The organism is Hymenobacter convexus (genome assembly GCF_030580955.1).
Lineage (GTDB): Bacteria > Bacteroidota > Bacteroidia > Cytophagales > Hymenobacteraceae > Hymenobacter.
Genome location: NZ_JAUQON010000005.1, coordinates 397,762 through 455,432, shown reverse-complemented (window position 1 = coordinate 455,432; position 57,671 = coordinate 397,762). Strand labels below are relative to the sequence as shown.

Annotated in this window: 46 protein-coding genes and 1 tRNA gene (2 of these 47 only partly in view); 13 read left to right on the top strand and 34 right to left on the bottom strand. The window is 61.4% G+C overall.

The features are described 5' to 3' along the window. On the top strand, positions 1-34 hold the 3' end of the coding sequence (locus Q4S41_RS13635; RefSeq protein WP_305031676.1) for a hypothetical protein. Its footprint begins 632 nt before the window's first position; the window shows 34 of its 666 coding nt (coding positions 633-666); its start codon lies beyond the left edge, outside the window; it ends in the stop codon at positions 32-34. A 116-nt stretch (positions 35-150) separates the two neighbouring features. Here Q4S41_RS13635 and Q4S41_RS13630 read toward each other — a convergent pair whose 3' ends face one another. The 5 genes from Q4S41_RS13630 to Q4S41_RS13610 all read right to left on the bottom strand — a co-directional run bounded on the left by Q4S41_RS13630 (position 151) and on the right by Q4S41_RS13610 (position 5,120). Continuing rightward, the gene (locus Q4S41_RS13630) at positions 151-879 is read right to left on the bottom strand and encodes a fatty acid desaturase (RefSeq protein ID WP_305031675.1); all 729 of its coding nucleotides are present in this window, start codon (positions 877-879) and stop codon (positions 151-153) included. 7 nt (positions 880-886) lie between these two features. Next, positions 887-1,738 carry a 4-hydroxy-3-methylbut-2-enyl diphosphate reductase gene (locus Q4S41_RS13625; protein ID WP_305031674.1) on the bottom strand — a complete coding sequence of 284 codons (852 nt, stop codon included), beginning with the start codon at positions 1,736-1,738 and terminating at the stop codon, positions 887-889. 204 nt (positions 1,739-1,942) lie between these two features. Beyond that, positions 1,943-2,416 carry a hypothetical protein gene (locus Q4S41_RS13620; protein WP_305031673.1) on the bottom strand — a complete coding sequence of 158 codons (474 nt, stop codon included), beginning with the start codon at positions 2,414-2,416 and terminating at the stop codon, positions 1,943-1,945. Positions 2,417-2,665: 249 nt separating this feature from the next. Beyond that, the gene (locus Q4S41_RS13615) at positions 2,666-3,508 is read right to left on the bottom strand and encodes a phytoene/squalene synthase family protein (protein ID WP_305031672.1); all 843 of its coding nucleotides are present in this window, start codon (positions 3,506-3,508) and stop codon (positions 2,666-2,668) included. Between the two features lie 121 nt (positions 3,509-3,629). Next, positions 3,630-5,120 (bottom strand): phytoene desaturase family protein, encoded by a 1,491-nt coding sequence (locus Q4S41_RS13610; RefSeq protein WP_305031671.1) that lies wholly within the window; start codon positions 5,118-5,120, stop codon positions 3,630-3,632. Between the two features lie 313 nt (positions 5,121-5,433). Here Q4S41_RS13610 and Q4S41_RS13605 point away from each other — a divergent pair, with 313 nt between their 5' ends. Beyond that, on the top strand, positions 5,434-6,561 hold the full coding sequence (locus Q4S41_RS13605) for a nitroreductase family protein (protein WP_305031670.1): 1,128 nt from the start codon (positions 5,434-5,436) through the stop codon (positions 6,559-6,561). Positions 6,562-6,563: 2 nt separating this feature from the next. Beyond that, positions 6,564-8,087 (top strand): phenylacetate--CoA ligase family protein, encoded by a 1,524-nt coding sequence (locus Q4S41_RS13600; protein ID WP_305031669.1) that lies wholly within the window; start codon positions 6,564-6,566, stop codon positions 8,085-8,087. A gap of 128 nt (positions 8,088-8,215) precedes the next feature. Here Q4S41_RS13600 and Q4S41_RS13595 read toward each other — a convergent pair whose 3' ends face one another. The 7 genes from Q4S41_RS13595 to Q4S41_RS13565 form a co-directional block, all read right to left on the bottom strand. Beyond that, positions 8,216-8,761, bottom strand: coding sequence for a sigma-70 family RNA polymerase sigma factor (locus Q4S41_RS13595; protein WP_305031668.1), 546 nt, complete (start codon positions 8,759-8,761; stop codon positions 8,216-8,218). Positions 8,762-8,993: 232 nt separating this feature from the next. Next, the gene (locus Q4S41_RS13590; protein ID WP_305031667.1) at positions 8,994-9,893 is read right to left on the bottom strand and encodes a MerR family transcriptional regulator; all 900 of its coding nucleotides are present in this window, start codon (positions 9,891-9,893) and stop codon (positions 8,994-8,996) included. Positions 9,894-9,980: 87 nt separating this feature from the next. Continuing rightward, entirely contained in the window at positions 9,981-10,508 is a 528-nt protein-coding gene (locus Q4S41_RS13585; protein WP_305031666.1) for a sterol desaturase family protein, read from the bottom strand. A gap of 126 nt (positions 10,509-10,634) precedes the next feature. Beyond that, entirely contained in the window at positions 10,635-11,441 is an 807-nt protein-coding gene (locus tag Q4S41_RS13580; RefSeq protein ID WP_305031665.1) for an enoyl-CoA hydratase/isomerase family protein, read from the bottom strand. A gap of 240 nt (positions 11,442-11,681) precedes the next feature. Then, positions 11,682-13,949 (bottom strand): ComEC/Rec2 family competence protein, encoded by a 2,268-nt coding sequence (locus Q4S41_RS13575; RefSeq protein WP_305031664.1) that lies wholly within the window; start codon positions 13,947-13,949, stop codon positions 11,682-11,684. A 93-nt stretch (positions 13,950-14,042) separates the two neighbouring features. Next, positions 14,043-14,477 carry a GNAT family N-acetyltransferase gene (locus Q4S41_RS13570; RefSeq protein ID WP_305031663.1) on the bottom strand — a complete coding sequence of 145 codons (435 nt, stop codon included), beginning with the start codon at positions 14,475-14,477 and terminating at the stop codon, positions 14,043-14,045. A 135-nt stretch (positions 14,478-14,612) separates the two neighbouring features. Beyond that, positions 14,613-15,716: a PhoH family protein gene (locus Q4S41_RS13565; RefSeq protein ID WP_305031662.1), complete on the bottom strand. Its 1,104-nt coding sequence runs from the start codon at positions 15,714-15,716 to the stop codon at positions 14,613-14,615. 127 nt (positions 15,717-15,843) lie between these two features. Between Q4S41_RS13565 and Q4S41_RS13560 the strand changes: the two genes are divergently transcribed. Then, positions 15,844-16,614 carry an SAM hydrolase/SAM-dependent halogenase family protein gene (locus Q4S41_RS13560; protein ID WP_305031661.1) on the top strand — a complete coding sequence of 257 codons (771 nt, stop codon included), beginning with the start codon at positions 15,844-15,846 and terminating at the stop codon, positions 16,612-16,614. Positions 16,615-16,780: 166 nt separating this feature from the next. On the opposite strand, the gene Q4S41_RS13555 is transcribed toward Q4S41_RS13560, so the two are convergent. Beyond that, on the bottom strand, positions 16,781-17,947 hold the full coding sequence (locus Q4S41_RS13555; protein WP_305031660.1) for an alpha/beta hydrolase: 1,167 nt from the start codon (positions 17,945-17,947) through the stop codon (positions 16,781-16,783). Positions 17,948-18,208: 261 nt separating this feature from the next. Continuing rightward, entirely contained in the window at positions 18,209-18,433 is a 225-nt protein-coding gene (locus Q4S41_RS13550; RefSeq protein ID WP_305031659.1) for a hypothetical protein, read from the bottom strand. Between the two features lie 242 nt (positions 18,434-18,675). Here Q4S41_RS13550 and Q4S41_RS13545 point away from each other — a divergent pair, with 242 nt between their 5' ends. After that, complete coding sequence (locus Q4S41_RS13545; RefSeq protein WP_305031658.1) at positions 18,676-22,386, top strand: alpha-amylase family glycosyl hydrolase; 3,711 nt, start codon at positions 18,676-18,678, stop codon at positions 22,384-22,386. A 100-nt stretch (positions 22,387-22,486) separates the two neighbouring features. After that, positions 22,487-22,783, top strand: coding sequence for a putative quinol monooxygenase (locus Q4S41_RS13540; protein ID WP_305031657.1), 297 nt, complete (start codon positions 22,487-22,489; stop codon positions 22,781-22,783). Between the two features lie 16 nt (positions 22,784-22,799). On the opposite strand, the gene Q4S41_RS13535 is transcribed toward Q4S41_RS13540, so the two are convergent. From Q4S41_RS13535 to Q4S41_RS13525, 3 genes are all read right to left on the bottom strand, one after another. After that, on the bottom strand, positions 22,800-24,389 hold the full coding sequence (locus Q4S41_RS13535; RefSeq protein WP_305031656.1) for a TolC family protein: 1,590 nt from the start codon (positions 24,387-24,389) through the stop codon (positions 22,800-22,802). A gap of 38 nt (positions 24,390-24,427) precedes the next feature. Beyond that, positions 24,428-27,754: an efflux RND transporter permease subunit gene (locus Q4S41_RS13530; protein WP_305031655.1), complete on the bottom strand. Its 3,327-nt coding sequence runs from the start codon at positions 27,752-27,754 to the stop codon at positions 24,428-24,430. Positions 27,755-27,883: 129 nt separating this feature from the next. Beyond that, positions 27,884-29,122, bottom strand: a complete 1,239-nt coding sequence (locus Q4S41_RS13525; RefSeq protein WP_305031654.1) for an efflux RND transporter periplasmic adaptor subunit — start codon at positions 29,120-29,122, stop codon at positions 27,884-27,886. Between the two features lie 188 nt (positions 29,123-29,310). Here Q4S41_RS13525 and Q4S41_RS13520 point away from each other — a divergent pair, with 188 nt between their 5' ends. After that, positions 29,311-29,856: an iron-sulfur cluster co-chaperone HscB C-terminal domain-containing protein gene (locus Q4S41_RS13520; protein WP_305031653.1), complete on the top strand. Its 546-nt coding sequence runs from the start codon at positions 29,311-29,313 to the stop codon at positions 29,854-29,856. A 39-nt stretch (positions 29,857-29,895) separates the two neighbouring features. Next, positions 29,896-29,977 (top strand) — tRNA-Leu (locus Q4S41_RS13515). A 205-nt stretch (positions 29,978-30,182) separates the two neighbouring features. On the opposite strand, the gene Q4S41_RS13510 is transcribed toward Q4S41_RS13515, so the two are convergent. After that, positions 30,183-30,971, bottom strand: a complete 789-nt coding sequence (locus tag Q4S41_RS13510; protein WP_305031699.1) for an MBL fold metallo-hydrolase — start codon at positions 30,969-30,971, stop codon at positions 30,183-30,185. 294 nt (positions 30,972-31,265) lie between these two features. Further along, entirely contained in the window at positions 31,266-33,077 is a 1,812-nt protein-coding gene (locus Q4S41_RS13505; protein ID WP_305031652.1) for a hypothetical protein, read from the bottom strand. A gap of 450 nt (positions 33,078-33,527) precedes the next feature. Here Q4S41_RS13505 and Q4S41_RS13500 point away from each other — a divergent pair, with 450 nt between their 5' ends. Continuing rightward, entirely contained in the window at positions 33,528-34,349 is an 822-nt protein-coding gene (locus Q4S41_RS13500; RefSeq protein WP_305031651.1) for a sulfite exporter TauE/SafE family protein, read from the top strand. On the opposite strand, the gene Q4S41_RS13495 is transcribed toward Q4S41_RS13500, so the two are convergent. The 3 genes from Q4S41_RS13495 to Q4S41_RS13485 form a co-directional block, all read right to left on the bottom strand. Continuing rightward, on the bottom strand, positions 34,346-34,540 hold the full coding sequence (locus tag Q4S41_RS13495; protein ID WP_305031650.1) for a hypothetical protein: 195 nt from the start codon (positions 34,538-34,540) through the stop codon (positions 34,346-34,348). The genes Q4S41_RS13500 and Q4S41_RS13495 overlap by 4 nt on opposite strands. A 33-nt stretch (positions 34,541-34,573) precedes the next feature. After that, positions 34,574-35,488, bottom strand: coding sequence for a YeiH family protein (locus tag Q4S41_RS13490; RefSeq protein ID WP_305031649.1), 915 nt, complete (start codon positions 35,486-35,488; stop codon positions 34,574-34,576). Positions 35,489-35,797: 309 nt separating this feature from the next. Then, positions 35,798-36,703: a LysR substrate-binding domain-containing protein gene (locus Q4S41_RS13485; protein ID WP_305031648.1), complete on the bottom strand. Its 906-nt coding sequence runs from the start codon at positions 36,701-36,703 to the stop codon at positions 35,798-35,800. Between the two features lie 153 nt (positions 36,704-36,856). Between Q4S41_RS13485 and Q4S41_RS13480 the strand changes: the two genes are divergently transcribed. Both Q4S41_RS13480 and Q4S41_RS13475 read left to right on the top strand, forming a co-directional pair. After that, positions 36,857-38,053, top strand: a complete 1,197-nt coding sequence (locus Q4S41_RS13480; RefSeq protein WP_305031647.1) for a lactonase family protein — start codon at positions 36,857-36,859, stop codon at positions 38,051-38,053. Between the two features lie 175 nt (positions 38,054-38,228). Then, entirely contained in the window at positions 38,229-39,368 is a 1,140-nt protein-coding gene (locus Q4S41_RS13475; RefSeq protein WP_305031646.1) for an AI-2E family transporter, read from the top strand. A 171-nt stretch (positions 39,369-39,539) separates the two neighbouring features. On the opposite strand, the gene Q4S41_RS13470 is transcribed toward Q4S41_RS13475, so the two are convergent. After that, entirely contained in the window at positions 39,540-39,965 is a 426-nt protein-coding gene (locus Q4S41_RS13470; RefSeq protein ID WP_305031645.1) for a hypothetical protein, read from the bottom strand. A gap of 218 nt (positions 39,966-40,183) precedes the next feature. Here Q4S41_RS13470 and Q4S41_RS13465 point away from each other — a divergent pair, with 218 nt between their 5' ends. Next, positions 40,184-40,585 (top strand): hypothetical protein, encoded by a 402-nt coding sequence (locus tag Q4S41_RS13465; protein ID WP_305031644.1) that lies wholly within the window; start codon positions 40,184-40,186, stop codon positions 40,583-40,585. Positions 40,586-40,595: 10 nt separating this feature from the next. Here Q4S41_RS13465 and Q4S41_RS13460 read toward each other — a convergent pair whose 3' ends face one another. The 7 genes from Q4S41_RS13460 to Q4S41_RS13430 form a co-directional block, all read right to left on the bottom strand. Then, on the bottom strand, positions 40,596-41,495 hold the full coding sequence (locus tag Q4S41_RS13460; RefSeq protein ID WP_305031643.1) for a DUF6929 family protein: 900 nt from the start codon (positions 41,493-41,495) through the stop codon (positions 40,596-40,598). Positions 41,496-41,513: 18 nt separating this feature from the next. Next, positions 41,514-43,544 (bottom strand): RICIN domain-containing protein, encoded by a 2,031-nt coding sequence (locus Q4S41_RS13455; RefSeq protein ID WP_305031642.1) that lies wholly within the window; start codon positions 43,542-43,544, stop codon positions 41,514-41,516. 196 nt (positions 43,545-43,740) lie between these two features. Then, positions 43,741-44,652: a metallophosphoesterase family protein gene (locus Q4S41_RS13450; RefSeq protein ID WP_305031641.1), complete on the bottom strand. Its 912-nt coding sequence runs from the start codon at positions 44,650-44,652 to the stop codon at positions 43,741-43,743. After that, on the bottom strand, positions 44,645-46,000 hold the full coding sequence (locus Q4S41_RS13445) for a sodium:solute symporter family transporter (RefSeq protein ID WP_305031640.1): 1,356 nt from the start codon (positions 45,998-46,000) through the stop codon (positions 44,645-44,647). Before Q4S41_RS13445 ends, Q4S41_RS13450 begins: the two co-directional genes overlap by 8 nt. 10 nt (positions 46,001-46,010) lie before the next feature. Beyond that, positions 46,011-47,459 carry a SusD/RagB family nutrient-binding outer membrane lipoprotein gene (locus tag Q4S41_RS13440; protein WP_305031639.1) on the bottom strand — a complete coding sequence of 483 codons (1,449 nt, stop codon included), beginning with the start codon at positions 47,457-47,459 and terminating at the stop codon, positions 46,011-46,013. A gap of 16 nt (positions 47,460-47,475) precedes the next feature. Beyond that, entirely contained in the window at positions 47,476-50,658 is a 3,183-nt protein-coding gene (locus tag Q4S41_RS13435; RefSeq protein ID WP_305031638.1) for a SusC/RagA family TonB-linked outer membrane protein, read from the bottom strand. A gap of 792 nt (positions 50,659-51,450) precedes the next feature. Continuing rightward, entirely contained in the window at positions 51,451-53,427 is a 1,977-nt protein-coding gene (locus tag Q4S41_RS13430; protein ID WP_305031637.1) for a KUP/HAK/KT family potassium transporter, read from the bottom strand. 301 nt (positions 53,428-53,728) lie between these two features. Here Q4S41_RS13430 and Q4S41_RS13425 point away from each other — a divergent pair, with 301 nt between their 5' ends. Beyond that, on the top strand, positions 53,729-54,022 hold the full coding sequence (locus Q4S41_RS13425) for a transposase (RefSeq protein ID WP_305031636.1): 294 nt from the start codon (positions 53,729-53,731) through the stop codon (positions 54,020-54,022). Between the two features lie 13 nt (positions 54,023-54,035). On the opposite strand, the gene Q4S41_RS13420 is transcribed toward Q4S41_RS13425, so the two are convergent. The 4 genes from Q4S41_RS13420 to Q4S41_RS13405 form a co-directional block, all read right to left on the bottom strand. Next, positions 54,036-54,161, bottom strand: a complete 126-nt coding sequence (locus tag Q4S41_RS13420; RefSeq protein ID WP_305031635.1) for a hypothetical protein — start codon at positions 54,159-54,161, stop codon at positions 54,036-54,038. A 155-nt stretch (positions 54,162-54,316) separates the two neighbouring features. Further along, a complete protein-coding gene (locus Q4S41_RS13415) occupies positions 54,317-56,092 on the bottom strand; it encodes an ATP-binding protein (protein ID WP_305031634.1) in 1,776 nt (591 codons plus the stop codon). Positions 56,093-56,167: 75 nt separating this feature from the next. Further along, positions 56,168-57,337, bottom strand: coding sequence for a sensor protein KdpD (locus tag Q4S41_RS13410; RefSeq protein ID WP_305031633.1), 1,170 nt, complete (start codon positions 57,335-57,337; stop codon positions 56,168-56,170). Positions 57,338-57,477: 140 nt separating this feature from the next. Next, positions 57,478-57,671: the end of a porin gene (locus tag Q4S41_RS13405; RefSeq protein WP_305031632.1), read on the bottom strand. 970 nt of this gene lie beyond the right edge of the window; the window shows 194 of its 1,164 coding nt (coding positions 971-1,164); the start codon falls outside the window, past its right edge — the gene reads right to left on this strand; it ends in the stop codon at positions 57,478-57,480.

Below are 57,671 nucleotides of genomic sequence, written 5' to 3'. Positions count from 1 at the left end.
CTCTGCGTTGGGCCGGGATGCTACTTTCGCATAACGCATTTCCTGTTTCCCACAAGTCTATAAAAAAGCCGCCTCTTTACCGAAGCGGCTTTTTGTTGCCTGAGCGTCCACATAATTTGCCCAATCCAAAATTACTGAGCGAATTCGTGGTCAATTCTTCGCCCGCCACAAACGCCACCACGGGAGGTACGGTTGGTCATGGTGCTCGTAGTGGTACCCGAAGAAATAGCAGCTCGCAAAGGCCCACAGGTGGTGCCGAAACTGGCTGCGCGACTTGTGCGGGTTGTCGGCAGCGTGCTCGCCGCGGTGCGGCAGGTAAGTACCGAAGAAAAACAGTTGCAAAGTGCCCAGCACCGCCGGTATCATCCAGAAGGCGATGACGTTGGCCTGCGGGAAAAACAACTTGAGTACGTTGTAGGTCACGGCCATGAGCAGCACCTGCCACCACGTCACGTAGTTCCAGGCGAAGCGCCCGAACCAAGGCAGGAAGCCCGGGTGGCGGCCATCGTGGAAATCGGGGTCGTCAGCAGTGCCCACGTGGCGGTGGTGGGCGTGGTGCTTGGCCAGCATGCCGGGAAACCAATTGTAGGCAAAAAGCCCGGCGGCCAGGATGCCCAAGCTGTTATTCAGCCGCTTATGGGGGCTCACCACGCCGTGCATGGCGTCGTGCGCCGTGATGAACAGGCCGGTATAGAGGTGCGTTTGCAGCAGCGCCAGCAAGTAGGGCGCGGGCGAGTGCCAGTCGGGTCGGTAGCGGGCCAGCAGAAAACCCAACAGCGCTGCCCACAACACCACAATCAGTCCCCCAATGGCTACGCCGGTAGTGCCGACGGGCGCGGGGGCTACGCGCTTGGCAGGAATATCCGCAGTGCTATTCATGCCCCAATTACAAAGCCATCAACCGGTCGCGCACCTGCTCCATCAGCCACATGGGCGTGCTGGTGGCCCCACAAATCCCCACGGACTGGCCCGGCTGGAACCATACGGGGTCTATTTCGGCTACGTTGGAGATGAAGTGCGTCTGCGGGTTGGTTTCCTTGCACACCTGGTAGAGCACCTTACCGTTGGAGCTTTTGGTGCCCGACACGAACACAATCTGGTCGTACTGCGCGGCAAAGCGGCGTAGGTCCTTGTCGCGGTTGCTCACCTGCCGGCAAATGGTGTCGTTGGCATTCACCTGGTAGCCCCGGGTTTCCAGCTGGTTCTTAATGTTGTAGAAGCTGCTGGTGCTCTTGGTGGTTTGGCTGTAGAGGGTGATATTCTCGGGCAACTCGTGGCTCAGCAGCTCGTCGAGGTTCTCAAAAACGACAGCGTTGCCGCTGGTCTGGCCCAGTAGACCCAGCACTTCGGCGTGGCCGTGCTTGCCGTAAATGAATATTTTTTCCTGCTTGTCGTAGCTGGTTTTGATGCGGTTTTGCAGCTTGAGCACCACCGGGCAGCTGGCATCAATCAGCGTCAGGTTGTTTTCCATGGCCATCTGGTAGGTGGCCGGCGGCTCGCCGTGGGCCCGAATGAGCACGGCTTCGTCGCGCAGCTCGGCCAGCCGCTCGTGGCAAATGATGCGCAAGCCGCGCGCTTCCAGGCGCTGCACCTCCTCGTCGTTGTGCACGATATCGCCCAGGCAATAGAGGTAGCCCTGCTCATCGAGCAGGTCTTCGGCCATTTGAATGGCGTAAATCACGCCAAAGCAAAAACCAGAGTTGGGGTCAATTCGGACGCTGAGCGACAGGTTCGGCATAGGACCTCGGTAACCAGCAACCTACCCGCAAGGTTGCATAAATCGGGCCGGGTAGCCGAAAATACGTTAGTCTGGCCCAATTGAGTTTGGACTAGCCCAAAATGTAGCACAAGCTTCAGCTTGAATTGACCATAAGCCTCAGCTGGTGACGAGCTTAACCAGTTTGGATGCTCATCGCAAGGTGAAGCGGATGCTACCAGCCGTCTATTCCTTCACTTTACTCAACTTCTGGGCGTCTTCCTCGCTCACGTGCCCGCGTCCTACCAGAAAACCGCGCACCGTGCGAAAAGCCTCGGCATCGAGTCCCGAACCGGGATGACTGAGGGCGGCGTTGAGCAGCAGCTCTTTGTCTTCGTCGACGTGCTTACTTAGGCCCAGAAAGGCCGGCAGGTTGCTCTCTACCGAAAAGCGCAGGAAGCGGATTTCCGGGTTGCGCGGGTCGAGGCTCACGGCCTGCTCGAAGGTGCGGGCGGCATCCTGCACGTAGGTGAGCTTGTTAAACATCGACGCGTCGCGGGCCCGAATGGCCTCGGCGGCAGCTTTGTAGCCCAGCACCAGGGCATCGCGGTCCTTGTAGTCGGCCAGCAGCTTGTAAAATTTCTCACCGGCGGCTTTGTCGGCGGCGGCTTGCTCGTAATGGCGGCGCAGAATGGCAGGATGGTAGGGCGACGAAGACACAGCGTTGGGGTTTAAGAAGTTGAATGCAATAGTGCCAGCCGCAGGAAGCGCACCGGCCGCCGAGACCGAGTCCTGAGCAAGGGCCTTTATTGACGGGGCCATCTTAAATAAATCGGCCGCCGAGGACGACGACCAAACCACGGACAGCACCGCTAGAAAAGGAACCTTGGGAATACGCATATCGGCAAAACTACGGCTGATGGCCGAAAGCAGATTGCGCCCAGGCAAATGCCGGGCCCAAAAACGACCTCAAATGCGCGACAGTCGATAGCGGAAGTACGAGCCCAGCAGCAGGAGCAGCTTGGTGTTGTCGGGCACGCGCACCCGCTCGCCCAGGATGCGCGCCGCCGGCAGCTTTTTAATTTTATAGAACAGCTTCAGGTAGTACACATACGCCAGGTACACGCCCAGCTTGGCCGAGCGCGGCAGCTGCTGAATGCCCGCGTAGGCCGCCTCAAAATCGGCCCTGATGTCGGCCTCAATCTCGGTTTTGGTTGCGTCGTTGAAGCGCGAATACACCACGCCGGGAAAGTACACGCGGCCCCGGTCCTCGTAGTCGGAGCGGATATCGCGCAGGAAATTCACCTTCTGAAATGCCGAGCCCAGCCGCCGGGCCGGCTCGCGCAGCCGCTCAAACATTGCATCGTCACCGTCGCAAAAGATGCGCAGGCACATCAGCCCCACGACTTCGGCCGAGCCGTAGATGTACTCGTTGTACAAGTCAGGGTGGTAGCTCTGGTCTTCCAAATCAAGCGCCATGCTGTGCAGAAACGCCTCAATAAACTCCCGGTCGATGCCATAGCGCCGCACCACGGCCTGAAACGCGTGTAGCACCGGGTTAAAGCTCAGGCCGGCATCGAGGGCCTCGTAGGTCTGGCGGCGGAAGTCGGCCAGCAGCGCGGCCTTGTCGTGGTCGTGGAAGGTGTCCACGATTTCATCGGCCCAGCGCACGAAGCCATACACGGCGTACACCGGCAGGTGCAGCCGCTCATCGAGCGTGCGGATGCCCAGCGTGAACGAGGTGCTGTAGCGCCCCGTGATGAGCTTGCTGCACGCGAGGCTGGTGTCGGTGAAGAGTTTAACGTGGTCCAATTGGTTGAATTATTAAGAACGTCATGCAGAGCGTAGCGAAGCATCTTTACTTCGGTAGTAATCCCTTGTGATTGAATTGCGTCGCGCGGTAAAGATGCTGCGCTACGCTCTGCATGACGTTCTATTTATTCTCTTTTAAAACTTCGCCCGCCACCACCTGGCCCGAGATGAGCGAAGGCGGCACACCTGGCCCAGGCACGGTGAGCTGGCCCGTGAAATACAAATTTGTCACTTTTTTGCTCTTCAGTGTAGGCTTCAAGATAGCCGTCTGTTTCAGTGTGTTGGCCAGCCCGTAAGCATTGCCCTTGAAGCTGTGGTAGTCAGCAATGAAGTCGCGGTGGGCGTAGCTGCGCTTGAACACTACCGCGTCGCGGATGGGATGGCCGCAGTGCTTTTCGAGGCGGTCCATGAGCAAATCGTAATACCGTTCGCGGGTGGCCTCGTCATCGGTCAGGCCCGGCGCTACCGGAATGAGGAGGAAGAGGTTTTCCTGGCCTTCGGGTGCCACGGTGGGGTCGGTTTTGCTGGGCACCGAGGCGTAGTAGAGCGGGCGCGTGGGCCACTGCGGCTGCTCATAAATCTCGCGGGCGTGCTGGTTCAGGTCCTCGTCGAAGAAGAGGTTGTGGTGGCGCAGTTTGTTGAGCTTGCGGTTCACGCCGAGGTAGAACAGCAGGCTCGACGGAGCCATGGTGCGCGAATCCCAGTACTGCTTATCGTAGTGGCGAAACTCCGGCTTGAGCACCTGCTGCTCGATGTGGTGGTAGTCGGCCCCGGCCACCACGGCATCGGCGGCGTGGAAGCCGCTGGCAGTGCGGACGCCGGTGCTGCGGCCGTTTTCGACCACGATTTCCGTCACCTCTTGGTTGTATTCGATGCGTACGCCCAACTCCTCGGCCAGGCGCACCATGCCTTCCACAATCTTATGCATGCCGCCCTTGGGGTACCAAGTGCCCAGCGCCAGGTCGGCGTAGTTCATGAGGGAGTAGAGCGCAGGTGTGTTCTCCGACGTGGCGCCGAGGAAAAGAATAGGAAACTCCACCAGCTCCAGTAGGCGTGGGTCTTTAAAGAAGCGGCGCACGTGCTTGTGCATGCTTTGCAGCACGTCCATCCGCACCATATCGACCAACAGCTTCGGGTCGGCAAACTCGAAGATGGAGCGGCTCGGCGCATACACCAGCCGGTTGATACCCACCTCGTATTTGTAAGCGGCCTGCTTCAGAAACTCATCGAGGCGGGCGGCGCTGCCGGGCTCGTAACGCTCGAAGAGGGCCCGCAGCTCGCTCATTCGGGCCGGGATGTCCACCGCCTCGGGCCCTTTGAAAATCACCTGATACGACGGGTCCAAGCGCACCAGCTCGTAGTAGTCGGCCACTTTTTTGCCGAAGCGGGCGAAGTATTTCTCGAACACATCGGGCATCCAGTACCAGCTCGGGCCCATGTCGAAGGTGAAGCCTTGCGCCCGGAAAACCCGCGCCCGCCCGCCGGGGCCCTCATTCTTTTCGAGGATAGCGACGCGCCAGCCGGCTTGCGCCAGCGTGGTGGCCGCCGCCAGCCCCGCGAAGCCGGCACCAATAACAACAGCAGAACGAGCAGCAGGGGAAGAATTCAGCAAACCGGAGTACGAGTGAAGATGCCGCAAGCTACAATCCGGCCGAAGACTTTGTTTCGGCGGGCTGCTGCTGGCAAGTCCCTTGAAAGGACCATTCACCCAGTCAAATCCCCTATTTCATAAATCCCTTTTTTCATTCACAAGCACTTGTTATACATTATTTTGATTATTTAAAATCATTAGATTAAAAGTCTGGCAACTGCAAAAATACGCTTTACAAGGCTAGGGCATTTATACACCTTTGGCAAGGAATAACACGGCAGCAATTCCTACCGCCGATTCCGTACCGCTGCCCCTCACCTACCCTTTTCTGCTTATGAAACGCCGTGACTTTCTATTCCGAACCGCTCTGGGCGCGGGTTTTGCGCTGCTGGGGCCGCTGCGGCAGGCCGCCCAAGCCCGCACGGCCGGGGCCGCCGCCCAGGCGCGCTGGGCCGAGCTGGTCGATTACGCCCGCTGGTCACCCTCGCCGCACAATGTGCAGCCGTGGAAACTGCTGGTACTAAGTAAAACGGAAGCTCGCCTCTACTACGAGCCGGCCCGCCTGCTGCCCCACACCGACCCTACTTCCTGCTTCACCATCATCGGGCTGGGCATGTTCATTGAGAGCCTGCGCATAGCTGCCGCTCCGCTGGGCTACGGCCTCGAAGCCCGCCATACCGCGGAGCCCCGGCTTAATTACGCGGCCACCACGCCGCAGCTTTTCGCCGATTTGCGCCTGGTGCCAGCCGCCCAAGCCAGCCCCGTCCCGGCCTTCGACCGGGAGTTGCTCAAGCAGCGCCGCACTTCGCGCCTGCACTACGACGGCCGCCCCGTGGCCGCTGAGGTTCAGCAGCAGTTGACGCGGCTGGTGGCGGCTCACGGCCACCAGCTCGCCTGCTCCACAGAGGCGGAAATGGTCGACTTCGTTCTCGACCTCAATCGCCAGACGCTGTTCACCGACCTCGACGACGTGCCCGTGCGTCAGGAGCTGGCTGGCCTCATCCGTACTACCGACGCTGAGGCGCACGCTAAGAAAGATGGCCTCTGGAGCCGTTGCATGGGTTTTCCGGGCCGGCTGATGCACAACTTCTTCTTCCACCCCGAGCGGTTTCACAGCCCGTGGAAGCGAGGCGTGCTGGGCAAGGTTTACCAACATTCGATGCACGGTACCAGCACGGTGGCCTGGCTGCAGGGGCGCTTCGAAACCCGCGCCGACTGGCTGCAGGCGGGCACGCTCATGCAGCGCCTGTGGCTGGAAATGACGCGCCACGGCGTGTACCTCCACCCCTTCGGCTCGGTGGTGACGAATGAAGCAGCCCACCGCCAGTTTCTCGAAAAAGTCGGCCACCAGCCCACCGATGCGCCGCTCTGGCTGCTGGTGCGACTGGGCTACAGCACCGAGCCACCCCGCAGCCTTCGGCTTAATACACAAGATATTTTCCTTAACGCCACGCCTTCGTAATCATGAAAACCAACCTGAGAACCTATTTCCTGGTCGCCCTCGTGCAAGTGCTGGAAGGCTGGCGCCACCTGCTGGAGCTGCGCAACGGCACCATGCTCCTGCTGTTTTTGCCGCACATGGAGCGCCTGCGTTGGAATCTGGGCAAGCTCAAAGCCCTGGCCGTGTTTGAGGAAGCGCGCCGGCGCACGCCGGCCTACCGGCAGTTTCTGGCCGAGCACCCGTTTGGGCGTGTACGCTTCCGCAACCTGCTGGTGCCCGACCTGGGCCGCGTGCCGGTGATGGACAAGGAAAACTACGTGAAGCGCTTCGACATTGGCGCCCGCTGCCAGGGCGGGCGTGTGCCGGCCCACGGCGTGATTGTGGATGAGTCGTCGGGCAGCAGCGGCGTGCCCACCAACTGGGTGCGCGGCCACGCCGAGCGGCAGGCCAATAAGCGCATGCTTGAATTTGGCCTCACCCGCCTCATCGGAACGGGCCCGCACTTCATTATCAACGCGTTTGCGATGGGCCCCTGGGCCACGGGCGTCAACATCACCATGGGCCTCACCGACATTTCCATGCTGAAATCGACCGGCCCCGACGTACCCAAAATTGCCAATACGCTCCGGTTTTTCGGGCCCGGCCACCGTTACCTCATCCTCGGCTACCCGCCGTTTCTTAAGTTGCTGGTCGACACGGCCGGCATTAACTGGGGCGAGTACGACGTGAGCATGATTTACGGCGGCGAGGGCATCAGCGAACTGATGCGCGACTACTTGTTGAGCAAAGGCATTCGGCGCGTGTATGGCTCGCTGGGGGCATCGGATTTGGAGTTGAACATTGCCGCCGAGAATGATTTCACCATTGGCCTGCGCAAGGCCCTGCTGGCCAGCCCTGCCCTGCGCGCCAAGCTGCTGCACTTTCCCGGTGCGGTGCCGGTGGTGTTCCAGTTCAACCCCGCCGATTTCCACCTCGAAACCAATCACGCAGGTGAGTTGCTGGTGACGCTATGCCGGCCCAATTACCTGTCGCCCAAAATCCGCTACAACCTGCACGACCGCGCCCAAATCATCCGCTTCCCCGAGCTGAAGCGTCTGCTCCGCAGTTGCGGCCTGCGCCCCGAGGACTTCGCCCTCTCCTACTCCGACCTGCCCATTCTGCTGCACTACGGCCGCGCCGACATGACGGTGGCCTACTTCGGCTGCAAAGTCTCGCCGCCCGATGTGCAGGAAGCCCTACTGGGGGTGCCCGAACTGGCCGAACGGGTGGCTTCGTTCACGCTCTTCACCAGCGAAGGCCCGCAAGCCGACAAACAGCTGCGCATCTGCTTCGAGCTGGCCGAGCGCCAGCCTCTGCGCATCCGAAATGATGCCGCGTTGAATGACTTGTTCTTCGAGGAGCTGCGGCGTATTAATCAGGACTTCCGCGAATCTTGGCGCATGGTGCCCGAGGGCCAGAAGCCGCAAGTGGAATTCTTTGCCTACAAAACCGGGCCGTTTGCGGATGAGGACATCCGCATCAAACGCCGGTATATCCAGGCAGCGTAGGAGTAGTAGCGCGGACTTTTAGTCCGCGAGTGTACTGTTTCAGTCGCGGACTAAAAGTCCGCGCTACAACAAAAACGCCCGCCGCTTCCAGATGGAAACGGCGGGCGTTCAATTAATAACTCGAAAACCTATTCTTCCACTACATCGCCGCCGGCGCTGGCCCCTACCGGCGCGTACACCTGTAGGGCAGCTTTCAGGTCCTTGCGGGCAATGTGGATGCGGTTTTTAACGGTACCGATGGGGATTTGCAGCTTCTCGGCAATCTCCATGTACTTGTAGCCGATGTAGTACATCATGAACGGCGTGCGGTAATCGGTGCCGAGGCTGGAAATGGCCTCGTTGATGTCGCGCACCACGAAATCGGACGTGGCCCCGTTGTGGGTGATGTAGTTCTGGTCGGTGTTGAAATACTGGAAGTACTCCGTCGAATCGATGTTGGAGCTACGCTTGGTAATCTTGTTGTAGTTGTTGATGAAGGTGTTGCGCATGATGGTATACAACCACGCCTTCAGGTTGGTACCGGCCTTAAACTTGTCCTTATTTAGCAGGGCCTTGAGGAGGGTTTCCTGCACTAAATCTTTGGCGTCGTCAGCGTCTCGCGTCAAGTTCATGGCGGCGGGCCGGAGCGTCAGCGAAATTTTCTGCACTTGCGAGGTGAATTCGAGCGAAGTCATGCTGTTTAGCTTTTCGTGACCGATTGTTAAACAAATATACGAGCCCGCCGCAAATTCAGCTAGCCCCGGCCAAACTATTTCGCTCGGCACGCCTACTTCTTTTGAGCCGGCGCGGCAAGGTACACCCGGCCAAGGATTTGCCGGGCTCTGGTTCCGCCTTTCCCCATTATCAAATAATGAAGCTTGCCGACCAACTACGAGCCATTGCCGTCCGGCGGTTTGAATTGGGAGGCTAAGCGGCCACTGGCTCGGTGGTGTATTCGGCCACCAGGGCTAGAAAGTCCGTCATCAGCTCCGGCGAAACGCAATTTTTGGGCAACACCAGCCCTTCCTGCCGGGCCAACTGTCCATACAGCACCACCAATTTATCGGGGCAGCAGTCCGAAACTGCCTGCGCAAACTCCCCCACCCGGCTGCGCTCGGGCTGGGTGGTAAGCACCGTAGCCAGCGCATCGGGCTGGTAGGTTTCGCACACGGCATTCAATTCCTCAACTGGCATGTTCTGGCCCAGGTAGAGCGTATGCTGGCCCCGGGCCCTCAGCACGTAGTTCATAAACAGCAGGGCCAGCTCGTGCAGCTCGTTGGCCGGCAGAAACAGCACCCAGCGCCGGGCGGTGGCGGGCACGCAGGGCAAAGAATCGGTAGCGGCCAATATTTTCTGACGCAGCAAATGGGCCAGCAGGTGCTCCTGCGCCGGATTGACGGTGCCGGCCAGCCACATCAGGCCAATGCGCTGCAGCAGCGGGTAGGCTACAAACAGCATCATTTTCTCGAAGCCCAGCCGGGCGCTGGCCTCGTTCAGCAGGTAGTTCAGACGCTGCTCGTCGAAGCCGAGCATGGCGGCCAGCAGGGCATTCACCTGCTGGTGGTAGTCGTGCACATCGTTGCAACAGGCCAGCACGGCCGCCTGAATTTCGGCATCGCTCAAACGGGCCACCTGCGAGATGCGCTGGCCCCGGCTGCACAGCGTGGTCACGTTGAGCAGACGGCGCAGGTCGCTCTCGCAATAGGTGCGGATGTTGGTGGCCGTGCGCACGGGCCGCAGCAGGCCGTAGCGCTGCTCCCACATCCGAATGGTGTGCGCCTTGATGCCCGAAAGCTGCTCTAAGTCGCTGATGGAGAAGTGGCCCATGAGGGTGGTGAAGGTGAGTAGAAGAACGTCATGCTGAGCGAAGCCGAAGCATCTCTATCGCACAACTAATCCAATTTTAAGTGTTTACTACCGAGGTAAAGATGCTTCGCTACGTTCAGCATGACCTACCGGATTTTGGCGTTTATTGGCTCGGTTTTGGGCCTGTTTCCGGGCCAGTTCCAGGTATTTCGGCGACACCCACAGCAGGCCAAATTCAGCCGAGCCATCGCGGCCGGTGGTTTTGTGGTGGGTTTTGTGGGCCATGTTGAGGGCCCGGAGGTAGATGTTGTCTGACTTTTTCCAAAAGCGCAGCCGGCCGTGTATCAGCACGTCATGCACGAAAAAGTAGACTGTGCCATAGGCCGCGATACCCACCCCTACCCAGAACCACCAACGGCCGCCGTTGTCGCCGGTGATGAACAGCACGGCCGAAATAGCGCCGTAAATAAGGAAAAACAGGTCGTTGCGCTCCACCGGGTGCGGGTGGCGCACGTGGTGCGAGCGGTGCAGAAACCACAGCGGCCCGTGCTGCACAAACTTGTGCATGAACCACGCCCAGAATTCCATGAATCCGAAGGTGGCGAGGGTGATGCCAATGGCGGCCAATGCGTTCATGCGGAAGTAACCCGAACGGGAAAGGGGTTGTTTGGAAATGACGCCGAAACGCCGCTTCGCGCCGGATTAATTCCGAAGACAAAGCGGCGTTTTGAGGGTTGAGGCTACGAATAAACAGCTTTTTGCCTACCAGCCAATCTTCTCCTTGCTTAGAAAAGCGGCAATGCCGCGGCGGCAGTCGTCGGAGCCGCGGGCTTCGGCGTTGCGCTGCGCAGCGTAGCGCAGGCCTTCTTCGAGGTCCATTTCGGGCAGGCGGGCCAGCATTTCCTTGGTCACTTCCATGCTTTGGGCTGAGTTTTCGCGGCACAGGCGCTGGGCGTAGATGCGGACGGTTTCGGCCAGCTCGGCTTTGGGCACCATGAAGGTGATGAGGCCCATATCGAGGGCTGTTTGGGCCGCAATGGGGTCGCCACTGAGCAACAGCTGCTTGGTGCGGGCCTCCCCAATTTTGCGTACCAGAAATACGCTTACAATAGCCGGCAGGAAGCCGATTTTCACTTCGGTATAGCCAAACTTGGCTTCGGGCACGGCAAACGTCATGTCACAGATGGCCGCCAGGCCGCAGCCGCCCGCCAGCGCATGGCCCTGCACCTGGCCAATAACCACTTTTTTGAGGGTGTAAATCTGGTGGAAGAGCTGCATGAGGTGCGTCGAGTCTTCCAGATTATCGGTATAGCCGAAGCCCTGCAAGTCCTGGATATAGGCCAAATCGGCGCCGGCACAGAATACATCGCCGGCGGCGCGCAGCACCACTACTTTTACATTTTCATCGTTTTCGGCAAATTCGAAGGCTTGTTTGAGCTCCGTTACCACATCGGCATTCAGCGCGTTGCGCTTGTCGGGGCGGTTGAGGGTGATGTAGCCGATGCGGTCCTGGGCTTCGTAGCGGATGTAGCGGAGGGCTTCGAGTTCGGGCGTGAGCAGGTTTTCCATGAGGAGCGGGGTCGGCGCGGACGGATGGTTGTAAGCAGGACGCCACTTGGGGTGTAATGGTGGCATCCTACTAAGCAATAAACGAAAAAAAGAGGCACTTGGTCGGATGGGCTCGACCAAGTCGCGCCCCACGCCGCCCAAATAGCTTGGCTACAAGGCTGAACGGCACATTGTTGGCAACTCGGGCCAAATTGGCAGCAGGGTTGCCTGGGTTGGGGTGAAAACCGCTAAGCCGCAACTCTACTGCGGCGGCGCGCAGCGAAAAGCGCCCTGCGCCGTCACGTCCCAAGTGCGAAAACCGTGGGCGCGCAGGCTGGAATCCTGCCGGGCCACGTACCAGATTTTGCAACTCGAATCGAACACCACTTTAGCTTTGGCACCAAACACGGCGGCGAGGGTTTCGGGTTTCACGCGGGCGTTGCGGCGCAGCACCAGCACATCGACGGGCACCGGCTGCGTGGCCGAAGAAATGCGACTCGAAACGAAACCCACGCGCAGGCCGCGCCACTGGGCCAGCACCACCGGTCCGGCCCGAAAAAACGGGTTCTCTGAAGTGCTGTCGGTATCCCTCAACCGCTGCACCGGCACAGTAGTACCGCGCCAGCCCACGCTGTAGTGCGTGCGCCGGGCCGCTTTGCGGATGATGCCAGGCAGCAGCCTGTACGTGCGCTCCGTTTCGTTGAGCGGAACCGAATCGGGCGTGACAAACTCGGCGCTGGCCCCCTGCCAAAAACCCACTGCCGAGCGGCGCGGAATACTATAAACAATGAACTCCTCGGTAGGCGCTACGGCGCGGGCTTCGGCCACGCGGCTGCTCGCGTAGCACAGCAGTAGCAGCGCCATGCCGCGCAGCCATCCCAACTGCCGGGTGTTGAGCCAGGCCAGAAAGGCGCCGATGAGGCCGAAAATCAGCACCGTTTGCAGGGCTGAAACGTGGATTTCGCGCACCACCCAGCCCGAGAAGTAGCGGCTGATGAGGAAGATGTATTCGTTGAAAAGCCAGACCATTTTTTCGAAAACCCAGGCAATGCTCTTGGGGGCCCAGTCCATGTAGTTGGCCACTGATGGAAACCACATGCTGGGCAATGCGATGAGGCCTTTTACCGCCAGCAATGCCAGCCCCACGTAAACGGCTCCGCTCGAAATAGGCACGGCTACCAGATTGGAGAACAAAAAGCTGAACGGGAACTGGTGGAAATAATACAGCCCCAGCCCGAACGTAGCCACCTGTGCCGCCAGCGACAGCGCCACGGCTTGCCACACCTTATCCAGAAACCAGCCCTGCGCCCGCCAAATCCATTGCGTGGGTTTCGACTGCCAGGGCCGCTGCCGGGCGTAGAAATAGTCCTTGATTTCCAGCCAGCTGGCAATGCGCGGCTGAATGTACACGATGCTTAGCACCGCCAGAAACGACAGCTGAAACCCCACGTCGGCTACCAGAAACGGATTCCAGAGCAGCAGAAAAAACGCCGCCACGGCCAGTGTATTGAAGATGGAGCTTTGCCGCCCCCAGGCCCGCCCTATGATGAGAAACGTGAACATCACCGTGGCCCGCAGCACCGACGCCGACAGCCCCGTCACGAAGGCGTAGCCCCAGATAACCGTCAGCCCCAGCAGCGCCGACCACAGCCGGAAGCCTGGCATCCGCCCGAAAAGCTTCTGCAGCAGCCAAGTTAGCGCCAGATACAAAAGGCCCACCTGCAGGCCACTTACAGCCATGATGTGCGAGGTCCCGGTACTGCTGTAGGCCTGCTTGGTGTCGGCGTCCACGTCATCCTTGATGCCCAGCACCAGCGCCGAGGCAATGGCGTATTCGCGTTTGGCTTTGATGTACTCACGGAATACGCCATCCAGCTTTTCAGCAAACAGCATGCTCCAAAACACCAGGATATTGGGCGGCACGGTGTTCAGCACCCTGTATTGGTCGGGGTGAATGTATTGCTGATGGTACACCTGCCGATACGCCAGATACTGCCGGTAATCGAATTCGCCGGGGTTCAGCGGCGGCTTGCTGGGGTCGGGGTGGCCGCGAATGAGCCAGACTTCGCCGTAGCGCGGCTGGGCAATGCCCGCCACCCGCGGCAACGACACCCGCACGCCGCCCGTAGCCCGCTGCCAGCGCCCGCCCACGCGCACCGATTGCACGCGCAGCGTGGTGGCAAAAGTGGCTTTCCGCACCACGGTAGCCTCATCGACCACGGCCTGGTAGCAGTCAATTTTATCAGCGAAGTGAAAAAGATGGTCGGCCCGGCGGCTTTCGGTGGCACGCTGGGTGAGCGCCGCGCCGAACACGACAACTGCCATTAACGCCACGATGCCGGCCGCGTCGCTCGCAGCCGGCTTCCGCTGGCGGATGGCCCAGGCAATGAACATAATGGCCACCACCGCCAGCCCTACGACCGCCGGCCACAGCTCCGGCCAGGCCTCGCCCAGGTAGAGGTAAGCGACGATGCCGCCCATCAGGGCCGGCGTGTAGCGAACGAAAGGGAACGTGGCCCAGGTAACCATTGGCGGCAGAGAAAGAGGCGTATTAGGCTGGCAATGTAGCGGTTTAGCCGTACATCACCACACGCCTACTCGGTCCGGCCGCAAGCTCATGGCTTACTCCAGTACCATCTTGTAATGCTGAATATTGGCTTCCTCAAACATTTCGCCTTCGGTTTTGAAGCCGTGGCGGGCATAAAAGGGCACGGCCCGCAGCTGCGCGTTGAGATATACTGGGGCGTCGGGCAGTTCGGCCCGTACATCGGCCAGCACGGCGTGGAGCAGCACGGCTCCAATTTCCTGGTTGCGGAAGCCTTCCAGCACGGCAAAGCGCTCCAGCTTCACCCCGTTTTCGGTTTCGCGCCAGCGGGCAGCGCCAGCGGGCGTGCCATCGGCAGCGCGGGCCAGGTAGTGGCGGGCATCGGTGCGGTCGTGCACGTCGTTTTCGAGGGTGGCGGGCACGCCTTGGCCTTCCACAAATACCTTTTCGCGGATGGTAAAGGCAGCGTCGAGGTCGCGCAAGTCGGTGATGCGGTGGGCGGTGGCGGACATATCGGGTATTGATAAGACATTAGAAACCTGTCATCCTGAGCGCAGCGAAGGACCTTATCACGTTCGCATTGCTTGCGTTTTGACGTGATAAGGTCCTTCGTTGCGCTCAGGATGACAGATTAAAGAAAGCAGAAGTTACATCGCCTGCTCGTGGTTTACGGGCAGTTCCGTTTCCGACTCGGCCTGGCTGGCATCTGTCAGCAGGCCCTGCTCGCGCAGACGGCGCTCGTGGCGCTCGTCGCGGCGCTGGCCGTTGGCGGCGCTTTGCTGGCCCTGGCGCATCTGCTCCTCGTTGTCGAATTTATCGTAGGCCTCCACAATTTCCTTTACCAAGCGGTGGCGCACCACGTCCTCGGACGTCATCTCGACATAGCCAATGCCCTCCACGTTCTTCAGAATATCAAGCGCCTGCATCAGGCCCGATTTCTGGCGGGTGGGCAGGTCAATCTGGCTGCGGTCGCCGTTCACCATCACCTTGGCCGTGGGGCCCATGCGGGTCAGGAACATCTTGAGCTGCGAGGGCGTGGTGTTCTGGGCTTCGTCGAGCAGCACGAAGGCGTTGTTCAGCGTCCGGCCGCGCATATAGGCCAGCGGGGCGATTTCGATGATTTTGTTTTCCTGGTAAAACTTCAGCTTTTCGGCCGGAATCATGTCTTCCAGGGCATCGTAAATCGGCCGCAGGTAGGGGTCGACCTTCTCCTTCATGTCGCCGGGCAGGAAGCCCAGGCTTTCGCCGGCCTCCACCACGGGGCGCGAGATGATGATTTTCTTCACCTCCTTGTTTTTGAGCGCGCGCACGGCCAGGGCTACCGAAATGTATGTTTTACCGGTGCCGGCGGGGCCCAGGGTGAAAGTCAAATCATGGGCCATTACGGCATCAATCAGCTTTTGCTGGTTGGGCGTTTTGGCTTTGATGACGCCGCCTTTGGCCCCAAACAGGAGCACGTCGGGCGAGGCGGCCAGCACCCGGCCCTCGGCTTCCTCACTGGTGGCGGAGAGGTATTGGTTCACCGTTTTATCGGTGACGGCGCCGTATTGGTGGTAGTGCTCGATAAGCGACGACAATAAATCGTTGATGCGGGAAATAATTGCCGGCTGGCCCTGAATCTTGATTTCATTGCCGCGGCTGATGATTTTAGAACCCGGGAAAGCGGCGGCTAACTGACGGATATTCTGGTTGTCGGGGCCGAGAAAGTCGACCAGGGACATGTTTTCGAGGGTGATGATTTTTTCGACCAATGGCGGAGAGAGGGGGAAGAAAGGGAGTGAGCAGGCAAAAAAGAAACAGGCCTTTCCGCATAAACCGGCTACTTTTGCCCCGGTTCGGGCGGCCCGACAATACTACGAAAAACTACCGAACGCAGGCATGGGCTTGATTACATTGCTGACCGATTTTGGCTACCGCGACCATTACGTGGCGGCGCTGAAAGCGCGACTTCTGCAATTGGCCCCGGCCACCGCCGTGGTCGATATCAGCCACGGTGTCGAACCCTTTAACATCGCGCACGCCGTTCACGTTCTCCAATCCGTATTTCGCGATTTCCCCGAGGGCACGGCGCACGTCATTGGCGTCGACGACCACGGCGCCGGGCCCGAGCCGGGCTGGCAGGTGGCGCGCTTCGAAGGGCACTACTTCCTGGCCGGCGACAACGGCATTCTGGCCCTGCTCACCAACAGCGCCCCCGAGGAGCTGGTGGCGCTACCGGCCGCCGTCACCGCCTCTCCTACCCGCGACGTGCTGTTGCCGGCCGCCGTGGCCCTGGCCCAAGGCGAGCCGCTGACCTCGCTGGGCCCCGTGGTGCAGGATTTCCACCGCCTCAACAACCGGCAGCTCCGCATTCAGGACCACCGCATCACCGGCCACGTGGCACACGTGGACCACTACGGCAACCTGATTACCAACATCTCCCGCACGGCCGTGGAGGCCGTGGGCCACGGCCGCAACTTCGCCGTGCACTTCGGGCGCGACGTGGTGCGCGAGGTGCACCCGCACTTCTCGGCCGCGCCTCCCGGCGAGGCCGTGGCCGTGTTCAACAGCCAGAACTGCCTGTGCCTGGGCATTTGCCAGGGCAATGCCGCGGAGCTGCTGGGCCTGCATTTCGATTCGCAGGTGGACGTGCGGTTTCCGGTGGAGTAGGTTCCTGGCTGCGCATAAAAAAAAAGAACGTCATGCTGAGCCTAGCCGAGGCATCTCGCGTGTGGGACTAATCAAAACCGTTGAACGGTTGATTTGCTCCTGCGGTAGAGATGCTTCGACTGCGCTCAGCATGACGTTCTAGGTCAGCTTTTAAAAGCCGAAACGCTTACTTCAGCGCGCCTTTTAGGTCGCTGACGGCGACGCCCTGGGCGTCTTTGGCTTCGGGTACTACGGCGGCCATGCCGAAGAATTCGTGGGTGGTGCCGTCGTACTTCTTGTAGTTGGTTTTCACGCCGGCGGCGGTGAGCTTATCGGCCAGGGTTTTGCCTTCGCTGGTGAGCGGGTCGTAGTCGGCGGCGATGATGGTGGTGGGCTCCAGGCCTTTCAGGTTGGCGGCCACAAGGTTGATGCGCGGGTCTTTCAAGTCCGCCGGGGTGCGCTGGTAGTTCTTGAAAAACCACTCCATGCCGCCCTTGTTAAGCGGGGCGGTTTCGGTGTTGGCCTGATAAGAAGGCGTATTGGTATCGGAGCCGGCAATGGGGTACACCAGCACCTGGTACTTGGGCAGGGCCACTTTCTTGTCGCGGGCCATGATGCTCACGTTGCAGGCCAGGTTGCCGCCGGCGCTTTCGCCCACTACGGCAATCTTGTTGGGGTCGCCCTTCATGCTGGCGGCGTTCTTCAGCACGTACTGGTAGGCAGCGAAGGAATCGTCGTGCGCGGTCGGGAATTTATGTTCCGGGCCTTTGCGGTACTCCACCGACACCACCACGGCGCCCACCTGCTCGCACAGCGCTTGAGCCGAGGCGGCATAGGTGTCATTCGTGGCAATAACCCAGCCGCCGCCGTGGTAATACACGATGACCGGGAACGGGCCGGCGCCGCCCTTGGGCGTGTAGATGCGGGCGCTCACGCCGGGCATCAGCACCTTGGTCACGGTGTCGCAGTTCAGGGGCGGCGCGGGGATGCCGCTCACGCGCATCTGCTTCATGGCCGCATCGGCGGCGCTGGGCTGCTTGCGGGCCTGCGCGGCGGTGAGCTCGGGGAACGGCTTGTTTTTGAAGCTCATGAGCTGCTCAATCACGGCCTGCATCTCGGGCTTGAGGTTGGGCCCCCAGGCCGGTTTGGCCATCGTGGGTTTCACTTCGCCGGGCGTGCCGGCCGTGGCGGCGCTGTCGGGCTTGGCAGCCGTGCCGGCACTGTCGGCGGGCGCGCTGGTGGTGGTGGTTTCGGTAGTGGTGTTGCTGCCGCAGCTGCTGAGGAGCAGGCTGCCGGTCAGGGCCGGGCCAATCAGGAAAGTCAGTGTGAGCGGGCGTCGAATAAGGTGTTTCATGAAAGTGAAAAGTGTGGTGGGTAATGGGTGAAAGATGTGCGGCTTATGGTTACGAGTGCTTAAGGCGGGGGTTGGAATCGTTGTATTTTTTCAATCCCTTACGCGACACTTGCAGCGGTCGGACTTATCGGGGCATCAATTTATTTTTACGGAGGAGGCAAATTAAATTCTCGATAACACGACAATTCCCGCCGACATCGCCTGACGGGATGCGGCGGGAATTGTCGTGTTAGAGCCAGCCAGAGCAGGCAATGGCGATTTTTATTTGGCCATGGTGGTATCGGTGCCCATGGCGGAGCTATCGGCCTTCGCGGTGGTGGCGGCGCTATCGGAGGCGGCGTTGGTGTCGCTCGAAACCACGGTGGCGGTTTTGTCGACTTCGGTGGCTTTGGGTTCGCTGTTGCAGCTGCTCAGCAGCAGGCCACCGGCCAGGGCCGGCACAACAAACCAGGCAGATGCGGCCGAACGAATGAGAGAAGATTTCATAGAAAACAAAAGGGGAAATTGTAACGTGTGAAAGAAGAGATTTTGAAAATCCCTTACGGTGAGCCTGGCCAATAGTTGGCTATGCGACTGTGGTTTAGCAGGGCGGGGAGCTTCGAAGCGCGGCATGCAGTTATTCCCGCAATCCTTTGTGATTGGGCTGAAACAGCCTTTTTGCGGGTTTCCGGGGAAGGGCAGGATTTTGTAAATTTGTGGTCCCTCCCACCCTGAATTTTAAGTACTAGATGAGAAGACGTTACGCTTTGCTGGCGCTGTGGCTGCTGGCTTTGCTGGGCCAGTTTCCTGCCGCCGCCCAAACCACCGTGAAGCGCGTGGTGCTGCAAGCCTTTTGGTGGGACTACTACAATGGCAACTACCGCTTCAAGTGGGCCGACTACCTCACGGAGCTGGCCCCGCGCCTCAAAAGCCTGGGCATTGACGCCGTCTGGATTCCGCCCACGCCCAAAAACAAGAACGCCACCAACGACGTGGGCTACTCGCCCTTCGACCACTACGACTTGGGCGACAAGTACCAAAAGGGCGACGTGCGCACCCGCTTCGGCTCGAAGGACGAGTTTTTGCGCATGGTGGCCGTGCTACACGCCAACGGCATCGAAGTCATTCAGGACGTGGTGCTGAACCACGCCGACGGGGCCGGCTCGGCCGCCAACGGCGACGGCGGCCAAGACCCTGAGCCCACTTACTCGATGGCCACCAACAGTGGCTATAAAACCTTCCGCTACAGCTCCTTTGCTACCCCGCAGCCCGAGGCCGGCGACAACGGCGCCGCCTACGCCGCCCGCCAGGGCCGCTGGCCGAAAAACTACGCCAATTTCCACCCCCATCTGGGCCACAACGACACCAGCACCGACATGACGGGCGCCTTCTTTGGCCCCGATTTCTGCTACGGCAACGACGGCGGCAATGACGGCTACGGCCCGCTCAGCCCCGGCTACCTGGCCCTGTACCCCGGCGCCTACAACCCCATCCAAACCGCCGGCTACAGCCAGACGCAGGCCCGCAACTGGGCCCTGTGGATGAAGAAGCAAACCGGCGTCGACGGCTTCCGGTGGGACGCGGTGAAGCACTTCAGCTACAACGCGCAGCAGGACCTGAGCTTCAACCTGAAATACAACGCCGGCTGGGCCAACGGCGGCGAAAGCATGTTCAACGTGGGCGAGTTTGTGGGCGGCAAATCGGACCTGGATGGCTACATCAACAACGTGAAAGGCCAGAACGGCGGCAACGACTTCCTGATGGGCACCTTTGATTTTGGGCTGCGCGGGGCCATATATGGGATGGTGAGCGGCAACGGTGGCTATAACCTGAGCGACATTCCGGCCCAGCAGCAGGACCAGCGCGTGGCCTACTACGCGGCCTCGGATACCTACGTGCACCGCACCGTGCCCTTCGTGAACAACCACGACACGTTCCGGCCCCAGCTTGACGCCACCGGCAACTACACGGGCTGGAACACCAATCAGGAGCTAGCCGCGCACATCGACCCGTTCGACCCGCGCCTGTCGGCCGCCTACGCCGTCACGTTTGCCGTGGACGGCAATCCGCAGCTCTTTTTCGAAGACCTGTTCAACATCGGGGGAACGGGAAAGCGCTGGACCCACCTGCCCACCTCCACCGCCGACCTGCCCGTGCGCGACGACCTGGTGAACCTGATTTGGTGCCACCAGCACCTTAACTTTAAGGATGGCGCTTATAAAGTGCCTTATGCCTCCGGCGACCACCTCGTGATTGAGCGCAGCACCAAGGCCCTCATCGGCATCAACGACAACTACAACACCTGGCAGAACAACACGGTACGGACCGATTTTGCGGTGGGCACCCAGCTCAAGGATTATTCTGGCGCCAACGGTACAGCTGTGCACACTGTGTTCCGAGGCAACGACGGCAACGCCTACGTGGACGTGAACACGCCGCCCTGCGACGGCACCGCCCTGCTGGGCCGCCGGGGCTACTCGGTGTGGGCGCCGGTGGGCCAGGATAATTCGACTTACAATCCGGCGCGCGCCGCCGAAACCACCCAGGAATGGGAAATGGCCGACGACCTCGGCGACCTGAACTGCGGCAGCCTGGGCCAGGGCGGCGCGCTGCCTTCAAATTCGACCAATACGCGGCTGGTGGGCAAAATATTTGTGCAAGCCGGGCAGCCCGTGAGCTACAACCTCTACCCCGAAGACCCCAGCGGCAACACCAGCAACCTCACCGTTGGGGTGTATGACCTGCGCGGGCAGCTGCTGAGCAGCGCCACCGGCAGCGGCACCACTAACACGGCCGCTGCCAGCGGCACTTACACTGCCAGCACCACCGGCTGGCTGGCGCTGAAAGTACGCAACGCGACCGCCACTGTAGCTGGCCAAAAATGCTTTGTGAAGGTGAGTTACACGGCCCCAACGGCTGTGAATACCCTCACCGCCCCGTTACCGACCAACCAAGTGGCCATCTGGACCAGCAACGACGCCTCGGCCGACCCCGCCGACTGCCGCAACTGGGAAGCCGGCGTGACGCCCACCGCCAGCACCGACGTGCTGATTCCGGCCGGCACCAGCTTTGCGCCACAACTCGGCGCGGGCACCTTGGCCGCGCATAATCTGACGGTGGAAAGCGGGGCCAGCCTGACGCTGGCCGTCGGCACTACCTGGCAGGTAAGCGGCAACGTGCTGGCCGCGGGCGCCATCGGTGGCCCCGGCACGCTAGAGCTGAACGGCAATTCCGAACAAACGCTGAGCACCGGTAGCAGCGCAACGCTGCCTATCAGCATTCTCAAAATTAACAATATGTCTAATGTGCGTCTGCTCAGTCCCGTGAGTGTCAGCGACGCCCTCACCTTCACCACCGGCCACTTGGTAGTCGACAACCAAGGCCTGACCCTGAGCAGCACCGCCACCATCAGCGGCGCCAATGCTAGCCGCTACGTGATAACGCCCGAAGTAGCGGCCGGCGGCGGCTACGTGGCACGGCCCGTGCCCGCGGGAGGGACGGCAGTGGTTTTTCCGGTGGGCACGGCGGCCTCTTATGCGCCTGTCACGCTTACCAATTCGGGCGTCAGCACCACGTTCCAGGTGCGCACTTTCAGCGGGCTGTTGGCCAATGGGCGCAGCGGCACACCGTATGCCCGGCAGGCCGATTTTGTGAACCGGACCTGGGAGGCCACGCCGGCCCTGACCACGGGTCCGGTAGTGGACGTGAGCGTCCAGTTTGAAGCCGCTGACCAGAATGCCGCCTTCGTACCGGCCCAGGCCAGCCTCTATGGCAACGCAGGCAATACGGGCAGCACCTGGACGGAACTGGGCCGCGTGGGCGTGGCCGGAGCCGGGCCATTTGTGGCTACGCGGAGTGGCGTGAACAGCTTCCCGCTGTTTGCCTTAGGCAATGGCACCGCACCCCTCCCAGTCACCCTCACGCAGTTTGCCGCGCAGCGCAGCGGTTCAAACGCTGTGCGCGTGAGCTGGGCCACGGCGCAGGAAAAAAACAACGCCGGCTTCGAAATCGAAAAATCAATCGATGGCAAAGCCTTCGCCCTTGTAGCTACGGTGGCAGCGCATGGCGGCACTCAGCCCGCCAGCTATACATACACTGACCGAGAAGCCCCAACCGCCGCCTTCTACCGCCTGCGCCAGCGCGACCTGGATGGCAGCACCCACTTCAGCCAAGTGGTCTATGTACCGGCCGCGGCCAGCCCTTACGTATTGGTGCCCAACCCCAGCCGCGGCGAGGCGCTGCAACTGCTCGGCGGGCCAATTCTGAATGAGGACGCACCGTTGCGCCTTACGCTGAGCAACGTGGTGGGCCGCATCCTTTTTGCCCCGGCGCCAGCTTCGCGCGCGGTGCTGGCGGAGCAGTTGGGCAGTTTCCTACGGCAGGCCGCACCGGGCGTGTACGTAATCAGCATCAGCGGGCCCGATGGGGTGCCCCAGCGCCTGCAGATGGTGCGAGAGTAGCCTGGTGTAAAGGCAGGGTTGGAGCCCATCCAGAAAGCCCCGGTTTCGCGTTGCGGAGCCGGGGCTTTCTACTTTCGCAGCCTCAAAGACGCTATTTCAAATGCTGATTCGCATTGTTCGCATGACGTTTGCGCCGGAACAGGTGCCGGCCTTTCTCACGCTTTTTCACGCCACCAAGCAGCGCATCCGGCAGCAGCCGGGCTGCCGACACCTGGAGCTTTGGCAAGATGCCGAAAGCCCCAACATCTACTACACCCACAGCCATTGGGACAACGAAACCGCGCTCAACGGCTACCGAAAATCGGCGCTTTTTGGCGAGGTGTGGCCGGCTACGAAAAGGTTGTTTTCGGCCCCGCCGGTGGCCTTTTCCTCGCACTCGGTAACCGTCGTGGAATAAAGTGGGCGCCTCCTGCCTAGCGCCAGCCGCCGCCCAGCGCATGGTAGAGGTCGGTAGTGGCCTGCAGCTGTTGCAGGCGGTCATTAATGCTGCTGAGTTCAGCCGCGAGTAGGCTCTGCTGGGAGGTCAGCACATCGGTGTAATTGGCCGAGCTGTAGCGCAATAGCTCCTGCGTGAAATCGACAGCCCGGCGCAGCGAAGCCAGCTGGTTGACGCGAATGGCGGCTTTCTCACCGGCAGTTTGGTAGGCAAACAGCGCGTTCGATACTTCCTGCCCGGCCGTGAGCAAGGTCTGCTGGTAAGTGTAGCGGTACTCCTCCTGCAAGGCCTGGGCATTGCGCAGCCGCGCCCGGTTGAGGCCCTGGTTGAAGATGGGTTGTAGTACGCCACCCACCAGCGTGCCGAAAATGGCGTTGGGCGAAAACAGGTCGGTGATGGTGGTGTTGGTGAGGCCGCCGTTGGCGGTGATGGTGAACGAGGGGTAGAAATAGGCCCGCGCCGCGTTGGTTTGCTCGAAATAGGACCGGTAGGCGGCTTCGGCCTCCTGCACGTCGGGGCGGTTGCGCAGCAGCTGGCTGGGCACACCGGTTTGGAGCAATTCGGGCTGGGCCTGGGCCGCCAGCGTGCTGCGCTCAATGGCGCCCGGTGAGCGGTTGACTAGGATGCTGATGGTATTTTCCGTTTCGCGGATGCTGCGCTGCAAGTCGGGTATCGACACCTGGGCAGCGTAAAGGTTGGCTTCGCTCTGGGCCACGGCGGCGCCGGTTACGATGGCCGCGGTTTTCAGCAGTTTAGTCACCTCTACATCTTTGAGGCGGAATTCCACTGTCTGGCGCGTGATTTCCAGCTGCGCATCGTAGGCCAGCAGCAGGTAGTAATTGTTGGCAATATCGGCCAGCAGCTGCGTTTGCACGGCGCGGCGGTAGGCCTCGCTTTGCAGCAGCGTAGCCACGTAGCTGCGCTTAGTGCTGCGCAACTTGCCCCACACATCGGCCTCCCAGCTGGAGCTGAGTGTGAGCAGGTATTGCTGGCTGTAGCGGCTGGTGACTACGGTGCTGGGGTCGGTGGTGCCGGTAGTTCCGCCTGTGCCGGTGCCGCCGGTTCCAGTTCCGCCTGTGCCCCCGGTGCCGGTGCCACCTGTACCAGTACCTCCGGTTCCTGTACCGCCTGTACCGGTGCCGCCCGTCCCGGTGGTACCGGTACCCGTCACCGTGCCCACGCCGGTGTTGCCGTTCGAAACGCGGGCTACGGTGGCCGTGCCGCGCGCTGAGAGGCTGGGCAGAAACGCCGCCCGGCTCTGCGCCAGGTTCGCCTCGGCGCGCTGAATGCGGGTGAGGGCAATGCGCAAATCTAGGTTCTGGTTGAGGCCCTCTTCGAGCAGCTTTTGCAGCTGGGCATCGGCAAACACGGAGCGCCAGGGCATGGTGGCCACGGAGGTCGTGTCGGTGGTGCTCACGCCGCGGTAGAGATTGGCGGCAGCGTCGTCAGGTTTTTTGTAAGGGTGCAGCGTAGCGCACGAAGCCAGCAATGGCAGCAGCCACAGCCACGGCCTGCAGCGGCGCGCAGGGCTGGTTTGCGGATGAATTATCGATTTCGGGTTAAGCATGATGCCCTCTTCTTTAAGCTTTACAAAACTTCTGGCCCTTAACCGGCTGCGGGCGCGAGGGCCTGCTTTTCGTCGGGAGCCGGCTTTTCATCCGGCGCCGGAGCCGCATCGGGCTCTTCCTCTTCTTCACGCTTCATCTGCTCCATTTTCTCTTTCGGCTCGCCGCTGATGCGCTCCTGCAGGCCCTCAAAAATCATGTACAACACCGGAATCACGAACACGCCCAGCAGCGTGCCGAATAGCATGCCCCCGATGGCCCCGGCCCCGATGGAGCGGTTGCCGTTGGCGCCCGCACCGCTGGCAAAAAGCAGTGGCATCAGCCCGAATATGAAGGCAAACGACGTCATCAAAATGGGCCGCAGGCGGGCCTTAGCGCCTTCGAGGGCGGCATCCTGAATACTCATGCCGGTGAGCCGGCGCTCGACGGCAAACTCCACGATGAGGATGGCATTCTTGGAAAGCAGGCCGATGAGCATAATCACCGAAATCTGCAGGTAGATGTTGTTGTCAATGCCAAAAAGCTTGGCAAACACATACGTACCCGTAAGGCCCACCGGCAACGACAGCAGCACCGCAAAAGGCAGCAAGTAGCTCTCGTACTGCGCGCTAAGCAGCAGATATACAAAAATCAGACACAGCGCAAACACGTAGGTGGCCTGCGAGCCGCTGTTCTGCTCCTCCCGGCTCAGGCCCGAAAACTCGTAGCTGTAGCCCGGCGGCAGGCTCTGCTTGGCCACTTCCTCGATGGCCGTGAGGGCCTGGCCGGTGCTGAAGCCCTCGTTGGGCGAGCCCTGCACGGCCATGGAATTGTAGAGGTTGAAGCGGGCCACGCTTTCGGGGCCGTACACGCGTTCCAGGTTCACAAATTCGGTGATGGGCGCCATCACGTTGTTGCCGGTGCGCACCTGCACCTTTCCCAGTCCGGCAATGTTGGCCCGGTAGTTTGTATCAGCTTGAATGATAACGCGGTATTGCTTGCCGAAATCGTTGAAGTTGGACGCGTAGAGGCTGCCGTAATAGCCCTGCATCACGGCCAGCACGCCGCTCACGGGCACGCCGGCTTCGGCGCATTTCACAGCGTTCACCGTCATCAAATACTGCGGAAACGTGGGGTTGAATGAGGTGGTGGCGTACTGGATTTCCTCACGCTTGGCCAGCGCGGCCAGGAAGCTCTGGGCCACTTTGTAGAACTCATCCACGCTGTGGGCGCCCCGGTCCTGCAGCTGAAACTCGAAGCCGCCGTTCAGCCCGAAACCCGAGATGGTGGGCAGCGAGGTGAACACCAGCTTGGCGTCGCGGATGTGCGCCGTTTTCTTTTTCATGAGGGCGATGACGTCCTCGTTGCTTACTTTCTTGCGTTCGTCCCAGTTTTTGAGGGCGATGATTTCCTGCGCGTAAGAGCTGCCCTGGCCGGCCAGGGCGTTCTGGCCCACCGTGCGCAGGGCATTCTGAACTTGCGGAATGGTGCGGGCCAAGCTGTCGACCTCATCGGCCACGGCGGCGCTACGCTCCAACGAAGCGGCCGGCGGCAGGGTAATGTTGACGAAAATCACGCCCATGTCCTCGCGCGGCACGAAGCTCGATGGCGTATTTTTCATCAGCAGAAACAAAGCCCCGCCGAACACGCCCACGGCCACCAGCGCCACCCACTTGCGGGCCGCCAGGAAGCCAATAACGCCGCTGTATTTCTCTACCAGAGCATCGTAAGCCGCATTGAAAGCAATGCTGAACCGCTTCATAAAGCCGGGTTTCTTCTCGGCCTCGGCCGGTGCATCCTCCTTGGACTTGTCTTCGCCGTCCTTGGGCTCCTCTCCTTCCTTGGCCTTTTCGCCGTCTTTCACGGCTTCGCCCTCCTTCCCTTTCTGGTGCTCCGGGACCTTGAGAAACAGCGCCGCCAGCGCCGGGCACAGCGTTAGCGCATTCACGGCCGAAATCAGGATGGCAATGGCCAGCGTGATGCCGAACTGCCGGTAAAAAACGCCCGACGAGCCCGTGATGAACGTGACCGGCAGAAACACTGCCGCCATCACCAGCGTGATGCTCACAATGGCGCCGCTGATTTCGCTCATCGCATCAATGGCCGCCTTGCGCGGCGACTTATAGCCGTTTTCCAGCTTGGCGTGCACGGCCTCCACCACCACAATGGCATCATCGACCACAATGCCAATGGCCAGCACCATGGCAAAGAGCGTCAGTAGGTTGATGCTGAACCCGAAGACGTAGAGAAAGAAAAACGTGCCGATGATGGACACCGGCACCGACACGCCGTGAATGATGGTGGACCGGAAATCCTGCAGGAAAATGAAAATCACCAGAAACACCAGCGCGAAGCATTCCAGCAGCGTGTGAATCACCTTATCAATACTGGCATCCAGGAACTTGTTGATGTCGACCAGCAGCGTGTAATGCACGCCCGAGGGAAAATCTTTGGCCGCCAACGCCAGCGCTTTTTTAGAATCCTCGATGACCTGCGAGGCATTGGAGCCCGCCACCTGGTTCACCGACACGCTGACTGAGGGCTTGCCGTTCACCGTGACGCGGGTGTTGTAGGCCTGGGCGCCCAACTCGATGCGGGCCACGTCCTTGAGGCGCAGAATCTGGCCCTGGGCCTGGTCGCGCAGGATGATGTTGCCGAAGGCTTCCGGCGATTTCAGCTTGCCGCTGTATTTGATGATGTACTGGAAGGATTGGTCGCCATTTTCGCCAAACTTGCCGGGTGCCGCTTCCAGGCTTTGCTGGTTGAGGGCGGTGCTGATGTCGGCCGGCGTGAGGCCGTAGTTGGCCATCACGTCGGGTTTCAGCCAGATGCGCATGGAGTAGGTGCGCTGGCCCGAGGCCGTGGCGTCGCCCACGCCGTTCACCCGCTTGAGCTGCGGGATGATGTTGATTTCGGCGTAGTTCTGCAGGAAGGTCTGGTCGTAGGCCGGATTGTCGCTGTAGATGGAGGCCGTTATCAGGTTGCTGGTCTGGCGCTTGCGCACCTGCACGCCAGCCTGCGTTACCTCCTGCGGTAGCACGCTGGTGGCGCTGGCCACGCGGTTCTGCACATTCACGGCGGCCTGGTCGCCATTGGTGCCCACCTTGAAATAGACTTGGATGTTGGCGCCGCCCTCGTTGGTGGCCGTAGAGGTCATGTAGGTCATGCCTTCCACGCCGTTGATTTGCTCTTCCAGCGGCACAATCACGCTTTTCTGCACCACGTCGGCGCTGGCCCCGCCGTAGCTGGCCGACACCTGCACCGTAGGCGGCGAGATGTCGGGGTACTGCGCAATGGGCAGCGCATACAGCCCCAGCAGGCCCAGCAGCACGATGAGCACGGAAATCACCGTGGACAAAACCGGCCGCTCAATGAATATTTTCAGCATAAAGAAAGGAATCGTTGAGCGCCCTGCTGAGCGGAGCCGAAGCATCTCTACTGCGCCGCTAATCAGATGTAGTGTTGCGGGAGAGACGCTTCGGCTCCGCTCAGCAGAACGGCCTCTTTTTATAACTCGTTACTTGTTCTCGCCCGCGCCCGCCTTATGCTCGGCAAAAACGCTGTCGGCCTTTGCTGGGCGCGGCTTAATTTGCATGTTGTCCTTGAGGCCGTTCACACCTTCGAGCACCACGTTTTGACCGGCTTTCAACCCGGCTTGCACCACGAAAAACTGGCCGTCGGGAGTAGGCACTACAGTTACTTCGGTGTTTTTCACCTTATTGCCTGCCCCCACGGTGTAGATGAAACGCTTGCCCTGCAGCTCATAAGTTGCGCTTTGGGGCACCAGCAGGGCCTTGGGCAGGGTGCGCGGTGCCCGCACCGTGCCGCTGCCGCCGTTGCGCAACAGCCCCTGCGGGTTGGCAAACGAAGCGCGGAAGCCGCTGGAACCCGTTTCGGTGTTGATTTGGCCGATGGCTGTTTCTACACGGCCCTTTTGCGAGTACACCGTGCCGTCGGCCAGTAGCAGCTGCACGGCAGGCATGTGGGCTAGTTTGTCCTGCAGGGTAGTGCCGGGGATGTCTCGAGTGAAATTGAGCAGGCTTTTTTCGTTGACTGAGAAGTAGGCGTAGATGTTGGCAATGCCCGTGACGGTGGTCAGCGGGTCGGCGGCGGCGCTGGTCACCAGGCTGCCGATTTTGTTGGGAATGGTGCCCACCACGCCATTTACTGGGCTTGTGATGTGGGTGTAGCCCACGTTGGTGCGGGCATTGGCCAGCGTGGCCTGGGCCTGGGCCAACGCCGCCTCCTTGGCTTGTAGGTTATACTGCGCTTCTTTCAGCGCATACGGGCTGATAATGTCCTTTTCGACCAGCGGGCGCAGCTTTTCCACGCCCATGCGGGCCGTGTTCACGTCGGCCAAGGCCGTTTTGATGCCCGCCTGGGCTGTGCGCACTTCCTCTTCATACTGCGGCGCGCTGATGTGAAACAGCGGCTGGCCCTTCTTCACCGAGGCGCCTTCATCCACGTAAATGGCCTCGACAAAGCCATCGACTTTAGGCCGAATCTCAACGTTTTGCTGGCCCTGAATGGTGGCCGGAAAGTCGTTGTAGAGCACCGTGGAGCGGGGCTGCACGGCCACCACAGCGTAGGGCAGAATTTTGGGCGGGCCGCCGTCCTTACCGTCAGGGCCTTTGCCCCCGCCGCCTTTGCCGCCCCCGGCGTCGCCGCCATCATCGGCTTTTTTGCCGCCACAGGCTGCCGCACCCAACAGCAAGCTCAGCAGCACGTGCCGCAGGAAAGAAAGTTTTGGAGCCAAAGCTGCAGGAATTAGAAGAGAATAAAGAGCAGATTGCCCACAGTTACGAAAGGGTTAGCGCTCAGGGTTAGATTGGTAAGAAGATAATCGGCCAACCCGGGAATTGTGAAGCTGAAATGGACCAAACCATCGGGCTGCTTTGCCGGTAAGAGCGCCTGAGCGCCCGCCGATTTCCCTACCTTCGCCCCATGCCCAACGCCCCCGATTACTTCGCATTCTACGGCCTGCCTGAATCTTTCCGGCCCGATGCAACTGCCCTCAAGCGCCTCTACTACGCCAAAAGCCGCGAAACCCATCCCGATTTCCACGCCACTTCCTCGCCCGAAAACCAGGCCGAGATGCTGCGCCAAGCCACCCTCAACACCGATGCCTACCGCACCCTCGCCGACGCCGACCAGCGCATGGCCTACCTGCTCCGCCTGCACGGCCTGCTCGAAGAAGGTAAGCAGGAGCAGCTCCCGCCCGATTTCCTGATGGACATGATGGACCTCAACGAGGAGCTCATGGAGCTGGAAATGGCGCCCGATGCCGCCGCCCATGCCAAAGTAGCCCAAGAAGTGCTGGCTTTGGCCCAAACGCTCGACGCCGGCATCGAGCCTATACTCGTTGGCTATGAGCAACTCCCGGCCGACCATCGCTCGGCCGCGCTCCAGCAAATCCGCACCTACTACCTAAAAAAGCGGTATCTGTTGCGCATCCAGCAACAGCTAACTACCTTTGCAGCCCGCTCCTGATACCGGCAGAGCGGAATTGTTCTAAAAAAAGCTCATCCTGCCCGGATGGCGGAACCGGTAGACGCGTTGGTCTCAAACACCAATACCGCAAGGTGTGCCGGTTCGACTCCGGCTCCGGGTACTTGTAGAGGTTAATACCCCTACCAAAATCAAGCCTCAAAAGCTGTAAATCTGGCAACAGATGCAGTTTTTGAGGCTTTTTTGCGTTCAGGCCAATTGGGGTTTGCCAGCGTTAATACCTGGACATAATAATGGCTAACATAAAACAGCCCGTTCTGCAAAGGCGGGAACTTTGCAGGACGGGCTGAGGGGTTGGGTGTTGAGCTTTACTTAGCGGCCGGGTACCAGTTGCGCAGCCGGACGTCGATTTTTTTGTCGGCCGCGTTCACCTGCTTCTTGAAGGCGGCCACGTCGCTCAGCCCGTTCTGGCCCCGGTAGTGGTAGGGATACACGATGCCCGGCTTGAAGGCCAACACGCCCTGCGCGGCTTGGTTGACGTCCATGGTATAGGGCAGGTTCATGCACACAAAGGCCACGTCGATGCCTTTGAGGGCGCGCATTTCGGGAATATCTTCGGTGTCGCCAGACAAGTACACGTTTTTGCCGCCCAGGCCCAGCACGTAGCCGTTGCCGCGGCCTTTAGTGTGGGGCGCGTCGGCGGCTTCGGGGAGATTATACATCGGAATGGCCGACACGCTCATGCCCAACGTATCGAGCCGTTGGCCGTTGCTCAGGATGCGGACCTGCGCTTTGTACTCGGCGGGGAGCTTTTCAACCACTGCTTTGGGCACTACCATCAGGGCTTTGCCCACGGAGAGGCCCGCCAGCGTTTTGGGGTCCAGGTGGTCGCCGTGGATGTCGGTAATCAGGATGACATCGGGCGCGGCCAGCCCGGCAAAAGCCTCCGCTCCGCCGTAGGGGTCTACATAAATGGTTTTGCCGTTCCAAGTGAACACCACGCTGCCGTGCGTGATGGGCTGCACCGTGAGCGGGCCCTTTTTGGTCGCAATCTGGTCAGCTGCCGCGCGGGATGCGGCCGCCGAAGTGGCTGTTTGGGCTGGCGCCTGAAGGACAAACGCGGCCAGCGCAGCCGTGAAAAGCAGGGTTGATTTCATCATTTTTTGAAGGTTGAGTAAGCTAGATTAATAGCCTATTTCAGCAGCTATAGGCTTGCAGCAACAGGAGGCATAACTGAAAAGCGTGACCATAACCCGGCAGGCGCATACAAGTTTGGGCGGGCCGTGTTCTGCGAATTAAGCAGAGGCAAAGCAGCTTGCCACGTCTGAACGGTTTGCGCAGACTTGGCCGGCTATCTCGCCAGGCTCAATGCGAAACAAGATTGCGCTACTACGGCACCCAGGATGTCTCGGCAAGCCCGACATGCCGTGCCTGAGCCTGCTCCGGCATCTTCAACGGCTACTGGCTCCATAAAAGGTAGAATCGGCGGCCATGTCAATGGCCAGTTCCTGCGCGTAGCGCTGGTCGTCCGAGAGCGTGGGGTCGGTGAGGGCCAGCAGGTGTTTTTGGCGGATGGCACGTTCCTGTACGGGCGAGAGGAAGACGTAGTTTACCGCCAGGCCGGCTGATTGGGCCAGCGTGGCGCTGACCTGGTAAAATTTGCCGGGAATGTGCTGCTCCCGCAGCGCCCGCTGCACGAGCTGAAACAGGCGCGGGTCGGGCGACTCGTTGGCTTGGTACAAAGCCGACTGATAAATGCGCCGCCCAAAATGAAAGCGCAGGGTCCCGTCGGCGTGCTGGCACCCGTCGCGCACTTGGTTAGGCCCGAAACGGCCATTGCTGGCTTTCTGCAAAACGTTCAGCAGGCGGGCGTAGGACCAGCTGCGGTACTGCGGATAGCCGTGATACTCGGCCACACGGCCGGGCACGGAATGCAGCACCTCCTCGCGGGCGATGAGCCGGACCTGGCGCAGGCACGCTTCGGCAGTTGTGCGCTGGGCCGGGCTCCGGTGGCTTAAGAAGCCGAGGGCGGCGAATGCGCGAAGGGCGGCCGTCACCGTATCGGAGGGGAGCACCCTGAAGCTTTCGTGGTCCTCCGGCCACAAACCGGAAAATTCCAGCGTATCGATGGCCTCGGCTTGCGGGGCAGTCAGGCACCAGAGGCCAAAGCGTTGTTGGCCCCCAATGGTGAAACGGGCTTGCGCGGAGCGAATGAACATCAACCGGTAAGGACTGCCCTGGTCGGCCAGCGCCTGATTGAAAATGCCGTAAAATTTGCTGTCGTCGATAGTTGGCCAGTTTCGGCCATCCAGCCCGTAGCCGGGGTGCCACTCGCTGCGCTGCGCGTACTGCCGGGAGCCGATTTGCAGCTGCACCAGCACGTCTTCCGCGCCCATACAACTGGGGCACGACGCCGCCTCATCACGCCGGATAACCCGGGCGCGGAAGTTGCTGAATTGCAGGCCCGGCACCAGCCGTGCCGCGTCGCGGTGCAGCTGCTCCAGGTAGGGAAGCCCGGCAGCAGGGTACTGCCGCCGGCTGAAAATACGGGCGTGGGGCAATCGGGCGAGGAGGTCCACGGGGTCGGTGAAAAGGCCGGTCCGCAGGTCGCACGCCAACCGTTCGGTTTCCGGCTTCGATAGCAGCCCAAGCTGCTGCAGCATGGGCGGCAGGCCACGGCTGTGGCGTAGGCTTTCAGCCGCCCGGGCCAGCTCATTGAAAGTCGTGAGCAGGTTGCGGCGGCTGTAGAACTCGCCGGCCATGGCCAGCGGCAGGGTTCGGCGGTACTCGGCGGCCGTGAGCAAACCCGCCCGCTGCAGTTGCTGCATGAGTTGAATGGCTTGACGGCGGGCCAGGGCTTTGGCGGCCGGACTGTTCGGCAGGCGAATCAGGGTCACCATGGGCGGGGGCGGCGGGCCGCGTAGCTCGGCCGCCGCGGGCGGGGGCGGCTGCACCGAATCGGGGTTGAGCGTTTGGTGGTCTTCGATGCGCTCCTCGTAATCGGCCAGCCAGGCCCGCACCTCGCGCGGCGTGCGGCCCAGGCGGAAGTACTCCCGGCGGGTGGTATCGGCGAAGAGCAGCCAGCGCCGGTGCCGGCCCGCTACCAGCCCGGTGCGCAACAAGGCCTGCCCGTAAGAACGGGCCCCCGGCGCGGCTTCAGCCCCGGCGGCGTCGCGGGATTGGTTGCTGCCGCAGGCGCCCGACCAAGGCAGCAGCAACAGGCAAAGCCCACACAGGAAAAAACGGCGATAAAGTGGCGGCATGGCAGCAACGAAAGTAATGGACGCAATAATCACTGCATCAATAAATCATCATCGCCAATGCCCTCCTCCAAATGACTACCTGCTCTCAGGTTTGCTACCCGTGATGCCGGATGTTTTTCTTCCGCTATTGACCGCAACCGGCCGGTTGAAACCGCGAAAAAGGCGACTATTTCTTTAACAACGACAGCAAAGTCAATCCGGCTGTCCTCGGCCTCAGCAACCGGCTGCGAGTAGCGCAGCGCCTACATTTGCGCCACACTTTTGGGGCTGAAACGAAAAGAGCGCGCGGCCGTTCCTGCGCAAGCCAAAGCAGCTTGTTCCCACCCCGGAAGTCACGCGGCGACTGATGTTCGTCACGGGTTGCCACAGTGCGTTTTTCCGCCGCAGGCACGCTTTTTTGATTTGATTTCTGCCTCCCGTTCCTGGCTTCACGCATCTTCCCTCCTACCAATGCTGCACTACCTGGGCTATTTCGCGGCCATTTTCATTGGGCTTTCGCTGGGCATCATGGGCGGTGGCGGGTCCATCCTCACGGTGCCGGTGCTGGTGTACCTGATGGGGGTGAGCCCGGTGCTGAGCACGGCCTACTCGCTGTTTGTGGTGGGGTCCACTTCGCTGGTGGGGGCGTCGCGGTATTTTCGCAAGGGGCTGGTGTCGCTGCGCACGGCCATTGTTTTTCTGATTCCCTCGCTGGCGGCGGTGTTGGCGGTGCGCAAGGTGCTGATGCCGGCCATCCCGCACGAGTTGTTCACTGTGGGAAAGGTAGTGTTTACCAAAGATTTGCTGGTGCTGGTGGCCTTTGCCGGGCTGATGGTAGCGGCGGCCACGTCGATGATTCGCAGCCGGCAGGCCGAAGACATTCTCGATGAGGAATTGCACCACCGGCACCCCTTCAACTACCCGCTCATTCTCACCATTGGGCTGGTGGTGGGCACGCTCACGGGCTTTGTGGGGGCCGGCGGGGGCTTTCTCATCATTCCGGCGCTGGTGCTGGGCGCGCGGCTGCCCATGAAACTGGCCGTTGGGACTTCGCTGGCCATCATTGCCCTCAATTCGCTCATTGGCTTTGGCGGCGACTTGAGTGTGGGCACACCTGTGGCCTGGGGTTTTCTGCTTGGTTTTCTGATGTTTGCACTGGGCGGCATCGTGCTGGGCACCTACCTGGCCCGCTTCATTCCGGGGGCCCGGCTGAAGCCCGCATTTGGCTGGTTTACACTCGCGATGGGCACCTTTATTCTGCTGCGCGAGCTGGTGTTTGCACACCCGCGCTAGGCAGATAAACACCAGCCACCCAAAGCCACTACCGCGCTGTTTATCAGTTCGCCAGCAACGTCCCCAAGCTCATCAACCGGACGCTGCACAACATGAAAAAAACGCTGGAAGTCCCGCGCCTCAAGGGCAAGTTGGAACTGGCCGATGGCTGGTGTCGCCCTAAGCTGGTGTAGCCCTAAGTAGGAAGGCATTTCGAATTTGGTGGCTTCTTCAGGCAAGCAAACCTATACGCTCTGCAAAATGACGTAAAGCGAGCTTACCGAAATCACCACCCACAGCACCGTGCCAAGCACGAATGGCCGCGCCCCAACGGCCCGCACCACCCGCACCGACAGCCCGGCGCCGATAAAAAACAGCGTTACGGTCAGGCCTATTTTGGCCAGGTGCGTCAGCAGCGGCGCCAGGGGGCGCACGGCGGGCACGTAGGTATTGACCAGCATGGCCGCGATGAACCCGAGAATGAAGTACGGAACCTGCACCTTCACGCCTTGCTGCCGGAATGCCAGGGCCGTACCGATGGAAACCGGAATTATCCAGAGGGCGCGGGCCAGCTTTACCGTAGTGGCCACTTGCAGGGCCTGGGTGCCGTAGGCGGCGGCAGCCCCCACCACGGAGCTGGTGTCGTGGATGGCGATGGCGCACCAGAGGCCAAACTGGTTTTGCGTGAGGGCCAGGGCATGGCCGATGGGTGGAAAGGCGAACAGCGCCAGTGCATTGAGCACGAACACCGTGCCCAGCGCCACCGACATTTCTTCGTCTTTGGCCCGCAACACGGGCCCCACGGCCGCAATGGCCGAGCCCCCGCAAATGGCAGTGCCGCACGAAATAAGGTGTACCACGTGGCGCCCCAGCCCCAGCCATTTGCCCACCAGATAACCCAGTCCCAATGTCCCCACCACCGACACCACGGTGAACAAAATACCTTCCTTGCCGGCCTGCAAAGCCGCATGGGCATTCATGCCGAAGCCCAGGCCGACCACCGAAAACTGCAGCAGGTATTTGGTGAGGCGTTTGGTTTGGGAAGTAAAGGGATTGCCAACCGTTTGGGCCAGGATTAGGCCCAGCGCCAGGGCCAACGGCGGCGACGCCCAAGGCGTGAGGCACAACCCCAGCGCCGCCCCAAACACTACCTGTTGCAACGTGAACCCTCGCCCGAAAAGCCGGCGTGGCGCGTGCAGGTTTCGAAAAAAAGGCGAGCTACTTCCTACCTCAGCGCCGGTGGCAGGCGGTGCGGTTTGCCGGCTAGGCTGGGATTGGGCAGAGGTTTGGGTGCTCATGAAGGCCGTAGTGTTTTCTACCCAAAAATACGGCCAGGCCAAAGCCATAGGTTATACAAAATAGTTATTGGTCATTACCGTTGGTAATTAAAGGGCGTAGCTAGTTTGAAAATTCAGTTGCTCTGCATCAGGACAACCAGCTTTACATTCATCCTACTAAAGCTATTAAAATCACGCCTTGGCCCGGGCCTGCACAAACGACAGGAACCGCTGCCCAGCCCGCAGCAACGGCTGGCCCTGCACCCACACGGCGTCGAATTGCCGGGGCAAATGCAGGCCCTCGATGGGGACGATTTCGAGCACGCCACCGGCTAGCTCGCGGGCCAGGGCCCGGCGCGACACAAAGCCGATGGCATCGGGCGCGGCCTCCAGATACGCTTTGATGGCTTCGGTATTATCGAAATAGAAAGCCACGCGCAGGCTACTCAGCCTCACTTGCCGCTCGCGCAGAGCGTATTCGAGCACTTCAAGGGTGCCCGAGCCGCGCTCCCGCAGCACCAGCGGATGGGCCAACGCCTCGGCCAGCGACAGGGCCACTGGCTGACGGCGGCTAGGCGTGGCCCGGCGCACGGCCACCAGCTCGTCGGGCAGCAGCAACTCGTAGTGCAGGTCGCGGGAGCGGGAACGGCCCTCCACCATGCCCAGGTCGAGGTCGCCGCGCAGCAGGGCCTGGGCGATGTGCTCGGAATTGGCATTGAGCAGCGTGAGCTGCACCCGCGGATGGGCCGCCTGGAAGGCGGGCAGCAGGCCGGGCAGCACGTACTGGCTGAGCGTGGTGCTGGCACCCAGGCGCAGGCGGCCGGTGGCTTCGTCGGGGTGGTGCAGGGCCTGAAGCTGGTCGTCGAGGAGTTGGGCCGAGGCGGCCACGGCTTCGGCGTGAGCCAGCAGCAGGCGGCCGGCCTCGGTGAGGGCGATGCGGCTCCCGCTGCGCTCCAGCAGGCGCTGGCCGTGGGTGCGCTCCAGCTCGTGGATGTGCTTGGTGACGGCCGGCTGCGTGACGAAAAGCTCCTGCGCCGCCTTGGTGAAGTTGAGGTGCCGGGCCACGGCCTGGAATACCCGCAGGCGAAAATCTGACATGCGCACAAGGTAGTAAGCCCCCCTCGCCCACCCGCAGCATCTGGTCAGGCAGCGCAGCCGGCCCATTGTCCGTACGCACTCGCTGAGCAAGGGCACCGCCGCTGGCCTCGGGACCGAACTTTTCGCACCTTTGCAGCCATACCCTTCGTGCTGATGACCTCTCCTTCTTCGTTTCCCAAGTTTCGGCGGGCCCTGGCGGCTGGCGTCGGTTCCCTTGTCCTCCTTTCCGTCGCGGGCTGCAGCAAGCCGGCCGCCAAAAGCATGAGCCGCGACTACCTGGTTTATTTCGGCACCAATGTGAGCTCGGAGCAGGAAAACTCGATTTTCCTCTACCGCCTCACCACCGCTACCGGGCTGCTCACGCCCGTGAGCGCCTACCGGGGCGGGGCCAGCCCCACCTACCTCACCATGCCCGCCGGGCGCCGCAACCTGTACGCGGTGAGCGAAACCCAGACGTTCCAAGGGGCCAAGGGCGGGGGCGTGAGCTCCTTCGCCGTCGACCAGCACACGGGAGCCCTCACGCTGCTCAACCAGCAGCCGTCCACCGGCGCGTCGCCGTGCTACATCGCCCTCGACCGCGCCGAGAAGGCGGCCCTGGTGGCCAACTATGTGGGCGGCAATGTGGCCATGCTCCCCATCGGGGCCAACGGCCAGCTGGCCGCGCCCAGCGCCACCGACCAGCACCAGGGCTCGGGCCCGCACAAAAACCAGACGGGTGCCCACGCCCACTGCATCATCCCGGACCCGGCCAATACCTACGCCTTTGCCGTGGACCTGGGCACCGACCAGGTGGTGGCCTACCGCCTGGGGGCCGCCCAAGGCCAGCTCACGCGCCTGCCCGAGCCGGCGTTTGTGGCCAAGCCCGGCGCCGGCCCGCGCCACCTCGTTTTCCATCCCAATGGCAAGCAGGCGTATTTGATAAACGAGCTGAACTCGACCGTGACGGCGCTGGCGTACGATGCCTCGGCGGGCAAGTTCAAGGAACTGCAATCGGTGTCGACGCTGCCCAAGGGCTTCACCGGCGAAAATTCCTGCGCCGACATCCATGTTTCGCCCGACGGCCTGTACCTCTACGCCTCCAACCGCGGCCACAACAGCATCGCGGTGTTTGCCATCGATACGTCTAATGGCACGCTGGCCCCCATTCAGTACATGAGCACCCAGGGCAAGACGCCGCGCAACTTCGCGCTCACGCCCTCGGGCCGCCTGCTACTGGTGGCCAACCAGAACTCCAACAACGTAGTGACTTTCCGGGTAGATGGGCAAAACGGCCTGCTTGCTCCCACCGGCCAAACCATTGAGGTGCCCTCGCCCATGTTCGTGCAGATTGTTGAGGACTTTACGCGCTAAGGAGTGAGGCCTTGATTGGGTTAGCACAGCTTGGGGGCACCCGTTCTGCCAACCCAACCAGGTTTTCAGGGTAGCGCCAACGCCATAGCTGAGCTTACGGGAGCAACATGCGGCGCCGGGCCGCGTAAGTGGGCGTGCCACCCCCCATTGCCGGGCCGGCTCCACGTCCCCTCCCATGCCCGAAACCTACGAACCTGCCCGCGAGCTGCAATTTCCGCTTTATGTGAAAGCGCCGCTGATACTGCTGGGCCTGGCCCTAGCGGTGTTCACCATTCACATTGCCAGCGAAATCATCTTTCCGCTGTTTTTCGCGGCCATTTTTGCCATCATGCTGCACCCCGTGGAGCAGTGGCTGCTGCGGCACCGGGTGCCCAAGCTGCTGGCCATCACCCTTACGGTGGTGCTGGGCGTGACGGCCCTGCTGGGCCTGCTCTACTTCATCTACTTGGAAGCCTCGCAGCTGTCCAGCCAGATGCCGCTCTTCAAAAAGAAGTTTGCCGAAACCACGGCTGAGGTGCACCAGTGGCTGCAAGCGCGCTTTGGCGTGAGCGACCAGAAACTGCAGGGCTACCTCAGCGAAGCCGGCAACCGGGCGTCGGCGCTGCTGGGCGGCACCCTTTCGGCGGTGTCGGGGCTGCTGGTGGTGGCCACGCTCATTCCGGTTTATATTTTTCTACTGTTTCTGTACCAGCGGCGGTTGGTCGATTTTCTAACCCAGGTATTCTCGGGCCACCGGCAGGATACCGGCGTGGCCGAGGTGCTGCGCGAGAGCAAGGCCACCATTCAGAGCTACATGGTGGGTTTGCTCATCGAGGCTAGCATCGTGGCCACGCTCAACACCACGGGCCTGCTCATCATTGGGGTGCCCTATGCGCTGCTGCTGGGCGTGCTGGGCGCGCTGCTCAACTTTATCCCCTACATCGGCGGGCTCATTGCCATTGCGCTGCCCATGCTTATGGCCTTCGTCACGAAGCCCGGCTACGGCCACGCACTGGCCGTGCTGGCCGTTTACATGCTCATCCAATTTATTGATAACCATTACCTCATCCCGCGCATTGTAGCCTCCAAGATTAAGGTCAATGCCCTGGTGGCCATTGTGGGGGTGCTGGTGGGCAACGCCATTGGCGGCATCGCAGGCATGTTTCTGGCCCTGCCGGTCATCGCCATCCTCAAAATCGTATTCGACCGCATCACTCCCCTCAAGCCCTGGGGCATGCTGCTGGGCGACGAGGAAACCCCGCGCGGCCGCCGCATCAACCCGCCTTCCAAAGCCGCTGTGGCCTCAGAGAAGGTTACTTCTACTGCGGTAGAGTAGGCCGGGATTAATTGCCGAAGTCAATGTTAAAGGAGAACGTCATGCTGAGCGCAGCCGAAGCATCTCTACTGTGCCAGTAATAATTACTGATGCACGCGAGATGCTTCGGCTGCGCTCAGCATGACGTTCTTGTAAAGGACGTGCTTATTGGCAATCGGTGGCTAAAGCACCTTACACCACCACGCTTTTCAGCCAGGTTTCGGCGGCCTCGACTGTGGAGAAGCGCTGGAATAAAAACCCGTTCGGCGAGGCCGACACCACCGATTGGGTGGACAGCCGGTGCAGCGGGTCGGCTCCTTCCACAATGGCGCAGTGCCGGGTGCGGGCCTGGCTCATGGCGCGCGGAATCCAGTTGGTGGTCAGCCACTCCTGGGCCGCAGCCGGCAGCGGCGCCCGCTGGCCGTGGTCGGACAGAATTTTGCGCGCGTTGGTGTTCAGCAGCAAAGCCAGCACCTGTTCGTAGAACGCCTTGATGTGGTCCAGCGTGGGGCGCTCGGCACTCCAGGCCAGGCGCGCATAGCCCGAAGCATGGTGAAATACCTTCCCGGCCGCGTTCTGAAAATAGAGCGTCTCCTGGGCTCGGGGCAGCGAATTCATAAGTTGAAGAGGGGTAGAAAAGCCCGGTGGGCGCTGCAAGAGCCAATAAAACTACCAACAAAATTACGGCCTGCAGGGGAATGTCGGCGTTTTATTTCTCAACAAAACGGCCCTGCTTTCGTACATCGGCGCAGCTAAAGACCTGCCTGGCAGCTGCGCCCATTAGATTATCTGTTATTTCATTTATTATCAACGTATTATCTGTTATTGATTAACACATGCGTTTATATTTTGAAAACCCCGTCGGGCGTTTGCTTGAGCATCCCGACGGCTATGCCCTGGTTCAGTATGCACCCGGCGCGCGCGACTTCCCAACGTTTCAGGCCTTCCTCACCCACACCAGCCAGTTGCTGCGGCGCCACGGCTGGCACAAGATGCTGGCCGACCAGCGCCAAATGGCCCCCTACACCGACGAGGAACGCACCTGGATTCGGGAGTTCTGGCTGGCTCGCAGCGAAAGCGAAGGCTACGAGATGTTCGGCGCCATCCTCCTGCCAGCCGATGTATTTGCCCAGCTTACGCTCAACCAGGTTATGAGGGACTCGCAGCAGTCGTCGCTCACCTACCGCCTGTTCGACGGCGAGCCCGCGGCAGTGGCGTGGCTGAAGGAATTGGCTTAAGGGGCCACTTTCACGGTTCCGTCAGGGTGATTTCGGCCACGACGGCGGTGCTGCCGCCCGCATCGTCGTCGGTCACGAGCAGCAGTTCCCAATGGCCCGGGCCAATGCTCTGCCGCACGGCAAGGCCTTCCACTTTGCCGCAGTATGCCCGCCCATCGCGCCAAACCAGGCGGGCAAACACCACCTTCTGCGTTTCCAGGTCGACCACCCCAACGAACGAGCCCAAAACCTCGCCATCGAGCACGGCGTCCTGGGTGTTTTCGACGGATGCCGTCACGAACAGCAGGCCATCGACAAACGTGGCACCCGAAAATCCGGCCGGGCTGCCGGCAATTTCCGGCAGCTCGAACAACTGTTGCCGCACCGCTGGCTCGGCCCCGCCGTGGGCCAGAAAGGCCAGCGTAGCCGCTAGCGGCAGCCGAAACAGTACCGCCGCATCGGCCCGCCCCACGGTGCGCTGAAACAGCAGCAGCTCGGTTTCGGAAGTGGCAGCCGCTTCGAGGTTGAGTACCACACCCAATGCCAGGTAGGGTTGCAGCAGTGCGTAGAGCGGGGCTAAGTCCACGGATTCGGGCGCGGGCGCATCGGTTTCGGTGTGCACAAACCAGCCACGGGCCCGGTTGGGCCGGCTTCCCGAGCCCAGTAGCAGCAGGCCCGCCCGGCCATCGGGCCAGGTCAGAGCGGCCATGCATTCGAGGTCGGGCTTGTCGGCCTTGGGCAGCCGGCCGGTGTCGAAAGCAGTGGTTTCAAATAGCGGCACCCGGCCCGTAACGGCCAGCGTGCGGGCGTCGAGCTGGTAGAGCAGCGGCGCGTCGTCGCCGATGACATAGGCCGTGGCGCCGATGATTTCAACCCCGGAAGCCGAGGGCAGGTTGGGGATGCTGGTTTCGGCAAGAATGCTAGCAGTCATGGCAGCGGCGGCAAAAGCCTACTTCACAATTACCAGCTCTACGCGGCGGTTGAGGCGGCGGGTTTCCTCCCGGTCGTTGCTGTACTTCGGCTTCGAGCCTCCGAAACCGACCGTGGTGATGCGGGTTTCGGCCACGCCCCGGCCCACCAGATAGCGCTTCACCTCGGCCACCCGGTCTTCGGAAAGCTGCTGATTTTTGTCGGCGGGCGGCTCGTTGGAGGTGTGGCCTTCGAGGCGGATTTCGGTGCCGGGGCTGGCTTGCAGGGCAATGGCCAGGCGGTTCAGCTCGGCGTAGGCGGTGCCTAGCAGCGTGGCTTTGCCTTGGGCAAACAAGATGCTGGGCAGGTCGATTTTGGCGCCCACCGCGGCGGGTAGCAGCAGCAGGTCGCGCCGGGGCGAGCCGGCGATGACGACCGTGTCGCCCACCGTGAGGAAGCCGCCGCCGGTGGCCGTGAGGTAGTATTTGCCCGGCAACAAGGACATCTGGTAGCCGCCGGTATTATCGGAGCGGCTGGTGGCATTGTATTGTGCACCGGCGGCGTTGGCCAGCAAATTGGCTTTCACCACGGCGCTGGCCACGGGCTGCTTGCTGCGGGCATCGAGCACGCGCCCGCTCAGGAAGGCGCGCGCAGTGGGGTCGAAGGCAGCGGCCACCGCGGGCGCGGTGGGTACCGAATCGGGGGCCACGGCGCGGCCGGTGCGCCAGATGTCGCTGGTGGCATTGGGCGCGGGCGACGACGAGTAGTAGGCCGTTTTGCCGTCGGGCGTCAGGCTGAGGTAGGCGTTGAAGCCGGGGCCGTTCAGGGCCGGGCCCAGGTTGCGGGGCTCGCTCCACTTGCTCCAGCTGTCGTCGAGGCGCTGGCTCACAAAAATATCGGCCGAGCCGTAGCCCATGTGCCCGTAGGAAGCAAAGTACAGGGTTTTGCCATCGGGCGTGAGCCAGGGCGCGAAGTCGAAGCCGGGCGAATTGAGCACCGGCCCCAGGCTGGTGGGCTCGCCAAAACCGCCTTTGCCGTCGGGCCGGCTCAGGTAGATGTCGTTGCCGCCCTCGGAGTCGCCCCGCTCCAGCGAGAGCAACAGCAGTTGGCCGTCGTTGCTCACGAAATAGCCCGCCCCGGGCACGGCCGTGTAGAAATTGCTAATGCCCACCGGCGTGGGCCGCGCGCCTTTGGCCAGGCCGCTGCTGGCCGCCGCCGTGCTCACCTTGCTCACGCCCTCGTCCCGAAACCCGTTAGAATCATACGTGCCGCGCACAAACAGGGCGCGGCCATCCGGCCCGGTAACGGCCACCACCTCGTTGTTTTGGGCGGTGTTCACGCCGTCGAGGCGCGTGGGGGCGCCCCAGGTCTGGCCCTTGTCGGGGCTCTGGCTCACCCAGGCGTCGCCGGAATCGGTGTTGCCTTCGGTGTTGCCGGCAAATTTGGTGCGGGCGAAATACAAGGTGTTGCCATCGGGACTGAGGATGGGGTGCAACTCGTTGCCGGGCGAGTTGAGGACGGCCAGGGGCTTGGGCGCGCCGAATGGCGAGGGGCCTTCCAGCACATTCAGGCGCAGCCGAAACAGGCGCCACTGCTGGCTGGCCCGGCCGTTGCCCTTCTGGCCCACCACCGGCGTGCCGTTAAACTTATCCGAAGCCGAAAGGGCCGCCACCCGGCTTTCGCTGCGGTTTTCGAGCTGGAAGCTGCCGGCCGGGCCCGCCGGCACCAGCCGCCACTGCTGCGGCTCGCCGCCCTGGTACGGGCGCTGTACCAGCGGCATGTTCTCGCCGGGCTTATCGGCAGTCAGGCACAGGCCGCTGTTTTTTGACTCGATGCGGTAATACTCGCTGCCCTGCCGGATGGGCACAAAGCGCCACTGCTGGCTATTGGCATGGGTGAACTCCCACTGCACGGCGGCGGCGCCGCTGGTGGTACTGGCACTGGCCACGTCGAGACAGCGCCCGCTGCCCCGGTCAATCAGGCCGTAATACGCCCGCTCATCGGGCACGAAAGAAGCTTGAGCATGAGCAAAAAAAGGCAGCAGCAGAATCAGCGAAAGCAATCGAAACATCAGCGGGGGCGCAAAAAAGGGCGCGTGGGTGCATAACGCAAAAGAACGCCGAAATGATGGGAATGGCGGCTCGGCCGTAGGCCCGACGGCGTGTGGGCTATGCAGCTGGGCGCGCTTCACTATCTGACCAAGGGAGATTCCGACGACCAAATGCTGGTGGTGGAGCGGGCCATGGGAAAGGCCCGCCTGTATGACCTCATGCGCGTGCCGCCGGAAAGTCAATCGGACCCGGTGCCGGCGGCGGTATTGGCTGGCAAGCTGCTGCTACACAAGGCGTAGCTGATACAATGGCCCGGCCCTGTAAAGCCTTCTCGGCCTCCGGCAAAATTTCGCAGTTATCCCAGATGCCCGTCAGGAGCGTGTGGGCATAGGAGTCGGGCAGCCCCTTGGCCCGCATCAACTGATGGGCCCTGCCGTTGTCGTAGGTAAAGGCGTGAAAGGTGTAGCTGAACACGCCGTTGGTGTCATCGAGCAGCAAGTACCAGACCCGCGGGGTGCCGTCGTTGGCGGGCATTCCAATCACGCCCGCGTTGAGCCAGTGGTGTCCGGCCCGCGCATCGACAAAGGGTAGTCCGGCGTGGCCGGCCAGTATCACCTCGGCCCCGGTGGCGGCAAAGCTGGTTTTTTTCACCGGCCAGGGCGTGGAAGCGAACACGAAATCGGCGATGCCGGTGGCGGCCCCGTGCAGCACAGCCACCGCCTTGCTCGCGTACCGGAAAGACAGCTGCAGCGGCAGCGTACTCAGCCAGACAACCGAGCCGGCCGACAGGCTCCGCACCGCGTAGGGAAACCAGGCGCGGGACAACAGGTCGCACCGGCTGCCCTCGGCGAAGTTGCAGCCGCAGTCGTCTTCGCCCCGGATGATGTTCTGCTCCACATTGCCCTGAATGGCGTGCACCCCCCACTCTTTCACAAACTGCACCGCGGCCTCGGGCTGGGCGCAGTAGCCCACGATGTCGCCGGTGCAGATGATGTTGCCAACGGGAATCTGCAGCTGGTCGGCAATGGCCTTGAGCGTCTCCAGGGCCTGCAGGTTTGAGTAGGGCCCGCCGAAAACGAGCAGCCGGCCATCTAGCGTGCCGAGGTCTTGGGGGAGTAGATTATTCATGAGCGGGCTTTTTTTGGAGAAGAGCGCAGAGCCCGAATACCGCGAAACAGAAAGCCGACGTAATCAGGTTCGTGCTGAGCAGCGCCCCGTATTTGCCGTCGCCCAGATGCAGGGCATCGGGCAGGGGAAATACGGTGAGCAAACCGCCCAGCACCAGCCCCCCCACTACCGACAGGTGAAAGGCCAGGCGCGGTACGCGGACGTGCCAGAATAAAAACACGGGGGCTAGGCCCAGCACCAGCGTGCCGCTGATGGTGGTAGCCGACAGAATGGCGGGGTTGAAAAACACGGGAATGGTGCCCAGTACCGTCAGCACCACCATGGCCCACCGGCCCCGCGATACGCTGGGCACGGCCGCTTTGCTTAGGTCGATACTGATGAGCTTGGAGAACGAGGCCATAGCCGAATCGAGGGTCGACGAAGCCGAGGTCACCATGATGAGGTTCATGAGCAGCAGCATCGGCACGCCGAAGTAGCGCGCCACGGCCACCGGGGCTTCGCCGGTCAGGGCGTTGAGCTTGGCGAAGATGCCCACGAAGCTAAAAAAAATGATGCAGGCCGAGCCGATGGCCCCCGCCCAGAGGTAAGACCGCAGCGTGGTGCGCGTATCGGAGATGAACCCCCGGTCGGTGAGCACCGGGTCGTGAAACGGGTAGCTGAAGCACTGCACCAACGCCACCAGCAGCAAATCGACGCCCCGCCCCAAGGTCCATTCCCCGCTGCTGAGAAAGGGCTTCAAGCTACCCCCGTACTGCGGCAGGATGAAGCCCAGAATAACCGTGAGCAGCACCACAAAGAGCGAGAGCTGAATTACGTCGGTCATAATCGAGCTGCTCATGCCGCCCTTGAGCGTGTAGGCCAGCGTGAGCAGGGTGAACACCACAATGGCGACGTAATAACTGCTCGTGCCCTGAACGCCAAAATACGAGCCGATGACGATGGTATTGGACCAGATTTCGTTGTACAGCCGAATGATAATCAGAAAAGTAAAGACGACCACCGCCCCCGCCCCAAATTTCGATTCCAGAAAATGGTGGATGCTGCGGTAGCCCCCTCGGTTGCGCATGGCGACGATGACAAAACCGGCCACCAGAAACGACAGGTAATACCCCGCGTAGGCCACGCCCCCCACCAGCCCGAAGCTTTGGCCCAGGTTGGCAGCATTGGTAATCGACTTGGCAAACAGCCAGGAGATAACCAGGCTACTCGTCAGAAAAACAGTATTGGGGGTGCGCTCTTTGCGGGCGCCCCGGAAAAATTCGGCCGCGGTGCGCGACAGCGGCGACACGAAAAACAGCGTGACGCTGGATGCCAGGACCAACGCCCACTGCAACAGGGTGGTGCTCATACAAGGGAAATCAGCGGGCCCACCACACGGGGACGTTGATGCTGTTGTTTTGGGTGTTGTCGGCCGCTATTCTGTACTGCGCCGCGTTCAGGGCGCTTTCTGTGGCGGGATAGGGCATGCGCACGGGAATCAGTCCGTTGTTGAGGCTGGCCGAAACCGTTTTCAGGCGGGGAAACCCCGTCCGGCGGTACTCGGTCCAGCCTTCGTAAGCATTGTTGATGTTGCCCAGCCATTTCTGCGTCAGTATCTGCTCGATGGGGTTTTGGCCATTCTGGCCGTAAGCCACCCGGCTGCTGGTGAGGTAACTAGCGGGCAGCGTCGTGCCCCAGTAGGCAAACGACTGGGTAATGCCCTGCTCGTACAAGGTCCGCGCCGAGGCGGATATCAGCCCGCGCTCGGCGGCTTCGGCCAGCCAGAAACTGGTTTCGGCCGCGGTCAGGTAGTTGGCCGATAACCGGTCGGAGTTTTCCCGGAAGATGGTGCCCGTAAGCGAGTAATCGGCCAGCGAGATGGAAAGTCTGGAGGCATCGGGTCCATTCAGCAGGCCTTTGTAGGTCCCTGGCGTAGCCGCCGCGGGGCGGAAATACGTGGCTATTCGGGGGTCGCCCAACCCCGTCAGCAGCTCCTCGCTGGTTTTGGACATAATAAACAGGTTGAAATCACCGATGCGGGCGGTTGCCATGCGAAAATTGTTGGGCTGGGCCAGCGAGAAGCGGAAGGCGGCATTGTCCGCATTCGTCCGGATGTAATTGCCATCGGTCACGACTCTTTGCAGGGCAGCCTGCACGTTTACTTTGCGCGATATGCGCATCAGGCATTTAATCTTCAGCGAGTTGGCAAACAGCACCCATTTGCTGCGGTTGCCCCCATAGAGGATATCACCGTCGAGCGCCGTAGCCCCTTTGTAATTGTTGATGGAAGCGATGCCCTGGTCGAGGTTGTCGAGGATGCCGCCGGGGGCCGTGTAGATGGATTCCTGGCTGTCGTAGGCCGGCGTAATCACGCCCGCTTTGCCCTGCAGCGCCTGGCTGTAGGGCACGTCGCCGTACAGGTCGGTCAGCGCGGCGGCGATGAAGGCTTTCATAATCAGGGCGGGGCCTTCGTACACCCCGAAAGCCGCATTGGCGCGCGCTTTCTGCAGCAGAATCTCGTTGTCGCGCAGGTTGCTGTACATAAACGGCCAGGGGTTGCCCCCGTACTGCGGCTCGCTCAGGCTGTGCCGGTCGAACAGGTTGAAGTCGATGGCCGTGAAGTACTGCCCCAGCAGGTTGCCCGCCACGAAGGCTTCGTACGACATCTGCTCGCCGTAGTCGAAGATGACTTTGCGCAGCAGCAGCGACGGTTGCACGTCGACCGGCGCATTGGGGTTCGTGTTGATTTCCTCGAATCTGTCCGTACAACCGGGCAGTGAGCCGGCCAAGGCAGTCAGCAGCAGGAGGCTATATAGTTTCCGTTTCATGGTCTGGTTGGAGGGCTTAGAAGTTCGCGCTTAGTTTCAAGCCCAGGTTGCGGGTGGTTGGGTAGGTCATGTCCTCAACCCCGGTTTGCAGCTGGTTTTGCTGGAAGGAGGTCTGCTCGGGGTCGAAGTGCGGAATGTGCGAGAAGGCCAGCAGGTTCCGGCCTATCAGGGCAATGGTGAGCTGCTGGGTATGCAGTTTTTTGGTCAGCCAGGCCGATTGAGGCACGCTGTAGCCGATGGTCAATTCCCGCAGCTTCACATAGGAAGCATCGTAGGTGCTGTTCTCTTCGTTGTTCCGGTCGTAGTACATGCGGTAGTAGGTTTCGGCCGGAATCGCCTTCGTATTCGGCTGGTAGACTGGGTTTTCGGGGGTGCCGGTATTCACCACGCCTTTCGCCACGATGCCCGCATCGGGCCGGTCGGCCGTTTCAATCAGCTGGCCCGCCACGCCGGCCAAAGCCAGCGTGCGCGACACCAGCACGCCGCCCTGCCGCCAGTCGAGCAGAAAGCCGAGATTAAAATTGCCGAGGCTGAACTGGTTCGACAGGCCCACCATGAAGTCGGGGTTGTAGTTGCCCAGCTTCCGGAGGGTGTTGTCGGCAATGTACTGCCCGTTGCTGCCCACGATGAAGTCGCCCTGGGCGTTGCGCAGGTAGCCCGTGCCCCACATGTCGCCCATGCGGTCGCCCTGCCGCACCTGGTACCACACCGTCTGGTTCACGTTGTCGTAGATGCGGTTGTAGCCCAGCGTCAGGGTGCCGGCTTCTGCGGGCAGCGACACCACGGTGGTGCGGTTGCGGCTGAAGTTCAGGCTGGCATTCCACCGGAAGCGGCTCGTTTGCACGGGCGTGGCGCTCACCACCGCCTCAATGCCCCGCGACTGTACCTCTCCCCCGTTGATGACCCGTTCGCTGTAGCCCGTCGGGATGGCAATGGGCAGCGACAGAATCTGGTTGCGGGTGCGGGCGTTGTAATAGGTCAGGTCGAAGCCCAGCCGGTCGTTGAAGAAGCGGACATCCGCCCCCACTTCCAGCGAGGTAATCGACTCCGGTTTCAGGTTGGTATTGGCGATGGTGCTCTGGTCGCTGAACGCCGGCTGCGAAAAAACCGGGTTCCGGGCGGTGTATACCCCTGCGGTCTGGTAGGGGCTGGTGTCGTTGCCAACGTTGGCGGCGCTGGCCCGCACCTTGGCAAACGACACTACCGTGGGCAGCTGGAACTGGTTCGACAGCACCCAGCTGGCCGATGCCGACGGGTAGAAGAAGGACGTATTGGCCGTGGACGTGGGCGTGGCCAGGGCGCTCGACCAGTCGTTGCGCCCGGTGATGTCGAGAAACAAGAGGTTTTTATACCCCAGCTTGGCCAGCGCATACAGGCTGTTAATGCGCTTGCGGCCGCTCTGCTGGTACACTTCCACCGGCGAGGCGGCGTTGTTGAGCTTGAACACGCCCGGCTGGGCCAGCGTCAGGGCCTGGTACTGGTCGAACGAGGCCAGCTGGTCCAGGCGGTTGCCCCCGGCCGATACGTCGAGTGACAGCGGCCCCAGGCTGCGGGTGTAGTTGAGCAAGAAGTCGGTATTGATTTCCCGGAAAAACACGCCGTTTTCGGCATAAGCGCCGCTCTTGAAGCGGTTGCTGCTGAAGGCCCGCCGAAACTGGCGATTCTCGTTGGAGTAGTCCATGCCGCTGCGCACCAGCAGGGTCAGGTTGTTGGCCAGTTCGCCCGTGATGGCCACGTTGCCGATGAGCCGGTCGCGCGTAAACGAGTTGCGGTTTTCGTAGAGGGTAAAATACGGGTTGTCGAAATAGGTATAATTGTAGGAAAATTGCTGAATGCCTTCCAGCCCCGGCTGCCAGTACTGCTTCATGGGGTTGATGTCGGTTTGGCGGCCCAGCCAGGCACTCAGGGCGTAGTTGATGTTTTCCGAGCCGTACTTGGTGGCGGGGCGATTGGCGCTGGCGCTGTTGATGTAGTTAATCGACGAACTGATTTTCAGCCGCCGCACCGGGTCGAACTGCAGCCGGGCGGCCAGGGTTTTGCGCTTCAGGTCCACCCCCGGAATAATCGACTGGCTGTTGAGGTCCGTGTAAGAAAGCCGGTAGCTGCCCTTGTCGTAGTCGCCCGCCACCGCCAGGTTGTTGATGGCCGTGTGGCCCGTCTGGTAAAAATCGCGCAGGTTGTTGGGGTGCGACACAAACGGCGTCGGGGTGATGGGCAGGCCGCTGTAAAGATTCGTATCGGCGCCGCGCACCACCTGGCCGTTGGGCAGCGTCACGGGGCTGTCGTACTGCGGAATCAGCAGGCCAGCGTCCAGCTTCGGGCCGTAGCTGTACGAAATGTTGTCGTTGACTCCCCCGCCCAGGCCGTCGCCGTACTTGAACGCCCCGCTGTTGCCCTGCCCGTAGGTGTTCTGAAAGCGGGGCAGCTGAAACGGCTGCTCGGCGTAGAAGGTGCTGTTGAAGCTCACGCCAATGCCTTTGCCCGCCGACGTGCCGTCCTTGGTCGTAATCAGGATGACGCCATTGGAGGCCCGGGTGCCGTACAGGGCCGCCGCGCTGGGCCCTTTCAGCACCGACACCGACGCCACGTCGTCGGGGTTGATTTCCCCGGCCCCGTTGCCGAAATCGATTTCCTGAAACCCGTTGGCATCGTCGTTGACGCGGTTGACCACCGTGGCGTTGTTTATCACAATGCCGTCGACCACAAAGAGGGGGTTGTTGTTGGTGAAGGACGATTCGCCCCGGATGGTAATGCGCGACGACGCCCCCACCCCCGTGGAGCCGGCCGTGACCATGACGCCCGCCACCTTGCCCGCCAGGTTGTCGAGGAAGTTGGCCGCCTTCACTTCGCTCACCTGCCGGCCCTCTACCTTCTGCACCGCGTAGCCCAGGCCCTGGGCGTTGCGCTCCAGCCCCAGGGCCGTAACGACGACCTCATTGAGGGCAAGGCCCGCCACCAGCTTCACCGTCAGGGTGGCCTGGCCCGTGTACTGAACTTTCTGCGACTCGTAGCCGAGCGATGTAAAAACCAGTGTGTCGGCGGGCTGAAGGTTGGTCAGCGTGAACGTGCCCGCGGCATTCGTGAGCGCCCCCGCCTGCATGCGTTTTACCTGCACGGTAGCCCCCGGAATTGGCTGCGACGAGGCATTGTCTACCACCTGCCCGGCAAGTTTCTGGGCAACTGCAGATGCGGATGGCAAGGAAAAAACGGCAATCAGAAGTAATAATGCTCGCATTTATGGGAGAAATTGAAAGAAAGAAATTTTGGCCATGTGACAGAATGCGGTGGCCTGGTAATGACGGACTGCCAACAGGCGCGTAGTTCTGCTGCGGTGGCAACCAAAACCGGCGGGGCGGCGCCCAACAAACGGCGTAGATACGACAACGGATTGAAGACCGAAGCCCTGCGCCCTTGAAAAAATGCACTTCATGTGCCGCAATACGCGTGAAGACGACCAGCCAGCAGCACTTTAACGGCTGTTACCTGCCTCATTCACCTATAATTAGGCAAAAGAGGCCACTCGGTGCAGCGGGCTAAGCACCCGGTTAATTGAGGCGAAAAATACTGTTCAGTCAAAGGGCCGAAGCTGTTGCCAAGCCCGGTGGGCAACGCGAAAGCGGCCTTATCGAGCCATTCAAGGCATATAACAGGCCCATTGGATAGCTTTTCCGTCTCGATTCGGGTCGTAAAACCTTCGCAAACAGGGCGTGGAACTACTTCTGCAACACCCACGCTCCGAATAGGATAATGGGCCTTGTTCACCGGAAGGAAGCCCACGCGAAGTACAGCACTGCCCCTTGCAGCAGCGTCAGCGCCAGGGTCACGCCCCAGAACGCGGCTTTGCGGGTTTTGTGGCGCAGCAGCCACATTGCCGCTCACGCCCCGGGTGCCGCGCCGGGCAGCGTCGCAAACATCTGTCTGGCAGCGCGTAGGAATCTTCAGTTTGCCTCGGCGGGGTTATCTAGTTCTCACTACTCGGCAAAATAGCATCCTACTTTTCCCGGCGCAGCGCCAGCTCCGGCCGGTCGGGCGTGAGAAGCGGAATATTCTCAATGGTGAGCGAGGAGTTATCCAGCCCAAAGCTCTCCTGCTGGCTGGAGCCCAGCCAGCGCAGCACGCCCGAAAACCGCGCCATCATCCGCTGCCAGGCGGTGAGCGACTGCGCGTAGGGCAGCGTGCGGTTGAGGATAACGAACTGAAAATCGCCCACCACATCCTGGTCGCGCAGGGAGGTGTAGCGCGAGGTAATGTCTATTTCCCTGGATTTCACCAGGTCGGTAATCACCTGCCGGAACATGTAGTTGATGGCGTGGTCGACGCGGAAGCCGAGGTGGAATTCCACCCGCACGAGGTCGTCTTCCAGGAGCGGGGTGGCGGTGTAGGCCTTGGTATAAGGCTCGTCGGTGGTGATGACGTGGAGCAGGAAATACACGTCGGCGCGCTTGGGGCTTTTGCGGAAAATGGAGTGGATAATGGCGTTTTCGACCAGTCTGGGGTTGTCGGACTCGGTGAGATAGACGAGGTGGGTGGCGAATTTGGGCACCGATTCGTCCACGCTCAGCTTGCGCAGCAGCGGCAGCGACTCGGCCAGCGGCACGTATTTTTCCAGCTCCGTGCGGATGCGGCGGCCCTGAATCCAGCTCACCATCACGAGCAGCAGCAAGGCCCCGAGCAGCACGCTGATGTAGCCGCCCTCGGGGAATTTGCGGAGGTTGGCCGCCAGGAACGAGCCTTCGACGGTGAAGTAGACAGCCAGCAGCAACACTATCCAGGCCGGATTCACGCGGCGCAGGCGCAGGTAGTAGGCCAGCAACACGGTGGTCATGAGCATGGTCACGGTCACGGCCAGGCCGAAGGCGGCTTCCATGCGGCTCGATTCCTGGAAGTGCAGCACCACGCCGATGCAGCCGGCGCAGAGTATCCAGTTGAGCGAGGGCACGTAGGCCTGGCCGCGCAGGTCGGTGGGGTAAGCCACTTTCACTTTGGGCCAGAAGTTGAGCCGCAGCGCCTCGATGACAAGCGTGAACGAGCCCGAAATGAGGGCCTGCGAGGCAATGATGGTGGCCAGCGTGCAGAGCGCAATGGCCGGCACCAGCCCCCAGGCCGGAATCAATTCGAAGAACAGATTCCGCTCGCCCAGCGGCGCGCCCAGGTGCTGGAGCAGCCACGCGCCCTGGCCCAGGTAGTTGAGCACCAGGCAGATTTTGACGAACGTCCACGACACGTAGATGTTGCGCCGCCCGACGTGCCCCATGTCTGCATACAGGGCCTCGGCCCCGGTGCTGCACAGGAATATCGAGCCCAGCAGCCAGAACGCGCCCGGAATGGTGGTGAGCATATGAATGGCGTAGTACGGATTCAGGGCCCGCAGAATGCTCCACTCGTGCGCCAGATGCACCACGCCCAGCACGGCCAGCATGCCAAAAAACAGCAGCATCACCGGCCCAAACAGCTTGCCGATAATGGCCGTGCCGAACTGCTGAAATGTGAACAGCCCCACCAGAATGCCCAGTATAATGGGCACCGTGTTCAGGTCGGGTTTAATCATGCGCAGCCCCTCAATGGCCGAGCCCACCGAAATGGGCGGCGTAATGATGCCATCGGCCAGCAGCGCCGCCGCCCCGATGATGGCCGGCAGGTACAGCCACTTCACCTTGAGCCGTCGCAGCCGGGCAAACAGCGCCAGAATGCCGCCCTCGCCGTGGTTGTCGGCCTTCATGGCGATGAAAACGTACTTAACGGTAGTAAGCAGCGTGAGTGTCCAGATGATGGCCGAAATGGTACCGAGCACCACTTCCTCGGTGATGGGACGGCCGGCGAACACGCCGCGCACGGTGTAGAGCGGCGAAGTGCCAATGTCGCCGTACACAATGCCGAGGGCGATGAGCGAGCCCGCCGCCGTGATGCGGGTGTGCAGGTGCGAATGGGAAGGCGTGGCGGTTCCGCCGGTCAGGGTAGTCGTGGGCATAAGCACGGTGGCGAGGTTGTGGAGAAGGTCCAGAACCGAATGAATACGGACAGCTGACGAAGATTAGTTGAGCTTGCCTCCTAGAGTGTGTGGACAATCGCCGACCTTTGGGTAGTGCGACGCAATGAACTCAAAGATGCCGATTGGGCGCGATTATCGCCCTTGTTGCCGGGCAAAGCCGGCGATGCGGGCCGCTCGGCCGCCGATAGCCGCATGTTTTTAAACGCCGTGCTCGGGCCGTGGAATTCAACGTACCGGCGCTTCCGCCGCTGCGCGCAAAAAGGCATCTGGCAGCGCGTGTTTGAGGCCGTGCAAGACCCGGACCTGGACTGGGCCATGCTCGATTCCACCAGCGTGCGGGCTCACCAGCAAGCTCCACGCCGTCGTAGACGCGCTGGGCAACCCGTTGCGGCTGGTGCTCACGCCGGGCCAGCAGGCCGACTGCACCGTCGCCACCGACTTGTTGGCGGGCTTGGCGGTGGGGGCCGTGCTGGCCGACAAAGCCTACGCCACCAACGCGTTGGTGGCCCGAATCAGTCAGGCCGGGGCCGTTGTCGTCGCCCAATGCGCCGCTACTTTCGTCTGGCTCCTGTAATTGTCCAAACGCCCTAGTGTGGCCTGGGCGCTGCGCGAAACTGATACAGGAAGTAGGCCCCCACCCCGCTCAGCAGTAGGATTATCAGGAACAGAAAGCCCAGGTCCAGCGTGATTTTGGATTTGATGGTGGCTTGCATGGAGGGAAAAAAGTGGAGGAAAATGATTGGGTAGCTGGAAAAAAGGACGGTCATGCTGAGCGCAGTCGAAGCATCTTGCCCGCATCGTTGGGCCGATTGGATTACTACCACAAGCGAAATGCTTCGACTGCGCTCAGCATGACGGCCTCTTTGCGCTAGCTTGCCACGGGCAGCGTGAAATGGAACGTGCTGCCGCTCCCCAACTCGCTCTCCACCCACAGCCGGCCGCCCTGCGTGGTGATGAACTCGCGGGCGATGCTCAGGCCCAGGCCCGAGCCGCCGCGGTAGCCGGTTTTGTCGGGCAATTGGGCGAAGCGTTGGAAGATGCGTTCGTGGTGCTCGGCCGCGATGCCGGGGCCGCGGTCCCGCACGCTCACCTGCACGAAGGACCCGGCCGGCGCGGCCCGCACGGTGAGCGTTTCGCCCAGCGGCGAGTAGCGAATGGCGTTGGCCAGCAGGTTGATGAGGACCCAGGTGGTTTTTTCCACATCGGCGCGGGCGGCGGGCAGGTCGGGGGCCAGCTGCAGGTCGAGGCGTAGGTTTTTATCGTCGAGCTGGGGCTGCACGGTGGCGGTAGCAAAGCCTACCACGTCGGCCAGGTTAGTGGGTTTGGCATCGAGCTGAATGCCCGCGCCGGCGTCGAGGCGGGAGATGTCGAGCAGTTCGGCCACCATGCGCTGGAGGCGCTGGGTTTCCTGGCGGATGAAGCCCGTGATGCGCTGGCGCTCGTCGGCCGGCAGGCGCTCGTCCTGCAGCAGCTTGGTGTTGAGGTTGATGCTGGACAGCGGCGTTTTCAATTCGTGCGACACGGTGGCCAGGAAGTTTGACTTCACCTGGTCGAGCTTCTTGAAATCCGACACGTTGCGCAGCGTCACAATCTGCCCCACGAACTCGTTCTTTTTGAGCGCGTCGTTGTAGGAAACCAGCTCCTGCACGGCCAGGCGGTAAAAAACTTCCTCGCCCTGCTGGGCAATGCGCAGCAGCGGCGCATCGGCCACGGCCTGCCCCCGGCGGGCGGCGTCGACCTGCAGCGGGCGCAGGATTTCGCGCAGCAGGTCGTTGCCCTCGGCCACGGCGGCAGCGGGCTGGCCCACGAGCTGCTCGGCGGGCAGGCCCAGTAGCGCGCACGCCATGGGATTGGCCAGGATGATGTGTCGGTGTTCATCAAGTAGCAGCAGGCCCTCGTCGAGCCCGCTCACGATGCTGGCCGTGCGGTTGCGGGCCGTGATGAGCTCGGCCATGGTGGAGCTGCGGTACTCCTGCAGCTGCACCAGCATGCGGTTGAAGGCCGTGGCGACGCGCCCAAACTCGCTGCCGCCCTCCACCGGAATGGTGGACGTGAAGTTGTTGTCCGTGGCGTGCTCCAAGCTGGTGGTGAGCTTGCGCAGCGGGTTCACGGCCGCTTCGGGCACGCTCAGCACAAACATCAGCCCCAGTAGAAAACTGATGGCGATGAAGGCCAGCAGGTAGCGGCCGGCCTGGGTGGCGTTCTGGTTGGCCAACTCGTTTTTGCGGGTCAGGGCGGCGGTGTTCAGCGCCACCATGCGGTAGGTTTGGCGGCGCAGTAGTTCCAGGGTGGGCGCGCGGGCGGCGGGCGGGGCACCGGCATCGAGCAGGCGCTGGAAGTCGGCCTGTCCTTGGGTGAGGCTGTCCACCACTTCCTTTTCGCCTTTTTCGGTGATGTTGCCGGCCTCACGGGTGAGGCTTTGGCGCAAGCGGGGCAGGCCGCCCGGCGCGTTGGGGTCTACTTCCATCTGGTCGAGGGCACGCTGCATCCGTTGGCCCAGCTCCACGGAGTAGAAGTTTTCTTTCAGCACGTTGCGCGAGCTGCGGTCCAGCCGGTGCACGGTGTAATAGGCATAGCCGCCGATGGCCAGCAGCAACGCCAGCATCGCCACGAAGCCGAGAGTGATGAGGGTTTTAAGATTCATGGCGAAGGAGAGGATTGAGAAAGGTAAATGGGTAATTTTCAGCCCGTCATACCGGGCCGGGCTTGTTCAGCGAACTCAATACGTTATCAGATAAACGTCCAAATCCGGGCTGTCGCGGGCCACGGCGCGGAGCAGGTCGAACGTGACGCCGCGCCGCGAAAGCTGGCTCCACAGACCTTTTTCCCCGGTGATGCCGCAGACCAGCAGCGTGGCGTTTTTTTCGGCGGCTACGCGCCGGATGGCGCCCACCACGTCGTCGTCCTTCACCCGTAAAATCTGCGCCCCGAGCTGGGTGGCGAGCTGCAGGTTGTTGAGCAGATGGCGTTGCGTAGCCAGGCCGATGCGGTCGGCCGATTCACGGCCGGTTTGCACGTAGAGCACATACCAGGCGGCGGCCGAAAACCGGTCGGCCAGCCGCGAGGTCTTGCGGATGATTTCCCTGGCGGCCGCGTCGTTGGAATTGATGCAGGCCAGCAGGCGGTCGTCGTTGCGGCGGGTGGGCAGCACGGCAGGCGCCCCACCGGCTTCGGACTCTACCTGCCGGCCGAGTAGCTGGGCCACTTCGCGCACCGCTAAGCGGCGCAGCTGAAGCAGGTTTTCGGCCTGGAAGAAATTGGCCAGCGCGGTAGGCACCTTGTCCGGGTCGTAAATTTTGCCTTCTTCGAGCCGAGTGCGCAGCTCGCCCACGGTCAGGTCCACGTTCACCACCTCGTCGGCCTGTTTCAGCAGCTGGTCGGGGATGCGCTCGGTCACGTCGGTGCCGGTTATTTTCAGCACCTGGTCGTGCAGGCTTTCGAGGTGCTGCACGTTCACGGCGGTTATCACCGAAATGCCCTGCGCCACAAGGTATTCCACGTCCTGCCAGCGCTTGTCGTGGCGCGAGCCCGGCACATTGCTATGGGCCAGCTCGTCTACGATAACGACTTGCGGACGGCGCTGCAGAATGGCTTCCACGTCCATTTCCTCCAGCGCCCTGCCCTTGTAAAAAACGTGCTTGCGCGGCAGCAGCGGCACGTCCTTCAGCTCGGCCACGGTGCCGGGTCGGTTGTGGGTTTCGATGTAGCCGAGCAGAACATCCACGCCGTGCTGGTGCAGGTCGTGGGCTTCCTGCAGCATGCGGTAGGTTTTGCCCACGCCAGCGGCCAGGCCCAGGTACACCTTGAGCGTGCCCCGCCGCTTGGCCTGCACCTGCCGCAGAAACCGCTCGGCGGACAGGTCGCGCTGGTTTTCCTCCGAGAGGGTCATGGGAATTAGAGGATGGTTGTTTTTTGAACGTCATGCTGAGCGCAGTCGAAGCATCTCCATCGCGAGAGCAGATGAATTACTTCAGCAGTAGAGATGCTTCGACTACGCTCAGCATGACGTTCTTCTTAAGCAGTTCATTTCTAAAATGTCAACCCCAGCAGCACCGTGGCGGCACCGTTGGTCTTCTTATAGGTCTTCTTTTCCAGGTACACGTCGTTCTGGTCCACAAACTGCTTGGCCTCAGCGCGCAGAATCACGCGGGGCACGGGCAGGTAGTCGAAGCCTAGGGAATAACCCACAGTATTGAGGCCACCGGCGCGGGTGGGGGCCAACA

Excerpts from the sequence above, each read along its gene's own strand:
- Q4S41_RS13465 (WP_305031644.1), top strand. The coding sequence starts at position 40,184 with ATGCGTTTATATTTTGAAAACCCCGTCGGGCGTTTGCTTGAGCATCCC.
- Q4S41_RS13505 (WP_305031652.1), bottom strand. The coding sequence starts at position 33,077 with ATGCCGCCACTTTATCGCCGTTTTTTCCTGTGTGGGCTTTGCCTGTTG.
- Q4S41_RS13580 (WP_305031665.1), bottom strand. The coding sequence starts at position 11,441 with ATGGAAAACCTGCTCACGCCCGAACTCGAAGCCCTCCGCTACATCCGC.
- Q4S41_RS13590 (WP_305031667.1), bottom strand. The coding sequence starts at position 9,893 with ATGGGCCACTTCTCCATCAGCGACTTAGAGCAGCTTTCGGGCATCAAG.
- Q4S41_RS13485 (WP_305031648.1), bottom strand. The coding sequence starts at position 36,703 with ATGTCAGATTTTCGCCTGCGGGTATTCCAGGCCGTGGCCCGGCACCTC.
- Q4S41_RS13575 (WP_305031664.1), bottom strand. The coding sequence starts at position 13,949 with ATGGTTACCTGGGCCACGTTCCCTTTCGTTCGCTACACGCCGGCCCTG.
- Q4S41_RS13585 (WP_305031666.1), bottom strand. The coding sequence starts at position 10,508 with ATGAACGCATTGGCCGCCATTGGCATCACCCTCGCCACCTTCGGATTC.
- Q4S41_RS13595 (WP_305031668.1), bottom strand. The coding sequence starts at position 8,761 with ATGACTTCGCTCGAATTCACCTCGCAAGTGCAGAAAATTTCGCTGACG.
- Q4S41_RS13445 (WP_305031640.1), bottom strand. The coding sequence starts at position 46,000 with ATGAGCACCACCCTGTTGCAGTGGGCGTTGGTCCTGGCATCCAGCGTC.
- Q4S41_RS13550 (WP_305031659.1), bottom strand. The coding sequence starts at position 18,433 with ATGAAATCTTCTCTCATTCGTTCGGCCGCATCTGCCTGGTTTGTTGTG.
- Q4S41_RS13520 (WP_305031653.1), top strand. The coding sequence starts at position 29,311 with ATGCCCAACGCCCCCGATTACTTCGCATTCTACGGCCTGCCTGAATCT.
- Q4S41_RS13500 (WP_305031651.1), top strand. The coding sequence starts at position 33,528 with ATGCTGCACTACCTGGGCTATTTCGCGGCCATTTTCATTGGGCTTTCG.
- Q4S41_RS13535 (WP_305031656.1), bottom strand. The coding sequence starts at position 24,389 with ATGCTTAACCCGAAATCGATAATTCATCCGCAAACCAGCCCTGCGCGC.
- Q4S41_RS13530 (WP_305031655.1), bottom strand. The coding sequence starts at position 27,754 with ATGCTGAAAATATTCATTGAGCGGCCGGTTTTGTCCACGGTGATTTCC.
- Q4S41_RS13495 (WP_305031650.1), bottom strand. The coding sequence starts at position 34,540 with ATGCCTTCCTACTTAGGGCTACACCAGCTTAGGGCGACACCAGCCATC.
- Q4S41_RS13560 (WP_305031661.1), top strand. The coding sequence starts at position 15,844 with ATGGGCTTGATTACATTGCTGACCGATTTTGGCTACCGCGACCATTAC.
- Q4S41_RS13510 (WP_305031699.1), bottom strand. The coding sequence starts at position 30,971 with ATGAAATCAACCCTGCTTTTCACGGCTGCGCTGGCCGCGTTTGTCCTT.
- Q4S41_RS13625 (WP_305031674.1), bottom strand. The coding sequence starts at position 1,738 with ATGCCGAACCTGTCGCTCAGCGTCCGAATTGACCCCAACTCTGGTTTT.
- Q4S41_RS13430 (WP_305031637.1), bottom strand. The coding sequence starts at position 53,427 with ATGCCCACGACTACCCTGACCGGCGGAACCGCCACGCCTTCCCATTCG.
- Q4S41_RS13545 (WP_305031658.1), top strand. The coding sequence starts at position 18,676 with ATGAGAAGACGTTACGCTTTGCTGGCGCTGTGGCTGCTGGCTTTGCTG.
- Q4S41_RS13470 (WP_305031645.1), bottom strand. The coding sequence starts at position 39,965 with ATGAATTCGCTGCCCCGAGCCCAGGAGACGCTCTATTTTCAGAACGCG.
- Q4S41_RS13450 (WP_305031641.1), bottom strand. The coding sequence starts at position 44,652 with ATGAATAATCTACTCCCCCAAGACCTCGGCACGCTAGATGGCCGGCTG.
- Q4S41_RS13630 (WP_305031675.1), bottom strand. The coding sequence starts at position 879 with ATGAATAGCACTGCGGATATTCCTGCCAAGCGCGTAGCCCCCGCGCCC.
- Q4S41_RS13555 (WP_305031660.1), bottom strand. The coding sequence starts at position 17,947 with ATGAAACACCTTATTCGACGCCCGCTCACACTGACTTTCCTGATTGGC.
- Q4S41_RS13420 (WP_305031635.1), bottom strand. The coding sequence starts at position 54,161 with ATGCAAGCCACCATCAAATCCAAAATCACGCTGGACCTGGGCTTTCTG.
- Q4S41_RS13540 (WP_305031657.1), top strand. The coding sequence starts at position 22,487 with ATGCTGATTCGCATTGTTCGCATGACGTTTGCGCCGGAACAGGTGCCG.
- Q4S41_RS13455 (WP_305031642.1), bottom strand. The coding sequence starts at position 43,544 with ATGTTTCGATTGCTTTCGCTGATTCTGCTGCTGCCTTTTTTTGCTCAT.
- Q4S41_RS13410 (WP_305031633.1), bottom strand. The coding sequence starts at position 57,337 with ATGACCCTCTCGGAGGAAAACCAGCGCGACCTGTCCGCCGAGCGGTTT.
- Q4S41_RS13600 (WP_305031669.1), top strand. The coding sequence starts at position 6,564 with ATGAAAACCAACCTGAGAACCTATTTCCTGGTCGCCCTCGTGCAAGTG.
- Q4S41_RS13480 (WP_305031647.1), top strand. The coding sequence starts at position 36,857 with ATGACCTCTCCTTCTTCGTTTCCCAAGTTTCGGCGGGCCCTGGCGGCT.
- Q4S41_RS13460 (WP_305031643.1), bottom strand. The coding sequence starts at position 41,495 with ATGACTGCTAGCATTCTTGCCGAAACCAGCATCCCCAACCTGCCCTCG.
- Q4S41_RS13415 (WP_305031634.1), bottom strand. The coding sequence starts at position 56,092 with ATGAATCTTAAAACCCTCATCACTCTCGGCTTCGTGGCGATGCTGGCG.
- Q4S41_RS13475 (WP_305031646.1), top strand. The coding sequence starts at position 38,229 with ATGCCCGAAACCTACGAACCTGCCCGCGAGCTGCAATTTCCGCTTTAT.
- Q4S41_RS13440 (WP_305031639.1), bottom strand. The coding sequence starts at position 47,459 with ATGAAACGGAAACTATATAGCCTCCTGCTGCTGACTGCCTTGGCCGGC.
- Q4S41_RS13605 (WP_305031670.1), top strand. The coding sequence starts at position 5,434 with ATGAAACGCCGTGACTTTCTATTCCGAACCGCTCTGGGCGCGGGTTTT.
- Q4S41_RS13570 (WP_305031663.1), bottom strand. The coding sequence starts at position 14,477 with ATGTCCGCCACCGCCCACCGCATCACCGACTTGCGCGACCTCGACGCT.